The sequence below is a fragment of the Pseudoxanthomonas putridarboris genome, from assembly GCF_038321125.1.
GTDB lineage: Bacteria > Pseudomonadota > Gammaproteobacteria > Xanthomonadales > Xanthomonadaceae > Pseudoxanthomonas_A > Pseudoxanthomonas_A putridarboris.
Window position 1 is genome coordinate 1 of sequence record NZ_JBBWWT010000014.1, and the last position, 56652, is coordinate 56652.

The window sequence follows — 56652 nt, forward strand, 5'->3', positions numbered from 1 at the left end:
CCCGGACCAGCTTTACCGCCTCAAGCTTGAACTCGGGCGTGAACGTCCGCTTTGCCATTTACCACCTCCGATTTCATCATTGCACCTAAACTAGGTGTCTGTGAAATCGGCAGCAGGCCAGACAGTCAATCGTGTGATATCGATTGCCATGACCCAGGCAACGAGCCGAATACCGGGATAAGGCCAAGTAAACGTACTTACCTGCGCCTTCTCCTGATGCCTGCCGGAAGCACTTCGAAGAAAGAACCGCTACTGCAACCGCACCTTCAGGTCGCGGCGGGACCGCGCCTCATTGCCGCTGTAATCCCGCGCGGTGATGCGCAACAGGTAGTCGCCGGCGGGCAGCGTGCCGGCCTGCCATGCGCCTTCGGCCCACTGGCCGTCGCGCACGGTGTTGGTGACGCTGTACTTGAAGCGCGTGACCGCGCTGCCGTGCACGGTGATGCCGCTGCCCGGCGCGTAGGCGATCTTGACCGCGTCGTCGGACGGCATGCGGTCGAAATCCAGGGTCATGAGCGGCGACTCGAAGCCCGGCAGCGGCGTGCCGTCGGCGTGCAGCACCTGGTAGCCCAGCGCATGCAGGCCCAGCCGGCGGCGCGGCAGGTTGCGATCCACCTGGTCCCACGCATCCACCACGATGCGGATGCCGGCCAGGTCGCGCGGCACGACGATGTGGCCGTCCTGCTTTCCTTCCAGCGGCTGGTCCAGCGTGTCGAACAGCGCGATGCCGTCGATGCGCGGCGCGTGGGTATCGGTGAAGCCGGTGAACCCCAGCGCCATGGCGTTGCGCTGGTAGCCGCCGGCGCCGACGGCCAGGTGCACGTGCGCCATGCGGTTGACGGTGCCCAGCGCGTCGCCCGCGGCGAAGCGCGTGCCGCGCCGCACGCGGATGCGCTCGGGTTCGCCGGCCTCGTCGCGCAGCAGGTGGAAGCGCGCCGCGTCCAGCACGTCCCCGCGCGGCGTGCGGCCCACGCGCATGTGGATGTAGTCCAGATCGCCGATCGACATGCCTTCGCCCAAACCGTCGAAACCCCACGCGCCGGACGGCGTGCCGACCTTGCCGTCGGCGATGGCCAGCACCGTGGCGCCGACATCGCCGCGGATGTCGAGGCCGCCGTGCAGGTGGTGCCGGCTCTCGCCGGTGTAGTCGCCGCGCACCTCGCCCAGCGTACCGACCACTTCGTGCCAGCCTTGTTGCGGGTGCAGCGGCCAGCGGCCGGCGGTGTCGGGCAAGGGGTCCTGCGGCGACGGGCCGATATCGAGCATCGGCGCCGTTTCCTCGGCGGGCGGCGCGATGCGGTGCACGCGATGGCTGCCGGCATCGGTGACATGGAGCGCGCCATCGGCATCCAGCGCCAGGCCGGCGGGCCGCGACAGCCGCTGCAGGGGTCCGTTGCCGGTGAGCACTATCCCGTGGCCGTCGCGGGCGAACTGCAGCACGCAACCGGTCGCCATGTCGCCGACGTACAGATAGCCATCGTGGGTGACGGCCACGCTGACCGGGCGGGCGAGATCATGCCCGTTGCCCTGGAACAGCGTGCTGACGACGCCCTGCGCATCGATGCGGCGGATCGCACGGTTGCGCGTGTCCGCCACCCACACCACGCCGGCGGCATCCACCGCGAGGGCGCTGGGCGTATCGAAGCGCGCGGCTTCGCCCACGCCGTCCCGGTAACCGGGCCATGCGTCGCCGGCCAGCGTGCCGACCACGCCTTCGCGCGAGATCACCCGGATGCGGTCGTTGTAGGTATCGGCCACGTAGACGCGGCCGCTGCCGTCCACCGCCACCCCGATGGGGCCGTTGAACTGCGCCTGCGCACCCGGGCCATCGCGGAAGCCTGCTTCGCCGGTGCCCGCCAGCGTGGTCACCACACCCTGCGGCGTGACCTTGCGGATGGCATGGTTACCGGTGTCGGCCACGTACAGGTTGCCGTCGCCGTCCCGGGCCAGCGCGGAGGGCGTGTGGAAGGCCGCCGCTTCGCCGATTCCGTCGGCAAGGCCCTCGCGCCCGCCCGCGAACGTACTCACTGTCCCGTCCGGCGCGATGCGGCGGATGCGGTTGTTGTCGCCGGCATCGGCCACGTAGCGCGTACCGTCGGCCATCACGGCGATACCGTACGGATCGTCGAAGCGCGCCTGCAGGGCCTGCCCGTCGCGCAGGCCGCGCACACCGTCACCGGCGGCCAGGCCGAGTTGCGCCTCCCAGCCGAACGGGGTGGCGCGCGGCCCGGTATCGGGCATGGGAACGGGATACTTGGGATGGAGGACGAAGGTGGCGGCCAGGGCGGCCGCGGTCAGCAGCACCACCAGCCAGAGCAAGGCGTTACGGGTCATGAAGTAAGGGAGGGCAGGATCGAGGCCGCACGATAGTCAGTCGCCGCCCCGATGGGAAGCACGATCAACGCGCGGCCGCCTCGCGCGCCATCTCCACCAGCCTGGCGACGGTGTTCATGTTGCGCGCCGTGCCGGCCTGGGCGGCCGGAATCCTCAGTCTGGAATCGCGCATGCCCTCGCCGTAGTGCACGTAGATCTCGCGCCGGCCCAGCACGATCTCCTCCACGGTGCGATGGCTCACGCGCGCCAGCGTGTCGGGCGGCGGCGGGGCGTCGAGGAAGACGACCAGGGCCCGGTTCGGGGCCGCCTCCGGAAACGGATGCGCGGCCAGCACCTGCGCCAGTTCGTCGGCCGTGCGGACCATCACGCCGATGGGCTTGCCGGCGTGGCGGGCCAGCGCGGCCTCCAGCTTCGCCTTCACCCGCTCCGCGCTCCCGGGGCTGGCCAGCACCACGTTGCCGCTGGCGATATAGGTGCGCACCCGGGTGAAGCCGCAGGCTTCGCACAGCGCCTTCAACTCGGCCATCGGCAGTTTGCCGGTGCCGCCGACATTGACCGCGCGCAGCAGGGCGACATGGATCGTCATGCCGGCAGCATAGCCGCTGGCGGCGGCACATGCCGCCCTTGGACGTGCCATGCTGCCGACGCCCGTGCGGGGCGACGCCCGCCAGTGGAGGAACGCATATGAGGACCCATCGCAAGCACGACTATCCGCTGTCGGACATCCGGCGGTTCCTGGAGCCGGGGCCCATCGTGCTGGTCAGTTCGGCCTGGCAGGGCGAGCGCAACCTGATGACGATGGGCTGGCACTGCATGCTCGGCTTCGAGCCGGCGCTGTTCGGTTGCTACATCTGGGAAGAGAACCACAGCCATGCGCTCATCAAGCGCAGCCGCGAGTGCGTCATCAACCTGCCCACCGCCGACCTGCTGGATGCCGTGGTCGGCATCGGCAACTGCAGCGGTACCGAAGGCGACAAGTTCGAGCGGTTCGGCCTGACCGCCATGCCCGCCAGCAAGGTGGGCGCGCCGCTGGTGGAGGAATGCCACGCCAACTTCGAGTGCCGCCTGCAGAAACACCTCCCGGATTACGGTTTCTTCATCTGGGAGGTGGTGAAGGCGCACGTGGCGGCGTCACCGAAGCGCCCGCGGACCGTGCATTACCGGGGCGAGGGCGAGTTCATGCTGTCCGGCCCGCACGTCAGCCGGCGTCGGCTGTTCAAGCCGGAGATGCTCTAAGAACCTGTTCACGATCTCGAAAAAGGAGTTCGTCATTCCGGCTGTTGAAAGCCGCCGGAATGACGGGTCTTTTTCTCGAATACCGGCCGCGCTTCTCGAAAGCGTGAACAGGTTCTAAGGAGCAGTAAAGGGCAAAGTCGGCGGCTCCGCCGCCTGCGAGTCAGGAGCAACCGCGCTTTTCCTTGCGCTTTACAGGCGGCAAAGCCGCCGACTTGCCAGTGCGCGCGGCGCACAGCTTCCCGCGTTCAAGCGCCGGGACCAGAGTCGATTCAACCTACCGCAGCGTATCGCCCTGCATCGCATCCGTCGCATAGATCGCCACGTGCGGCACGCCATCGCTGCCGATCCAGCCGCGGTACATGCCTTCGGTGTTGAACGGCAGGGCGAAGCTGCCGTCGCTGCCCAGCGCGATGGCGCCGCCGTCGCCGCCGGCCCGAGGAATGTCGTCGTTGACGACGCCGCGCGCGGCGCTCGCGATGGACTGGCCGGCATGCTTCACCCGCGCGCAGATCTCGTGCGCGGCCACCGCGCGGATGTAGAACTCGCCCCAGCCGGTGCCGGATACCGCGCAGCGGTCGTCGGCGTAGGTGCCCGCCCCGATGATGGGCGCATCGCCGACGCGGCCGTAGCGCTTGTTGGTCATGCCGCCGGTGGACGTGGCCGCGGCCAGGTGGCCCTGCGCGTCCAGCGCGACCGCGCCCACCGTGCCGAAGTACCTGGCTGTCTCTATGTCGGCGTGCGCCTCGCGCGAGGCTTCTTCGCGCAGCGCCTTCTGCAGTTGCTGCCAGCGCTTCTCGGTGCGGAAATACGACGGTTCGACCAGCTCGATGCCGTGTTCCTTCGCGAACGCTTCCGCGCCCGCGCCCACCATCATCACGTGCGGCGACTTCTCCATCACCGCGCGCGCCAGCAGGACGGGGTTCTTCACCCGCTGCACGCCGGCCACCGCACCGGCCCGCCGCGTCGCGCCATCCATCAGCGCGGCGTCCAGTTCGTTGCGGCCGTCATGGGTGAACACCGCGCCCTTGCCGGCGTTGAACGAAGGCGCGTCCTCCAGCACCCTCACCGCCGCGGTCACCGCCTCCAGCGCGGACTCGCCAGCGATGAGCCGTGCATGGCCGGCGCGCAATGCCTGCTCCAGCGATGCGCGCGCGGCGGCCTCTTCCGCGGGTGTCAGCGCGTTGCGCACCACGCCCGCGCCACCATGGACGACCAGCACGGGGTCGGCGGCATGCGCCGGCGGCACGACGGGAAGCACGAGCAAACCCGCGACGAGGAAACAGGACAGGTGCGCTTTCATGGAGACCTCGGTGACGGAAACGGACGACGCCGGGCATCGGCACCGCGGGCATGGACCATGCCGATCAGAAGGTCCCGCGGTTCTTGCCCTGCCAGGGCCGGTACCACGCGCGGATCGCGGCCATGTCGGCCTCGGCATCGCCCGTGGGATGGTAGACCCCGCCGATGCCGATGGTCTTCTCCGGATAATGGAAGTAGGCCATCAGGATGGGCACCTGCGCCTGCTGGGCGATCTTCAGGAAGCCGCCCTTCCACCTGTCCACGCGCTTGCGCGTGCCTTCCGGCGTCAGCGCGAACCACATCCTGTCCGACTCGCGGATCATCCGCACCGCCTGATCCACCGTGCCCTGCGGCGAACGCCGGTCCACCGGCACCACGCCCAGCTTGCGCAGCAGCGGGGACAACGGCCACCAGAACAGCTGCGCCTTGCCCAACACGCGCACCTGGAAGCCCATCGCGATCTTCGCCGCCATCCCCCAGATGCCGTCCCAGTTGGACGAATGCGGCGCCACGATCAGCACCAGCTTGGGGATGTCCGGCAGCGTGCCGGTCACCTTCCAGCCGAACGCGCGCAGGAAGCTGCGGCCCAGCCAGCGGGTGAACCGGTTGGGCGGCACCTGCGGCATGCTGGGCGGGATGCGCGGAAGGATGTCGTCGCTCAAACGGTTACTCCCAATGGCTCTTCTGCGAACGGCCGCGCTTGACCTGGCTGCGCTCGCGCTTGGCGTCCAGGCGACGGGCCTTGGCCGCGCGCGAGGGCTTGGTGGCGATGCGCTTCTTCGGCACGACGAGCGCGGCGGCGATGAGCGCGGCCAACCGCTCGCGGGCATCCTGGCGGTTGCGGTCCTGCGTGCGGAAGCGCTGCGCGTCGATCACCAGCACGCCGTCGTCGGTCAGGCGGCGGTCGCGCTTGGCCAGCAGGCGCTCGCGCAGCGGATCCGGCAGCGACGGGGAATTCGCCACGTCGAAGCGCAGTTCCACCGCGGTGGACACCTTGTTGACGTTCTGCCCGCCCGCGCCGCTGGCGCGCACGAAGCGCTCGACGAGTTCATCGTCCGGAATGGCCAGCGTGGGCGTGATGTCGAGTGAACCGCTCCCCATGCGCGGATTGTAGACAGGATGGGTGGCGGTTCGTAGCGCGACGGCGCGGTTCCGCCGCCGATTAACGCCAGATTTACTTCCGAACGGGCACCCTACGGACCCGCTCCACGCCGTGTCGCCTCCGCATGAAGTCCTGGTCATCGAGCGCGTCCCGCGCGCTGCCCCGCCTGTTGCCGCTGTTTTTCCTGGCCCTGCTCGCCCTGCCCGCACTGGCGGCCGAGCCCTCCGACGCCGACATCGACCGCCTGCTGAAAGCGTCCCGCGCCGAGAGCCTGCTGGCCGCGATCGTCCCGCAGATGGAGGCCGTGCAGCAGCAGGAGTTCGACAAGCACTTCGCCGGCAAGGAAATGACCGAGGAACAGAAGGCCGAAGTGGCGCGCATCCAGGCCAAGACCAACGAGATCGTCCGCAAGGCGCTGTCGTGGGAGGAAATGCGTCCGGTCTACCTGGACGTGTACAAGAAGACCTACACGCGCGAGGACGTGCGCGCGATCGCCAAGTTCTACGAAAGCCCGGCCGGCAAGAGCCTGCTGGACAAGAACCCGCTGCTGATGCAGAACATCATGAGCGCGGTGCAGCAGAAGATGGGCCCCATGCTGGAAGAGCTGCAGGCCGAGATCCGCAGCATCCCCACCGACACCGCCGTCCCCCCACCGCCCGTCTCTCCGCCGCAGAAGCGCCGCCGCACCCGTTGAGCCGCCCACGCGTTGCGAGCGCATCGTAGGGTGCGCCCTGGCGCACCGATGACCATTCCACTTGCACCATGACGAACGCGCCGCAGCGCGCCCGGATGGTCAACAGGCAGGCTTTCATTACGTATCCGCGGATTCCATCGGTGCGCCAGGGCGCACCCTACGTCGCACCTGCAGTTTTTCAGAGCACCAGTTGGTCCCGTGGCGGCAAGCGCCAGTCGATCGGCGCTTGCCCGTGCTGCTCCAGGTAGCGGTTGGCGGCGCTGAAATGCCCGCAGCCCAGGAAGCCGCGATGCGCGGACAGCGGCGACGGGTGCGGCGCGCGCAGCACGCGGTGGCGACGCGCGTCGATCACCTTGCCCTTGGCCTGCGCGTAACTGCCCCACAGCAGGAACACCAACCCTTCGCGCTCGCGCGCCAACGTCTCGATGGCATGGTCGGTGAAGCCTTCCCAGCCCTTGCCCTGGTGCGCGCCGGCACGGCCTTCCTCCACCGTCAGCACCGCGTTGAGCAGCAGCACGCCCTGCCGCGCCCATGGCAGCAGGCAGCCGTGGTCGGGCGGTGCGATCCCCAGGTCGTTCTCTATTTCCTTGTAGATGTTGACCAGCGACGGCGGCACCGGCACGCCCGGCAGCACCGAGAAACACAGGCCGTGCGCCTGGCCGCGGCCGTGGTACGGGTCCTGGCCCAGGATCACCACCTTCACCGCGTCGAACGGCGTGGCGTCGAACGCGGCGAAGATCTGCGGCCCCGGCGGATAGATGCGCGCGCCGGCCGCCTTGCGCTGGCGCAGGAACGCGGACAGCTCGCGCATCTCCGGCCGTTGCAGCCACTCGCCGATGCGCGCCTTCCAGGAGGGTTCCAGCTTGATGCGGTCGTCGTCGGCCATAACGAAAAGAAGATGTCTCAGACCAGGCTGCGGGATTCGTCCATGCGCGACAGGCGCAGCTGGAACAGCACCTTGGTCACCAGCAAGCGTTCCTCGATGGGCTTGAGCACCAGGTCGTTGGCGCCGGCCTGCAGCAGTTCGGCCTGGTTGTCGCGGTTGCTGTCGCCGGTCATCACCAGGATGGGCAGGCGGCGCTTGCCATAGGCGAAGTCGATGCGGATGCGCTGGACCACGTCGCGCCCGCTCAGCTCGCCCTTCAGCGTCACGTCGGTCAGCACGATGTCGAACTTGTGCGTGGCCAGCCCCAGCGACTCGGCGGTGAGCAGGGCGAAGGCATCCTCCGCCTTCAGCACGTGCACCACGTTGAGCGACTGCCGCTCCAGCATGCGGCGGGTGGTCTCGGCCACCACGCGACTGTCCTCCACGTACAGCACGGTGGCGCCGGGCACCGGCTCGGGCTGCACGTAGCCGCGGATGAAGGCGGCCAGCGCCTCGTGGCCCAGCGACTTGTCGAAATAGTCGGTGACGAATTCGGTGAAGCGCCGTTCCTCGAGGTGCTGCTGGGCATCGCCGGACACCACGATCACCGGCACGTAGGCCTGGCCGGACGCCTGGCGCACGCTGCGGGCGATCTCCAGCCCGTCGCCGTCGGGCAGCGCCAGCGCTGTGGTGACCAGATGCACTTCGCCGGCCTCCAGCGCGGCCCGCGCCTCGGCGATGCTGGAACAGCCGATCACCTGCACGCCCGGCAGCTCGTGCTGCAACACATCGGCAATCAGCTTGCGGACCAGCTTGGACCCGTCCACCACCATCACGCGGGGAGCGTCGCTGATCAGATGCCGGAGCTCTTGGGCCATGAAGGTGGGAGATCTCAGGTTTCGGTCGGGCGAGTCTGACGCAAGAAGTGCCCGGTCACCAGCCACGCGCCCAGCCAGCCGATGACCGTGGCCGCCAGCACGACCACCGTGGCGCCCCGCCACTCCAGCCCTGCCAAAGCGAACCGGCTGCCGTAGCTGCTGGCCAGCGCCGCCAGCGGATCGCGCAGCGCGACCGCCGCCAGCGTCAGCAATCCCAACGCCAATGCGCCGGCCGCCAACCCGTACCAGGCACCGAGGTAGACGAACGGACGACGGATGAAACCGTCGCTGGCGCCCAGCAACTGCAACACACCGATTTCCTCGCGCCGCGACTGGATGTCCAGCCGCACGGTATTGCCCACCACCAGCAGCGCACCCAGCCCGAACAGCGCGGCCAGCACCCACACCAGCCGCTGGCCGAAGCCCAGCCAGCCGGCCAGCCGCGCGCGCCAGGCGGCGTCGTGCTGCAGCAGGTCGGTTTCCGGCAGCGCCTGCAATGCCGCGACCAGCCGCGTGTCGTCGCCCTGCGGCACCAGGATCAGCAGGCTGGGCAGCGGATTGCCGTCCAGCGCATCCAGCGTGGCGCCCAGCCCGCTGCGCTCGCGGAATTCGGCCAGGCCCTGCTCCGGCGTGCGCAGTTCCACGCTGGCCACGTCGGAACGGCCACGGAATTCCTCCGCCAGCCCCTGCGCGCGCGCCAGCGGCGTGTCGGGTTTGAGGAACAGGTCGATCTCGCGCGACTGCTGCACATCGCCGGCGAAGTGCTCGACGTTCTGCAGCGCCAGCCACAGGCCCAGCGGCAGCACGAAGGCCACCGCCATCACCCCGATGGTCAGCAGCGTCGCCCACGGCCGGCGCAGCACGCGGCCCAGGCTGGAGACGAAGCTGTAGAGATGCTGGTCCAGCCAGATCCCGAACCCGGACCGCGGACGCGCCCTGGCGTTCTGCTGCTCGCTCATTCGGCCAGGTCCGCGGGGGAGATGTCGTCGACCAGCTTGCCGTGGTCCAGGATCAGCACGCGCTTCTTCATCCGCTTGAGCAGCGACAGGTCGTGGCTGACCACCAGCACGCTGGTGCCGCGCTCGGGCATGGACGCGAACAGCGACATGATCTCCGCCGCCAGCGTGGGATCGAGGTTGCCGGTGGGCTCGTCGGCCACCAGCAGGCGCGGCTCGGCGACGATGGCGCGGGCGATGCCCACGCGCTGCTGTTCGCCGGCGGACAGCTGGGTGGGCAGGGCCTTTTCGCGATGGCCCAGGCCCAGCCGCGCCAGCACCTCGCGCACGCGCTTGCCGATGTCGCCGCGGCGGTCGCCGCGCAGGATCAGCGGCAGCGAGACGTTCTCCATCACCGTGCGGTCGGTCAGCAGGCGATGGTCCTGGTAGACGGCGCCCACTTCGCGCCGGTGCAGCGGGATGCGGCCGCCGCGCACCTTCAGCAGGTTGCGGCCGCCGAACACCACCGCGCCGCGGCTGGGACGTTCGCTCAGGTGGATCAGCTTCAGCAGCGTGCTCTTGCCGGCACCGGAATGGCCGGTGACGAACAACATCTCGCCTTCCGCCACCTCGAAGCTGACGTCCTCCAGCGCCGGGTGCCCGCCGGGGTATTGCTTGCTGACGTTTTCAAACCGCAGGACGCTGCTCATAGCCGTCGATTATGCCGGACAGCAGACCGGATGCGACGGGCACGCCGACCGTAGGAGCGCGGAATGGGCGGCCTCCCGGGCATCGCCCGGGAGGCCGCGCGGTCAGGAACCGGAGACCAGCGACTTCAGCTTGCGGCCCAGACGGGTCAGGAAGGACGAATTGTCGTTAACCGCTGGCGCCGGTGCGGGCTTGGCCGTGGCGGCGGCCGGATTGGTCACGGCAGCCTCGGCGCCCTCCAGCGGACGACCATGGCGGCGGCGACGGCGCTTGCGCGGTGGGCGCTCGCCCTCCGGCACGGTCGACGCGGCGATGGCCGGAGCCGGAACAGGCGTAGCGGCAACGGCGGGCGCGGCGGCCGGATCGCGCGGCGGACGCGGCGCGCGCGGCTTGCCGTCGCCGGAACGCGATCCTTCACGACGGCCACCCTCGCGGCGACCGCCTTCACGGCCGCCCTCACGACGCCCGCCGCCGGCGGGCTTGCGGCCGCCGCCACGGCGCTCCTCGTCGGCGGCCTTCTGCTCGCGCGCCTCGCGGAAGATCTGGCCGATGCTTTCTTCTTCCTCGCCATCGGCCTCGCCGCCTTGCGGCTGCGGACGCGGCGCGCGCGGCAACGCGGTCAGCAGCTCGGCGGACACGGCCTCCACCGGGATCTTCTGCTCGATGTAGGCCTCGATGTCCGGCAGGCTCATCGCGTAGCGCTCGCAGGCGAAGCTGATGGCGTCGCCCTCGGCGCCCAGGCGCGCGGTGCGGCCGATGCGGTGCACGTAGTCCTCGGCGTCGAACGGCAGGTCGTAGTTGTAGACGTGCGACACGCCGTCGATGTGCAGGCCGCGCGCGGCCACGTCGGTGGCCACCAGCAGTTCCAGCTGGCCGGCCTGGAAGCGCTTGAGCAGGCTTTCGCGCTTCTTCTGCGGCACGTCGCCGGACAGCACGCCGACGCGGTAGCCGGCCTTCTCCAGCGACCGGGCCACGCGTTCCACGAACATCTTGGTGTTCACGAACACCATGGTGCGCGCGCCCTCGCTGCGCGACAGCAGGCCCAGCAGCAGCGGGATCTTCTCCTCGTCGGCCGGGAAGTAGATGCGCTGGCGCACGCGCGCGGCGGTGATGGACTCGGTTTCCACGACGAGCTTTTCCGGCTCGTTCATGTGCTCGTAGGCCAGCTCCAGCACGCGGTGGCTCAGCGTGGCGCTGAACAGCAGCGTCTGCCGCTCGGTGCGGATCGGCATGCGGCGCAGCAGGAAGCGGATGTCCTTGATGAAGCCCAGGTCGAACATGCGGTCGGCTTCGTCCAGCACGCATATCTCGCAGGCGTGCAGGCTGACCACCTTGTGCTGCTTGACGTAGTCGATCAGGCGGCCGGGCGTGGCGATGATGACGTCCACGCCCTGCTGCAGCAGCTCGCGCTGCTTGTCGTAGTCCACGCCGCCGTAGACCAGCGCGAAGCGCAGGCCCAGGTCGGCGCCGAACTTCACCGCGTCCTTGTGGATCTGGATGGCCAGCTCGCGGGTCGGCGCCAGGATCAGCGCGCGCGGGTCCTCGGGCTTGCGGTCGGCCAGGGCCGGCCGGATCAGCAGGCGGTTCATCACCGCCACCAGGAACGCCAGCGTCTTGCCGGTGCCGGTCTGGGCCTGGCCGGCCACGTCGCGCCCGGCCAGGGCCACCGGCAGGGTCAGTGCCTGAATGGGGGTGCAGCGGGAGAATCCTGCGCCTTCCAGCCCGGCCAACAGCGCCGGATGCAGGTCGAACGAGGAGAATGTGATATCGGTTAACGGTTTGTCGCTCATGCCTTCTTCTTTTGCGTCGCAGTGTTCCGCGCGCGTTGCTGTTAATGCGGTTGAGTGTGCTTGCATCGGCCTCACCGGCGTCGCACACTGCGCCCCCTGTACCGGGTTGCGCGGACCGCCTGGGTAACCTTGAAAGGGCCGCGAAACGCCCCAGTTTACCCCAATAGAGGCGGCCGTCCCGGCCCGAACCCGTCCGCGTCCGCCCGCGGACCCCGCAGGAGACCCCAGTGAGCGATAAAGTGACCCACGTCGGCGATGCCGATTTCGATGCCGCCGTGTTGCAGTCCGGCGAGCCCGTATTGGTGGATTTCTGGGCCGAATGGTGCGGCCCGTGCAAGATGATCGCCCCGGTGCTGGACGAGCTGGCCGAGACCTACGACGGCAAGCTGAAGGTGAAGAAGGTCAACGTGGACGAGAACCGCGCCACCGCGATCAAGTACCACGTGCGCTCCATCCCGATGCTGCTGCTGTTCAAGGACGGCCAGGTGCAGGCCACCCAGATCGGCGCCGTCGGCAAGGGCCAGCTGACCCAGATGATCGACAAGGCGCTGGGTACGCAGGCCGCCTGAGCCTGCCACCCCCGGCCGACCCAGGCTGGCGGGCGCGCTGTCTGAACATGCTTGAACCACCGCTGCGGCAAGGCTTGCCGCCGCCGCAGCCCGGTGTTAGTGTCCGAATATCCGGCGCAGGGGTACGCGCCGCACCCATCTGAACACACACTCTCCTTTTACCGCCCGCCGCCGCGCTCCGCCGGCGCTCGCCACCTAGCGAGGAATCGCACTTGTCCGACAGCAGCAACGAAACCGGCGCCCCCGCCGAGAAGCGCGTGCGCAAGACCCGCGCCCCGAAGGCCGCCCCGGCCGCCGAAACCGCAGCGCCCCCCGCTCCCGCCGAGCGCGCCCCCGAACCCGCCCCGCAAGCCCCGCCGCCCCGGCAGCAGCCTGCCGCCGCCGAGCGTGCACCGGCCCCGCCCTCCGCCTCTTCCCCCTCCACGGGCGAGAGTGGCGGCGAGCCCCAGGGCGGCCAGTCCGAGGGCGGCGAAGGCGAAACGCGCGAGCAGCGCGACAACCGCTTCAACAACAACAACCGCCGCGACCGCTTCCGCAACCGCCGCGAGCGCAACCGCGAGCGCTACGGCAACGACGGCATGCCCAGCGACAACGGCGCCAACGAGCCGTTCGTGTCGCGGCAGATGCCGGGCGTGCCGGAAGGCTTCCCGCAGTATTCGCTCAGCGACCTCAAGCGCATGCCGGCGCCCAAGCTGCTGGAGATCGCCGAGCAGCTGAACATCCAGGAAGGCGTGGCCCGCGCCCGCAAGCAGGACGTGATCTTCGCACTGCTGAAGGTGCTGACCCGCCACGGCGAAGGCGTCGCCGCCGACGGCGTGCTGGAAATCCTGCCGGACGGCTTCGGCTTCCTGCGCGCCGCCGAGGCCAGCTACCTGGCCGGCCCGGACGACGTCTACATCAGCCCCAGCCAGATCCGCCGCTTCAACCTGCGCACCGGCGACCATCTGGGCGGCCGCATCCGCTTCCCGAAGGACGGCGAGCGCTACTTCGCGCTGTCCACCATCGACACCATCAATGGCGAGCCGCTGGAAGCCAGCAAGAACAAGGTGCTGTTCGAGAACCTGACCCCGCTGTTCCCGCGCCGCCGCTTCACCCTGGAGCGCGGCAACGGTTCGTCGGAAGACATCGCCGGCCGCATCCTCGACCTGATGGCCCCGCAGGGCAAGGGCCAGCGCGCGCTGATCGTGTCGCCGCCCAAGGCCGGCAAGACGATCATGATGCAGCAGATCGCCACCGCCATCACCACCAACCATCCGGACGTGCACCTGATCGTGCTGCTGGTGGACGAGCGTCCCGAGGAAGTCACCGAAATGCAGCGCACCGTGCGCGGCGAAGTGGTGAGTTCCACGTTCGACGAACCCGCCGCCCGCCACGTGCAGGTCGCCGAGATGGTGATCGAGCGCGCCAAGCGCCTGGTCGAGCACAAGAAGGACGTGGTGATCATGCTGGACTCGATCACCCGCCTGGCCCGCGCCTACAACAACGTCGTGCCCAGCTCCGGCAAGGTGCTGACCGGCGGCGTGGACGCCAACGCCCTGCACCGGCCGAAGCGCTTCTTCGGCGCCGCGCGCAACGTGGAGGAAGGCGGCAGCCTGACCATCATCGCCACCGCGCTGGTCGAGACCGGCAGCAAGATGGACGAGGTGATCTACGAAGAGTTCAAGGGCACCGGCAACAGCGAAGTGCACCTGAACCGCCGCATCACCGAGAAGCGCGTCTACCCGGCCATCGACATCAACCGCTCCGGCACCCGCCGCGAAGACCTGCTGATCGAACCGGAACTGCTGCAGAAGATCTGGATCCTGCGCAAGCTGCTGCACCCGATGGACGAGATCGCCGCGATGGAATTCCTGCTGGACAAGATGAAGAACACCAAGTCCAACGACGAGTTCTTCGCTTCGATGAAGCGGTAAGCAAGAGCCCCGGGAAACCGGGGCTTCTTCGTTGCGACGGATCGCCTGGAATTCCCGGGAAAAAGCGCAGCAGGTCCGGAATCGGCCAGATGCGGACCCTCAACTCAATCCAGCGCGCTGTGATTGAGAGTTTCGAGGCCCAGTCAGCCTCCGACCCCGCTCTTTCTGATCAAGTCGATCCCCTCACGGTAGGTCATGACTTTGAACTCAGGGAATCTGCGCTTGAACTTGCTCGAATCGAACAGGTTGTCCTGCTCGTAGCGCGGAAGCAACTCCCGGATCTCCCTGACTTGCGGCGAGAAGATGCCGGCGACGGCAAAAGCCAACCTGCCGATGACCTTGTACGACACGGGCCTGTCGAATGCCTCGCAGGCCATGGTGACGAACTGCTTGTACGTCGGTCGGTCGTCGCAGCAAGGCAGATGCCAGGTTTGTCCGAATGCATCGGGCGTGTTCCCGAGTGCAGCTAGTCCCCGGCTCGCATCGGGCGTCCAGATCAGCGTGCGCTTGGTGTCGTCGCGTATCGGAACACGCGGCGACTTGCCAGCCTTCAACTTGTCGGTAATGAGCGCGTTGGTGAAACTCTGGGTCTTGCCCGGGCCATAGAACTCGGGCGCACGACCGATGAGCACGGGGATCTCGCCGCGCGCCATCTCCTCCAGCACCATGGTGGCCATGCGGGCACGCACCTTGCCTTTGCGGCCGACCGGCGCGAAAGGGGTCTCCTCCGTCAGCAGCCGGTCGTCCTGTGGGTACATATAGGTGTTGTCGAAGTAGGCGAACTTCGCGCCCGCAGCCCGGCAGGCATCAAGGGCGTTCTTCAGCATCGCGGGGAACTGCTTCTCCCACAGCTCGGTATCCGGCGGCAAGCCAGCCGTGAAGTAGACGATGCTGCTGCCCTCGACCGCCTTTGTGGTTTGCCTGGCATCAAGGAGATCAGCGGACACGACGACATCGGCATCGTTGACCTTGCGCGGATTACGACTGACCAGTCGCAGGTCACGGGTGTAATTGCGTTGCAACTCGCGTGCCAGTTCCGCGGCGATTTGGCCGTTCGCGCCCAATATCGTTTGCATCATTGTCCCTTGCATATCAGCACACGCCCCGCATCCACTGCGGCGCGTGCGTTTACGTATCGACTACGACTATTCCTGCTGCAGGAACGCCAGCAGATCGGCATTGACCTGGTCGGCATGCGTGGTCGGGATGCCATGTGGCGCGCCCTTGTAGGTAAGCAGCTTGCCGTTCTTGACCAGCTTCGCCGACAACACGCCAGAATCGGCATAGGGAACGACTTGGTCGTCATCGCCGTGGATGACCAGGACCGGGATGGTGATTCCCTTTAAGTCCTCGGTGAAATCGGTCTGCGAGAAGGCGACGATCCCATCGTAGTGTGCCTTGGCGCTGCCCATCATGCCTTGGCGCCACCAGTTCCAGATCACCCCTTCCGACGGCTTGGCGCCGGGGCGGTTGTAACCATAGAAGGGGCCGGCGGGAACGTCGTAGTAGAACTGTGCGCGGTTCGCGGCGACCTGCGCCTGGAAGTCGTCGAATACCTCTTTGGGCGTGCCACCCGGATTGCTCTCGGTCTTGACCATCAGCGGAGGCACGGCGCTGATGAGCACGGCCTTGGATACCTTGTCTTCGCCATGGCGTGCGATGTAACGCACCACCTGGCCGCCGCCCGTCGAATGTCCGACGTGCATCGCCCCATGAGTGCCGAGCTTCTCGACCACGGCGGCTACGTCGTCGGCGTAGTGATCCATGTCGTGACCGTCCCAGACCTGGCTGGAACGGCCGTGGCCGCGGCGGTCATGCGCAACCACGCGGAAGCCCTTGTTCACGAAGAACATCATCTGCGCGTCCCAGTCGTCGGAACTGAGTGGCCAGCCGTGGTGGAAATGGATGACCTTGGCATCGCGCGGACCCCAGTCCTTGTAGAAGATCTCGACGCCATCTTTGGTGGTGACCGTGGCCATATGCTGGGTTCCTTGTGTACTGGTACGTGAGGAAGAAGTGCGATCGGATGCCGACGCCCACCCTGGAAGAGCCAAACTCCCGGCCATGGCGGCGCCACCGATCATCAATCTGCGGCGGAGCGCATCCACGTCGGCACCTTCTTGACGAATCAAATCGGAAACATCTTTCACCGCTGGCCTCCTGAGAATTTCAACCTACAGGACGTTGTGCTCCGGTGACTGCTGGTAAGGCTCCATACGCCGTCCCGCTTGACCGGTCATGCACCGTAAGCCTAAAGTTAACTTTAATGTCAACGAGTGTCTGATGTACGGTATGAAGATTGGAGAACTGGCGAAGCTCACTGGCCTGACAGCGTCTCGCATCCGTTTCTACGAGAGTGCTGGCCTGCTCCTTGCGGTGGCACGCCAGGCCAACGGTTATCGCGATTACCCGCCCGAGACGGCCTCGATGCTGGAGATCATCGACAGCGCCCAACGCGCCGGCTTCTCACTGGAGCAGATTCGCCATCTTCTCCCTCTCGGCGATGGCAGCTGGAACCACGAGGAATTGCTGATCGCGCTCAAAGCCAAGGTCGCCGAGATCGAGATATTGCAGAAGCGCCTGAAGCAGAACAAGGCGCAATTGCTCGTCGCCATCGACAGTATCGAGAACCGGCCGGATGACATCGACTGCGAGGACAATCGGATGCGGGTGCTGAACCGACTGCGCGGCAAGGGCGTGGTGGCCTCGCGCCGCAAACCGGCTCGTGATGCCTGAGACAGCGTCCACGGACTTGACCTTCAACTGTGGTTGAACCCTAGCGTGCGAGTCGGGTGATCGACGAGGCGCCGACGATGGAACAGGGTTTTACGGAAGTCGAGTTCGGAACACACAAGGTGCTCGTGCCGTCAGGCGGGTACTACGACCGGTTCCGCATGAATCCGGATCTGGATGAGGTGGCCCAGGATCCGGCTGCAGGCAATATCGATTTTTTCCGTCGCATCCCGAAGTCGATGGTGGCGACCCGCGTCGGCCCCGCCTGGTCACCCAACTTCTACTACCGGACCAGCAGCGTCCAATTGCTGCTCCTGGCGCCACTTGCGCACTTGCGCACCGCCCTGCTCATGCCCCTGGAACCGCTGCGATCATTACCCGGTCACGGACTGGTGGCGCTGACGTTCTTCTCCTACCACGTATGCGACAACGACCCCTACAACGAGGTCTCCATCGCCGTAGTCATCCGACGGCCGCGAACTCGCGGTTCCCATGCCCTGGAACTGGCGCGTACGCTGCGGCGACGCGCCTATGTCGCGCATGTGCTCGCGCTGCCCGTGGATACCGAGATCGCACGCGTGCGCGGCGTGCATGGGTACCAGTTACCCAAGTGGCTGGCCGACATCGAACTGGGCATCGGGTCGAAAGTACGGGCGCAGATCCGCGCCCGCGGTGGCGCACCAGACCTCTCGCTGGAGGCGCCGCTGCCCGAAGTGCGCACGGTGGCGCCACAATCGCGAATGGGCACGACCACGATGGTCCACCTGATCGACGGCGCATGGCACCAAACCACAGTGCAATCGAATACGCTGGCCTTCGCCCAACAGATGTGGCCGAAGGATGTGGCCCTATCACGCCATGGAGGCCCGATGAGCCAGCTACTGGACGGCCTGGGTGCGTCCACTCTTGTACGCATGGACGTAGTAAAGGACGCGCAACTGGTATTGAACATGCCGCGATCATTGAAAGCCCTCGATCGCACCTGATGCCCATGACGAGGCACCATCGCACATGACCCGACGCATCCTTCATGTCGTCAGCAACGTCGCCCACTACGACGACCCATCCCATCCAACTGGCTTATGGCTGTCGGAACTGACCCATGCCTTCGATCTCTTCGAGGAGAAGGGCTATGAACAACGCATCGTGAGCCCGAAGGGCGGCGTATCGCCCCTCGAGCCCCGCGCCCTCAAATGGCCTTTGTTGGATGCATCTGCCAAGGCATGGCTCAACGACGCGAAAAGGATGGCCTTGCTATCGAGTACCGCCAGTCCCGACGAAATCGATCCGGGAGACTTCGACGCGATCTACTTCACCGGCGGACATGCCGTAATGTGGGACTTCCCGGATAGCGCCGGACTCCAACGTATTACTCGCGAGATCTATGAGCGCAGAGGAATCGTTGCCGCGGTGTGCCACGGCTACTGTGGCTTGCTGAACACGAAACTGTCCGATGGCTCGCTATTGGTCGCCGGGCGTAAGGTCACTGGCTTCTCCTGGCGAGAGGAAGTGCTTGCGGGCGTTGCGACGGACATGCCGTACAACGCCGAGGAAGAGATGAAGCGACGCGGCGCGCGATACGAGAAGGCATTCCTGCCGTTCGTACCGAACGCGGTCGTAGATGGCCGCTTGGTGACCGGCCAGAACCCGGCATCGGCAAAGGTGACAGCAAGGCGGATTGTCGATCTTCTGTGACCGCTTTGGGTCGACTCCGGAAGTAGCCGCATCAATCCGACGTAATCCATTCGGAAAAAATCGAAACCGGCCTCACCGGCACTGGAAGTCCCCGGCGCCGACGGGTCCGCAACCGTCGCCCCAGCGGCCGGTCTGCCGCCAGTAGTCGGCCACCCCGGCCTCGATCAGCAGCTTCTTGAAGTCCGGGTGCCCGCGCAGGCCGGAATAGGGGGAAATCCATAAAGAGGTGTAGAAATTCTGGTGCATGGTGCCTTCCCTGAATCCCTCATGGGCTTCCAGAGTCCTGCGCAGGGCGGTCGCGGCCAGGTCGGCATCGCCCAACGCATCGGCCACCATGGACCAGTGCTCGGCGGTCCAGGGATCGGCGGCGGCGCCACCGTAGGCATCGTCCGTGAGCGCCTTGCGCACGAGGGCGAGCATGGCCTCCCGCTCGTCCAGCACCGCGCCCAGGTCGCGGAAAAGCGGCGACCGGAAAAAACCGCCCCGTCGCTGCAACAACTTGCCGTGCAGTTCGCGCAATTCCTGCAATCCGCCAGGCCGCTCGCCCGCCAGTTGGCGAAAGAAGGCGACAGAGTCCGGCTCCGCTTGGCTGCCCTCCAGTTCCCGCCCGCGCCGGTATTCGGCCTCGGCATCCTCGTAGCGACGTGCGGCGGTGTAGCAGTACTGCAGGTCGCGTGAGAGGAACAGCGCCAACGGCTCGCGGGCGCGCACCTGCTCGACCAAGGCGATGGTTTCTTCCAGACGACCCATGGCGAAGATCATGTAGCTGTAATCCCAGACGCGCTCCTTGGTCAGAGGTCCGGAATCCACGATCTGCTTCGCCAGCGCGATGGCCTCGCCGCGCCTGCCCTCGCGCCACAGCGCATTGGAGCGGTCGCGCCTGGCCACCCAGCTGTCCGGCGCGATGCGGGCGATACGCTCGCGGACCTGCGACGCCTCGGTACGCAGCTGTCCGGCCTGGATCCCGCCGACTTCCTGCGCCACCGCGTTCAGCGAAACGGCCAGCGCGTCCCAGCACAGCACGCACTGCGGATCCAGCGCCACCATTTCGCGCGCCAGTCGCAGGCGTTCGCGATCGTGTTCGACATCGAACTGTTCCCGCATCACGATGCTGCGCCAGCGCAGGAAGCGTTCGTAGGCCTCCACGTTGGTCGTGCCGCCCTGCTCGCGGTTGAACGTCGCCACGTCCAGCTTCACGCTCAGGGCCTGCGCCACGTCGCGCGAAATTTCCTCCTGCACCGCGAACACGTCGCGCAGTTCGCGCGCGTAGGTCTTCGACCACAGGTGGGTGCCGTCGTCGGCGCGGACGAACTGCGCGGTGACGCGCAGGTCGTCGCCATCCCTGCGGACGCTGCCTTCCAGCAGGTAGGCGACGCCGAGTTTCCTGCCGATGGCGCGCAGGTCCTCGTTCCTGCCCTTGAACGAGAAGCTCGACGTGCGCCCCACCACCCTCAGCGCCTGCGACTGCGCCAGTTGGTCGAGGATTTCCTCGGCCAGGCCGTCGGCCAGGTATTCCTGGTCGTGCGCACGGGAAAGATCGGCGAACGGCAATACCGCCAGCGAGGGCCGGGCGGCGGCCGCGGGCGCATCGGACGCAGCGACGGGCGCCGCCCGATCAGCCTGGCGCGACCACCAGGCAGCGGCGACCGCCAGCAGCGCCACGGCAACGATGGCGGCAAGCCAGAGCCGGCGCGACCGGACCGGTTCCGGGCCCGCTGCCACGACGGGCGCGGCCGGCGTTGCCGCCCCTGCCTCCACTCCGGTGGCATCGACCTCGGTTCCCATCGTCGCAACGGGTAGCGAGGTGGATACGGGCAGGTCGAAGCGGTAGCCGATCCCGTACACCGTATGCAGAAGGCGCGGGTGCAGCGCGTCTTCGCCCAGCGTTTGCCGCAGCAGGCTCATGATCCGGTTCAGCACGCTCTGGGTGACGTGCCGGTGGCCCCAGACCGTATCCAGGATTTCGTCGCGGGTGAATACCCGGCCGGGCGAACCGGCCAGCAGCGCGAGCACGGCGAAGGCCTTGGGTTCCAGCGCCTGCTCGCGGCCCGCACGCGACAGCCGCCGGCCGGCGAAGTCGATGACCAAGTCGTCGAAGGCGAGGTGATCCGGAGCAGGCTGCGGCATACGATTCCCGGCGGGCGAACCCCACCCGGCCAAGTATATGGGGCAGTTCGTCCTGGCCGGCCCGGCCCCTTCCTGAGTCTTTCCTCAGCAACCTGCGACTCGCCTGCGATTCGCCTAAGGACTGGTCCGCGCCACGGCGGCAAGCTGGCTGCGCCAGGTACGATCCGGAACCCGTCACTCCCCCGGGAGAACGCCATGAAAAAGCCGTCGCCCCGCCTCATCGCCCTGTCCGTCGCGCTCGCTGGCATCTGCGGCTCCTCCAGCCTGATGGGGAAATCGGAAGACGCGTCCCTGGTGTACGACACGCTGCTCGATCCGAGGGGCGCCCTCTGTTCTCCGCCCGCCGCGGGCCGTCCCGCGCTGCTCGATGCCCTGGTGCTCGCACAGGCCTCCGAAACCCGGCCTTTCCCCACGTTGCCGATGAAAGCCGCGGACGGCGCGGTGCCGCTGTACGACAACCTCGGCGAATTGACCCTGCAGGTGGGCACGCAAAGCGCGAAAGCGCAGGCGTATTTCGACCAGGGACTGCGCTGGGCGTTCGCGTTCAACCACGCCGAGGCGCAGCGCGCGTTCCAGGCCGCGCAGAAGGAAGACCCGGCGCTGGCGATGGCGCATTGGGGCGAGGCCTTCGTGCTGGGACCGAACATCAACGCGCCGATGCTGCCCGAGGCCGTGGCGCCCGCGTTCGCGGCGCTGGCGAAGGCGGTGGCACTGGCGCCCGCCGCGCCGGCGAAGGATCGCGCGCTGATCGCGGCGCTGCAGAAGCGCTACTCGGCCGACCCCGAAGCCGACCGCGTTGCGCTGGACGCCGCCTTCGCGGACGCGATGCAGGCCGTGGCCAGGGAATATCCGGACGACGACACGATCCAGACGCTCTACGCCGAATCCGTCATGGACACGCAGCCGTGGGATTACTGGGAAGCGGCGGGAACCGAGCCCAAGGGCCGCGCCGGCGAGATGCTCGCGGCGCTCGAAAAAGTCCTCGCCCGCAACCCGGAACATCCGGGCGCGATCCACCTCTACATCCACGCCGTCGAGGCTTCCGCCGCGCCGGAACGCGGCCTGCCGCACGCCAGGCGCCTCGCCGCGCTGATGCCAGGTGCGGGGCACGTCGTGCACATGCCCGCGCACATCTACTACCGCGTGGGCCTGTTCAAGGAGTCGCTGGAAATCAACAAGCGCGCGATGGCCGCCGACGAGGCGTATTTCGCGACCTCGCCGTCCGATCCGCTATACAAGGCGGCCTACTACCCGCACAACATCCACTTCGTGCTGGTGTCCGCGCAAATGGGCGGCGACGGAGAGACCGCCCTCGACGCGGCGGGCAAGCTCGACGCCTCGCTGGCCGATGAAGTCGTCGCGGAATTCCCGCTGCTCGAGCCGATCAAGGCCGCGCCCTACCTCGCGCACGCCATCTTCAGCCCGCCGGCGGACATCCTCGCCCTGAAGGCCCCGCCGGAAAATCAGGTGCTGGTGGCGGCGCTCGCACACTACTCGCGCGCGTTGGCCCATGCCGCGAACAAGGACTTCGACGGCGCGCAACGCGAGATCGCCGCCATCGACGGCATCGAACGCAACGCGAACTTCCAGCCCTATATCGACTGGTACGTGCCCGGAAAGGAAATCGTGCAGACCGCGCGCCTGGTCGCCACCGCCCGCCTCGCCGACGCACGGGGCGACCTTGTCGCCGCGGCGAATGCCTACGAGGAAGCCGTGGCGGTGGAGGATTCGCTGTCCTACATGGAGCCACCTTACTGGTACTACCCCATCCGCCAGTCGCTGGGCTCGGTCTACCTGCGGCAAGGCAGGTTCGACGAGGCGGAGAAGGTGCTGCGGGAATCGCTGCTGCGCTCGCGTGGCAACGGCTGGGCGCTGGCGGGGCTGGCTGAAGTCTACAGGCGCAAGGGCGACAAAGCGGCGGAGAAGGCGGCGCGGCAGGCGTACGACAACGCGTGGTTCGGCGGCAAGGCGCCCGATGTCGCCCGGTTGTAAGGTCACGAGTTGTTCGCAAGCCCGCCGATCGAGCGTCGGCAATTCCTGCGCGGTGATCACCGTCACCGCTACCGGGAAATACGGCAAACATCTGCTCTCGTCGGTGAGCGACTGAGCGTGGGGTGCCTTGCAGATTGCCGGATTGCAACGCCCCGCACTGCGGGGCGTTTCGTTCTGGATCGGTACGCCATCGGGGCAGGGCGTCGTCGCGGCGATGCGCGTTCAGCCTTCGCTGGCCAGCGGCGTCAGCAGGCGCAGGGCCTGCTTGTCCAGCAACCCGACCGCACCGTCCGCCAGCGCTTCAGGCGAGCTGTTCGCCAGTTCCGCGTCGACCCATTCCGCCGTCTTTCGCGGTCCGGGGATGTAGGCGACCCATTGGCCGTACTTGGGCATCGCAGCGTCACCCATCGTGTATTCCACCGGCACGCGCACCGTCCAGAAGTCGGCGGCCGCCAGCTCGCCGCGGCTCGGCGGCGTGTACGACCAGCCCCGTGCCGCCTGCAAGGCCGAGCCGGCGAACATCCGTCGCATCTTCTCCATCAGCGGCTCGGTGGCCACGGCACGCAGGTTGACCTGTTCGGCGAATACCTCCTGCACGGTCCCGTCCCGCCCGACCTTGAGGATCAGGTAGACGGTGCCGGCGGCACCCGCCCGCGCCAGGGCGTCGGGATAACGCGGCGGCACCATCCGCTTGCTGCTGATCGAGTAGCCTTCATCCTGGCTCAAAGGATCGAAGTTGGCCGCCTGCAGGCGCATCTCGTAGGCTCCGTCCTCCTGTTTCCTGGCGACCAACAGCAGGCGCATCGTGTTGCGCGCTCCGACGGGCACACCGTCGACCTGCTGCGGCCTGAACTCCCAGGCCGGCACCTGCTGCTGCAGAAAGGCCACGACCCCCGGCGGCAGTTCGTCCGCCTCATCCAGAGCGTGGTCGACCACCCTGCCTTGCGCGTCGACGGCGATCTCGCCGGTGACCAGCATGCTGACCTCGATCTGCTTGCGGACGGCGCCCGCACCCTGCGCCGACGCTGCCTGCGCCAGCACCAGCGCCGAGACCAGTGCCGCTGCGCCCAACCAGCTTCTTTGCTTCATCGCGCCCTCCCGCATCCCTGGAAGTGGGCCTGGACCGGCCCGCGAGCCGCATACTATCGCCGCGAGGTGACGCATGCACGGCAGTGGTCTGGAACTGGCGCTGGTCTTCCTGCTGGCCGCGGTGATCGCGGTGCCGGTGTTCAAGCGCTTCGGGCTGGGGGCGGTGCTGGCCTACCTGGTGGCCGGCGTGGCGCTGGGGCCGGACGGGCTGGCGCTGGTGCAGGACGCCGACCGCATCCTGGACGCGGCCGAGATCGGCGTGGTGATGATGCTGTTCGTCATCGGCCTGGAGCTTTCGCCGTCGCGGCTGCGGGTGATGCGCAAGCCGGTGTTCGGCGCGGGCGGGCTGCAGGTGCTGCTGACGGCGCTGGCGCTGGGTTCGGTGTCGCTGCTGGCCAACCATCACTGGAAGACCGCCCTGGTGGTCGGCCTGGGCCTGGCGCTGTCGTCCACCGCGGTCAGCCTGCAACTGCTGGCCGAGCGGAAGGAACTGGCCAGCGAACACGGGCGGTTGGGCTTCGCGATCCTGTTGTTCCAGGACCTGGTGGCCATCCCGCTGCTGGCCGCCATTCCCTTGCTGGGCGGGGCGAAGAACGAGACGCTGACCTGGACGATGGTGTTCCAGGCGGTGGGCGCCATGGCCATCGTGATCTTCGGCGGGCGCCTGCTGCTGCGCCAGCTGTTTCGCGTGGCGGCGCGCACGCGCATGCCGGAGGTGTTCACCGCCAGCGCGCTATTGGTGGTGCTGGGCTTCGCGTGGTTCATGCAGCTGGCCGGGCTGAGCGCGGGCCTGGGCGCGTTCCTGGCCGGCGTGCTGCTGTCCGATTCGGAGTTCCGCCACGAGCTGGAATCGCAGATCGAGCCGTTCAAGGGACTGCTGCTGGGCTTGTTCTTCATCGCCGTGGGCATGGACATCGACCTGGACCGGGTAATGGCCGAACCGCAGGTCATCACCGCGGGCGTGCTGATCCTGCTGGCGATCAAGTTCGGCCTGCTGTTCGGCATCGGCCGCTGGCCCGGGCGGCTGGACCCGCGCGGTGCGCTGATGCTGGCCGGCACCCTGTGGCTGGGCGGCGAGTTCGCCTTCGTGGTGTTCAGCGAAGCCGTGCACGTGGGCCTGATGGAGAGCGACCTGCGCGACCGGCTGGTGGCCATCGTCGGCCTGTCGATGGCGCTGACGCCGCTGTTGCTGCTGGGCCTGCAACGGCTGCTGTCCGGCATCGACCGCCCCGACCGGCCGCCGCGCGCGTTCGACGACATCCCGGACCAGCAGCAACCCAGGGTGCTGATCGCGGGCATGGGCCGCTTCGGCCAGATCGTGGCGCGCCTGATGACCGCGCAGCGCATCCCGTTCGTGGCGCTGGAGCACAGCCCGGAAACCGTGGCCACGCTGCGCCGTTTCGGCAACGCGCGCATCTACTACGGCGACCCCACGCGGTCCGACCTGCTGCGCGCGGCCGGCGCGCGGCACGTGAAGGTGTTCGTGATCGCGATGGACGACCCGGACACCAACATCAAGGCGGCGCGACTGATCCACCGGATGTTCCCCGAGGCGCGCGTGCTGGCGCGCGCACGCAACCGACAGCACGCTTGGCGGTTGATGGACCTGAGCGCAGAGCCGTTCCGCGAGACGTTGGGCAGCAGCCTGGAGATGGCGCAGCAGGTGCTGGTGGAGCTGGGTTTCCCGCCGGAAACCGCCGCCGAGCATGCGCGCCGCTTCCGCGAACACGACGAGAAGCTGCTGCGCGCGCAATACCTGGTCTACGACGACGATGCGGCCGTGATCCAGACCGCGCGCGACGCGCGCGGCGACCTGGAAAAGCTGTTCGAGGCCGATGCCGGCGACGAAGCGGAGACGAAGAAGGAGCCCGGGATCGAGTGACCCGTGCGCGGTGGCCGCGGGATCAGTTGCGCTCGCGCAGGAAACGCGCCATCGACCCGCCCGCCCCCGGCACCGCGGGCGCGAACTCGGCCGCCACGTCCACGAAGCCGCGCATCACCGCGATCTCGCGCGGGGTGCGGTTCAACGCATCGCGCAGGTCGGGGTCGGCGCCCGCGCGCAGCAGGCGACCGACCACGCGCAGCAGGCCGTGCAGCGCCGCCAGGTGCAGCGGGCCGAAGCCGCGCGGGTCCTGCACCTCCAGCGAGACGTCTTCGTCCAGCAACCGCTCCAGCCCCGCCAGCACCACTTCCTCGTCGCAGGCGGTGCCGGGCTCGGCGCGCGCGCCGAGCAGCAGCAACAACGGAGTGACCGCGCCCGCAGCGACCTGTTCCGGCTCGGCGCCGGACAGCAGCAAGGTGTCGAACAGGGCCACCAGGCGCGGCCGGTCGCGGGCGGTGAAGCCGTACAGCGCGGCGCAATGCAGCGGGGTGAGGCCCTGCGCATCGCCGGCGTGCACGTTGGCGCCGGCGGTGATCAGGCGGGCGACGATTTCCGGCAGGCCCAGCGCCGCGGCCAGCATCAGCACGGTGACCCCGCCCGGCAGGCGGTGCTCGATGTCGGCCCCGGCGGCGAGCAGCGCGGTGACGATCCCGGCCTGGCGCATGCTGACGGCCGCCGACAGCGGCGTGGCGCCGGTATTGGCGGCGCGCTGCGGGTCGGCGCCACGCGCCAGCAGCAGTTCGACCGTGGCGGCATGGCCGCCGCCGGCCGCGCGCAGCAACGCGGTGCATCCCTGCGCGTCGGGCGAATCGACCTCGAAGCCCAGGTCCAGCAGGCGGCGCACGGCGTCGCGGTCGCCGGCCATCGCGGCGGCGGGAAGATCCGAGGTGCGCAAGGCGCGCCGCGGCAGCGGCCAGCCGCGCCAGTCCAGCCAATCGGCCAGGTCGCGACGACCGCAGGCCAGCGCCACGCCCAGCGGCGTCTGGCCATCGGCGGCGCGGGCTTCCGGTGAGGCGCCCTTGGCGATGAGTTGCTTCAGCGCGGCCTCGCGACCGAGCACGGCCGCCAGGTGCAGCGCGGTCATGCCATGGCTGTCGCGCGCTTCGCGGTCCACGCCGGTGTCGAGCAGGCGATCGAGCGCGCGTTGCCAACCCAGCCTGACGGCCAGCGACAGCGCGGGATCGCCCTGCGGGGACGGCGCGAAGGGATCGGCGCCGCGTTCCAGCAGGTCCAGCGCGACCTGTTCCAGCCCGCGCGCGGCCTGGTCGTCGGCGGCGCAGGCCGACAGGAAGCGCGCCAGTCCGCCCGCGCCGGCAGGCGATGCGGCGCGGCGCAGCAGCGCGTGCAGCGCCGGCACGCCCGTGGCGCCCTGCGCCAGCAACGCGAAGACCACCGTGTCGCCCTGCCCATTGCGGGCATCGGCATCGGCGCCATGGCGCAGCAGCCAGTCCAAGCGGGCCGGCATCTGCATCAACGCATGGTCGTGCAGCAGCGCGCCCAACTCCTCGCGCGAGCACAGCTTCGCCAGCGCCGCCAGGCCATCGAGCTGGCCATTGGCCAGTCCCTCGCGCAGCAGTTCGGAAGGCGCGCGATCGGCGGGCGCGTCGTCTTCGCCCGCCGCCACCGCGGACGGCAGCGCATAGGAAGGATCGAGCGCGGACACCAGCGTCCAGCGGCCGGCTTCGGCCGCCAGGTCGACGGCGCGCTTGCCGTTCGCGTCGGCATGGTCGGGCGCGATGCCCCATTCCAGCAGTCGCCGCACCAGCAATGGGGAAACCGTCTCGGCGGTGCAGGCCAGCATCAGCGCGGTGCGCTGTTCGGCATCGACCACCGCCACGTCGGAACCGGCTTCGGCCAGTTTCTCCAGCACGCCGATGCGGCCACCGCGCGCGGCATCCAGCCAGGGCGTGCGCCGGGCGGCGTCGCGGGCGTGCACATCGGCGCCGGCGGCGATCAGGGTGGCCACGATCTCCACATGACCGGCGAAGGCGGCTTCGTGCAGCGCGCTGCGGCGGTTGCCGTCGCGCGCATCGACCTTGGCCTTGTGCTTGAGCAGCAGTTGCACGCCGGCAGGGTCGTCCTCCTCGGTGGCGGCGGCGGCCAGCAGCACCGGTTGTCCGCCTTGCGGATCGGGCCGGGCACCGCGCTCCAGCAGGAACTTGGCCAGCCGCCAGTTGCCGGCTACACAGGCCACGCCCAACGGGGTCAGGCCATCGTGGTTGAGCGCGTCCAGCTCGGCGGCGGCGTCGCGCAGCAACGCGACCACGCCGGGGTCGGAACTGCGCGCGGCATGGTGCAGCGGGGTATTGCCTTCGCCGTCGGCCACGCGCGGATCGGCACCGTTGGCCAGCAGCGTGGTCACCGCATCCGGGCGGCCATGCCAACTGTCGCGGGTGGCGGCCAGCAGCGGGGTGACGCCGGCGTGCGCGTGATTGAGGTCCACGCCATGCCCGATCAGCGTGCGCAACAGGCGCAGGTCCGGCAGCACGGCGGCCAGCACGCCCAGGCTGCGCTGGTCGCGGGAGTTTTCCGGCGGCAGCGCGTGCGGATCGGCGCCGGCCTCGATCAGTTCCAGGGCGCGATCCACGCGGCCGGCGCGGGCGGCTTCGAACAGCGCCTGCTCCAGGCTCACCCCCTCGGCGGCGGGGGCGGCGATGGCATCCTCCGCGACGGGCTCCCCGGCGGTGTCCTGCATCTCCACCACCGGCAGCGCGCCGGCGCCGGTCACCCGCTGCACGCCCAGGTGCAGCGCCGGCAGCAGCAAGGCATAGGCGATGGCCAACCCGGTACGCAGCCCGTCGGGCACCAGCCCGGGCCAGGCCAGGCACAGGCCACCGCCAAGCGCCAGCGCCAGCAGCGCGGCCACGGCCAGTCCCCGCCAGGCGTGGAAGTCGCGTTCGGCCAGTCCCCGCCAGTGCGCGGCCAGCGCGCCGCCGTCGCGCTCCAGCCCGTGCCACAGCGGCCAGGTGCGCCACAGCCCGATCAATGCCGCGCCGACCACGGCGCTGACGCCCAGCGCCGCCGGCAGGCTGCCGCTGTCGCGCAGGGAGGCCAGCGGCCAGGCCAGCAGCAGGGCGGTCGCGGCCAGCGCCACCGCCCAGGCCAGCAGCAGCGCCGGCAGGTCTTCGCGCAGCGCATGGCGCGGCGCCAGCACGCGGGTGCCGCGCAGCCAGGAGACGCCCAGCGCCACCGCCGGCTGCGCCAGCCATGCAGTCGATGCCGCCACGACGCCGCCGGCCAGCCCGCCCAGGCCGGCCAGCAGCATCCCCAGCGCCAGGGCGGCCAGGGCGATGTGGCGGGTCTGCAACCGGGGCTCAGGCATCGGGGCGATGGATCGGGTCGGGTTGGGGCGGGAACTGGATATGGAAACCGCGCGCGGCCAGGTTCTGCCGCACCACGGCGGCATCCTCGCGGGCCAGCCTGCGCTCGGGCGTCAGCGCCACTTCCAGCACGAACGCCAGCGCACCCAGCTGGGTGCGCAGCGGTTCGGGCAACACGGTGAAGTCGTCGCGCGTGGCCAGGTAGACGAAGGTGTCGGCCTTGCGCTGGCTCTTGTAGACGTAGGCTTGCATCCGCGCGTGTCGCGCCCTGCGTGTGGACGATGGCAGATTGTGCGGGAAATGCCGGTTGCGCGAAACCCGCACGGCGTTCACAAAAACACATGACCATCGGCTGGCGGAGCGCATCCGGCGGGCTGGTAATCTTCGCCGTTCACCTCGCACTAACGGATGCCCGATGCGCCCCGCCCTGCTTGCCCTGCTGCTGCCGCTGGCCCTCGCGCCGGCCGCACTCGCCCAGCCCGCCACCCCGCTGACCCTCGAACAGGTGATGGCCGAGCCCGACTGGATCGGTCCGCCGGTCGAACGCGCCTGGTGGGCCTGGGACGGCCAACGCGTGCAGTACGAACTCAAGCGCGACGCCAGCGTGGTCCGCGACGCCTTCGAGCAATCCATCGCCGGCGGCGCCGCACAACGCGTGGCCGACGCGCAGCGCGGCACGCTGGATGCCGCCGGTCCCGTCTACGACGCCGCCCGCCAGCGCATGCTGCTGGTGCGCAATGGCGATCTGTTCGTGCGCGACCTGCGCAGCGGCGCGCTGACCCAGATCACCCGCAGCAACGAAGCGGAAATGCAGGCGCGCTTCGGCAGCGACGGCGGGGCGATCTGGCGCACCGGCAACACCTGGTACCGCTGGACCGCCGGTGGCGGCGTGGCCACCGTGGCCGAACTGAAGGCCGAGCGCGACCCGAACGCGCCGCCCAAGGCCGACGCGCTGCGCGAGCAGCAGCTGCGCACGATCCGCACCCTGGCCGACGATCGCGCCCAGCGCGAGGAAGCGCAGAAGCAGGCCGAGGCCTGGCGCAAGGCCGACCCGACCCGCGCGCCCGCGCCGGTGTACCTGGGCGCGGAGGTAGAGATCAGCGGCAGCGCGCTGTCGCCCAACGGCCGCTGGTTGCTGGTGGTCACGCAGAAGAAGGGCGCCGACGCCGGCCAGGGCGGCAAGATGCCCAGGTACGTCACCGAATCCGGCTACGAGGAGTTCCAGGAAGTCCGCACCCGCGTGGGCCGCAACAACCCGCTGCCGCACACGCTGTGGCAGGTGGACCTGGCCGACAACAGCGTCAGGGAGCTGAAGTTCGACGCCCTGCCCGGCATCGACAAGGACCCGCTGGCCGCCCTGCGCAAGGCCGCCGGCAAGGATCCGCTGAAGGGCAACCGCGACGTCCGCATCGAGAACAACAGCGGCGGCGACGCCATCGCCTGGACCAACGACGGCGCGCAGGCCGCCGTGCAGATCCATTCGGTGGACAACAAGGACCGCTGGATCGCCACCGTCGACTTCGCCAATGCGCGGCTGCTGCCGCGCCACCGGCTGACCGACGACGCCTGGGTCAACTGGGGCTTCAACGAGTTCGGCTGGCTGCCCGACAACCGCACGCTATGGCTGCTGTCGGAGGAATCCGGCTACTCGCACCTGTACACGCTGGCCGGCGACGGCAAGCCGCGCGCGCGCACTTCGGGCCGATGGGAAGTGTCCGCGCCGGAACCGACCGCCGACGGCAACGGCTTCCTGTTCCTGTGCAACCGCGACTGGCCGGGCGACTACGAGGTGTGCAAGCTGGACCTGGCCAGCAACCAGGTCAGGGAAGTCACCGCGCTGGACGGCGTGGAGGACTTCACCCTGTCGCCGGACGGCCGCCGGCTGCTGGTGCGCCACTCGCGCAGCTATGTGCCGCCGCAGCTGGCGGTGGTGGGCGTGGACGGCGGCGAAGCCACCTCACTGACCGACACGCGCACGGCCGCGTTCAAGGCCCGCGAGTGGACCCAGCCCGAGTACGTGCGGGTGCCGTCCAAGCACGGCGCCGGCACGGTTTGGGGCAAGTACTACGGTCCGAAGACGATGGAAGCCGGCAGGCGCTATCCCATCGTGATGTTCGTGCACGGCGCCGGCTACCTGCAGAACGTCAGCGCGCGCTACCCGAACTACTACCGCGAGCAGATGTTCCACCAGTTGCTGGTGGATCGCGGCTACATCGTGCTGGACCTGGACTACCGCGCCAGCGAAGGCTACGGCCGCGACTGGCGCACCGCGATCTATCGCAACATGGGCCATCCCGAGCTGGAGGACTACCTGGACGGCCTGGACTGGCTGGTCGAACAGAAGCAGGGCGACCGCGACCGCGCCGGCATCTACGGCGGCAGCTACGGCGGCTTCATGACCTTCATGGCGCTGTTCCGCCAGCCGGGCGTGTTCAAGGCCGGCGCCGCGCTGCGCCCGGTGGTGGACTGGACGCAGTACAACCACACCTACACCAGCAACATCCTCAACACGCCGGAGCTGGACCCGCAGGCCTACCGCACGTCCTCGCCGATCGAATACGCCGACGGCCTGCAGGACCACCTGCTGATCGCGCACGGCATGATCGACGACAACGTGTTCTTCAAGGACTCGGTGGTGCTGGCGCAGAAGCTGATCGAACTGCGCAAGGACAACTGGGAACTGGCCGCGTACCCGCTGGAACGCCACGGCTTCACCCGCTCCGATTCGTGGCTGGACGAGTACAAGCGCGTGCTGAAGCTGTTCGAGCAGAACCTCAAGTAAGCCGCGCATGCCATCCACAGGCGCCAGCGGCATGCCATCGTCGTTCGTCACGGTGATGGCGCAGGTGTCCATCGTGCTGGGCCTGGCCGGCACGGCGTATGCGCTGGTGCAGGCCGTCGCCGCGGCCATGCTGCTGCGCGGCGGCGAACTCGGCGACACCATCGCCCAACTGCCGATGGCGGACCTGCCGCTCGCCGCGGCCTGGCTGCTGACTCACCTGGAAATGCTGGCCTGGAGCTTCCTGCTGGCCAGCGCCGCGTTCCTGGCGGTGTCGGTGGGCCTGCTGCGCCGCCGGCGCTGGGCGTGGTGGGGGTTCGTGGCCTTCATGGTGTTGGGCGCGCTGGCCAATTTCGCCGGCATCGCGCTGGTGGACCGGGTATTCGCCTGGGTGCAGGCATTGCCCGCGAACCCCGATGTCGCCGTGCTGCAGGCCGAGCTGGCGCCGCTGCACACGATGGCGTTGGCGATGACCACGGCCACTGCCGTCGTCTTCGCCGTGCTGCACGGGCTGATCGTCTGGAAGCTGTGCACGCCGGAGATCCGTGCCGAGTTCCCGCGCCACTGACCGCCGTCGATGAGCCGCCCACCACGGCCGGTAGAATGCGCGCCATGAACGACATGACGCCCGTCCGCGACTACCTGACCGACCTGCAGGACCGTATCTGCGCCGCCATCGAAGCGGCCGACGGCCGGGCCCGCTTCATCGAAGATCGTTGGACCCGCACCGAAGGCGGCGGCGGGCGCACCCGCGTGCTGCGCGATGGCGCGGTGTTCGAACAGGCCGGCATCGGCTTCTCCGACGTCTCCGGCAACAAGCTGCCGCCCTCCGCTTCAGCGCATCGCCCGGAACTGGCGGGCGCCTCGTGGCGCGCGGTGGGCGTGTCGCTGGTGTTCCACCCGCGCAACCCGCACCTGCCGACCACGCACGCCAACGTGCGCCATTTTCGCGCCGAGCGCGACGGCCAGACGGTGGCGTGGTGGTTCGGCGGCGGCTTCGACCTGACGCCGTTCTATCCGGTGGACGAGGACGTGCGCCACTGGCACCGGACCGCGCGCGAGCTGTGCGAACCGTTCGGCGGACAGGCGCGCTACGACGCGCACAAGCGCTGGTGCGACGAGTATTTCTTCCTCAGGCACCGCAACGAGACGCGCGGCGTGGGCGGGTTGTTCTTCGACGACCTGGGCACGGACTTCGATGCCGACTTCGCCTACCTGCGCGCGGTGGGCGATGGCTTCCTCGACGCCTACCTGCCCATCGTGGAACGCCGCAAGGACACGCCCCATGGCGACCGCGAACGGCAGTTCCAGTTGTACCGGCGCGGCCGCTACGTGGAATTCAACCTGGTCTACGACCGCGGCACGCTGTTCGGCCTGCAGAGCGGCGGCCGCGCCGAATCGATCCTGATGAGCCTGCCCCCGCTGGTGCGCTGGGAATACGGCTACTCGCCGGAGGAAGGCAGCGCCGAGCAGCGGTTGAACGACTACCTGCGACCGCGCGACTGGCTGGCCGAGTTGGGTTGACCGCCCCCGTCGTAGGAGCGGCCCATGGCCGCGATGCTTTTGCGGGGTATGCAGGGAAGAGCATCGCGCCCAAGGGCGCTCCTACAAGTCTCCGCTGGAGGAGCGGCCTCGGCCGCGACCGTGGAAACGGAAAAGCCATTGGCCACGGATGAACACAGAGGAAGCTTTTAAAGCTCTATAGGCTTTATCCGCATTAATCCGTGTCATCCGTGGCTCAAGGTTTCTTGTTCCCCCGGTCGCGGCTAAAGCCGCTCCTGCAGGACGCGGCTAGCTCTGCCTGGTAACCAGCGTGATGTGCCCGTTGTTCTCCAGCACCGCCAGCCGGATGTCGCCCATGTCCAGGCAGCCGGCCTCGCGCATCGCCTTCTCGAAATCCTCGTGGCTGATCAGTTCGCGCCGCAGCACGTCGCGGTAGACCTGGCCATCGCGCGCCAGCAGCACGGGGGCGCCTTCCACCATCCGCTCCACGCGCGGCGAGCGCACGGAGGCCAGCCCCACCAGCCAGTTCAGCGCGATCAGCGTGACCGCCAGCAACAGGCCGCCGCCGACCGACGTGTCCTGGCCCAGCAATGCGTTCTGCACCGCGTTGCCCAGCAGCACCACCAGCAGCATGTCGAACGGGGTGAACTGGCCCATGGTGCGCTTGCCGGACAGGCGGATCAGGCCCAGCAGCACGAAATACACCACGCAGGCGCGCAGCACGAAGGCCCACCACGGCATGGCCAGGTCGAACATCTCGGCGAACGTGGAATCCATGCGGCACCCTGTCGTGTGGAGTGGATGCGCGCACGTTAGCGCAGCCGTGCGTGAACGACAGGCAATAAAAAGCCCCGCAGACCAGGGGGAGGTCGGCGGGGCCAGGGGAGCGGGACCTGGGGAGGGGTCTTCGCTCCGGGGGAGATCGCTCCAGGGGATGGGAGAGATCAGCGACAGACGTTGCATCTGTCGCGAGCTATATGACCACTCCGCACATGGATGGTTCGTGAAGATTACGGTTAAAAAACCGTAAGATTCAGGGGGAATTCATTTTATTGAACTGATTGGTTTACAAATTTACCTGACAGGTTTTCCCTGAACGTTTTGCAAGTCCATGTTCCGCAAGGGAAAACGTTTTCATCGCCTGTCAGTGGGCCTCTTCCCAGTTGTCGCCGACCCCGCTGTCGACCACCAGCGGAACGCTCAGTTGCGCCGCCGCCGACATCCGGGCGGGCGCTTCTTCCAGCAACGTCGGCACGAAATCCGCCTCCGCCTCGAACACCAGTTCGTCGTGCACCTGCAGGATCATCAGCGCCCGTTCACGGTGTTCCGCCAGCCACGCATCCACCGAAACCATCGCGCGCTTGATGATGTCGGCGGCGGTGCCCTGCATCGGCGCGTTGATCGCCGCGCGCTCGGCGCCGGCGCGCTGCCCCTGCGTGCCCTTGGTGATGTACTCCAGGTACAGGCGGCGGCCGAACACCGTCTCCACGTAGCCGTGCTCGCGCGCCTGCTGGCGCGTGCGTTCCATGAAGTCGCGCACGCCCGGGTAGCGCGAGAAATACGTGCCGATGTAGTCCTGCGCCTCGCCGCGGGAAATGCCCAGCTGGCGCGCAAGCCCGAACGCGCTCATGCCGTACATCAGGCCGAAGTTGATCGCCTTGGCCGCGCGGCGTTCATTGCCGGTCACGTCCTCCAGCCTGCGGCCGAACACTTCCGCCGCGGTGGCCTTGTGGATGTCCGCGCCCGCCTCGAACGCGCGCACCAGGCCCGGGTCCTCCGACAGGTGCGCCATGATGCGCAGCTCGATCTGCGAGTAGTCGCAGGCCACCAGCTTGCGCCCGGGCGGTGCGACGAAGGCCTTGCGGATGCGGCGGCCGTCGTCGGTGCGGATCGGGATGTTCTGCAGATTGGGGTCGGTGGACGACAGCCGCCCGGTCGCCGCGCCCGCCTGGTGGTAGCTGGTGTGCACGCGGCCGGTGTCGGGATCGACCATCTCCGGCAGCTTGTCGGTGTAGGTGCTGCGCAGTTTCGCCAGCCCGCGGTATTCCAGGATGACGCGCGGCAGTTCGTGCTGGTCGGCGATGGCTTCCAGCGCCTCCTCGTTGGTGCTGGGCTGGCCGGTGGGCGTCTTCAGCACGGCCGGCAGCTTCAGCTCGTCGAACAGCAGCGCCTGCAACTGTTTGGGCGAGTCCAGGTTGAACGTGCGGCCGGCCAGTTCGGTCGCCTTCTGCTGCGCGGCCAGCATGCGCTTGGACAGGTCCGCGCTCTGCCGCCGCAGTTCGGCGCCGTCGATCATCACGCCGTTGGCCTCGACGCGCGCCAGCACCGGCACCAGCGGCATCTCGATGTCGCGGTAGACGCCTTCCAGCGCCGGCTCGGCCGCCAGCTTCGGCCGCAACACGCGGTGCAGGCGCAGGGTGATGTCGGCGTCCTCGGCGGCGTAGCGCGTGGCGTCGTCGATGGCCACCTGCGAGAACAGGATCTGCTTGGCGCCCTTGCCGGCCACCTGTTCGTACTTGACGGTGTCGTAGCCCAGGAAGCGCTTGGCCAGGCTGTCCATGTCATGGCGGTTGCTGCCGGAATTCAGCACGAAGCTCTCCAACATGGTGTCGTCGGCGTAGCCGTCCACTTCCACGCCGTGGCGGCGCAGCACGTGCAGGTCGTACTTGCCGTGCTGGCCCAGCTTGCGCTTGCCGGCATCGGCGAAGATCGGCGCCAGCGTTTCCAGCACCATCACCCTGTCCAGTTGCGCCGGCACGCCGGGATAGTCGTGCGCCAGCGGCAGGTAGACGGCCTTGCCGGTCTCCACCGCGAAGCTCAGCCCCACCAGGTTGGCCCGCATCGGGTCCAGGCTGTCGGTTTCGCTGTCGAAGGCGATCTCGTCGGCCTGCCGCAGCCGGGCCACCAGCGCGTCCAGTTGCGCCTGCGATGTCACCGTTTCGTATTCGCCGGCGACGGACAGCGACGCGTCGGTGACGGGTTCCTCCGGACCGGTCGTCGCCACGCGCCCGGTGCCGCGCGCGCGTCCGGGCTCCTTCTCGGCGACGGTGGCGGTCGGCGCCCCGCCGTCCAGTTCCTTCAAGGCCTGGTTGAACCCGTAGCGCGCGTACAGTTCGCGCAGCGCATCGGTGTCGCGCTCGCGCAGGGTCAGGGTCTCGGGGCCGCCGTCCAGCGGCACGTCGGTCTTGATGGTCACCAGCTCGCGATTCAGCGGCAGGCGCGGCAGCGCCGCGCGCAGGTTGTCGCCGATCTTGCCCTTGATGCCGTCGGCATGGCCGATGACCGCATCCAGCGTGCCGTACTCGGCCAGCCACTTGGCCGCCGTCTTGGGGCCGCACTTCTCCACCCCGGGCACGTTGTCGATGGCGTCGCCCATCAGCGCCAGCAGATCGACGATCTGCTCCGGGCGCACGCCGAACTTCTCCATCACCGTCTCGGCGGAGTCCAGCCGGCTGCCGCTCATCGTGTTGACCAGCGCGATGCCGGGCCGCACCAGCTGGGCGAAGTCCTTGTCGCTGGTGGAGATGGTCACGTCGATGCCCTGCGCGGCGCCCTGCAGCGCCAGCGTGCCGATCACGTCGTCGGCCTCCACGCCGTCCACGCGCAGCAGCGGGAACCCCAGCGCCTGCACGATGCGGATCATCGGCTCGACCTGCGCGCGCAGCTCCTCGGGCATCGGCGGGCGGTTGGCCTTGTATTCCGGATACAGCGCATCGCGGAAAGTCGGGCCGCTGGCGTCCAGCACGAACGCCGCGTACTCGGGCTTCTCCTTCAGCGTGGCGCGCAGCATGTTGACCACGCCGAACAGGGCGCCGGTGGGTTCGCCTTCCGCATTGCTGAGGGGCGGCAGCGCATGGAAGGCGCGGAACAGGTAGCTGGAACCGTCGATCAGTACGAGTTTGGTCATGGCCGCATTCTACGCCGCGCCTCTGGGCACCGCGTCACGCGGCAGCGCCGCGGATGGGCGCATAATCGGGACTCCGGATCACCCAAGGAGTCCGCGATGTCTCGCATGACGAACCGCCTGCTGCCGTTGTGCTGCGCGCTGGCCCTGGCCGGCTGCGCCAGCACCGGCGGTGCGGGCAACGATCCCCCCGTGGACCTGGCCGACGCCCAGGTGGCGGTGCGCACCGAGAAGAACGGCGACGTGATCGAGGAATACCGCGTCGGCGGCAACCTGCGCATGGTCAAGGTCACCCCGTCCCGTGGCGCGCCCTATTACCTCTACGACTCCGACGGCGATGGCCGCCTGGACAAGAGCAAGGACAACGTGGACGTGTCGCCGGTGTACTGGAAGCTCTACGGCTGGTGACAGCCGCTACAGCGGCTTCCAGACCAGGCCGTTGCCCCGCCGGTAGTACACCGCGACCGCGCGGCCATAGATCGCATCGGCATCGACCAGGCCGAAATAGCGGCCGTCCAGGCTGTTGCCGCGATGGTCGCCCAGCACCAGTACCTTGCCGGCCGGCACCTTCAGCCCGTCGATATCCGGTCCGCCACCGTGCGTGAGATCCAGCGGCACGATCCGCCGCCCCATCGTCTCTTCCCCGCCGGCGCCAGGCAGCGACCGTGGCACGCCGTCGAGCGCCAGCCGACCTTCGCGCAAGACGACTTCATCGCCGGCCACCGCGACGACGCGCTTGATCAGGCGCTCGCCGTCGCGCGGCGAATCGAACACCACCACGTCGCCGCGCGCGGGCGTGGCCACGGGCCACACGATGCGGTTGCCCAACGGCGTGCGCAGGCCGTAGGCGCGCATGTCCACCGCCACGCGATCGCCCGCCTGCAGGTTGGGCTGCATGGAAGTGGACGGCACGACGTAGTGGTTGGCCAGCGAAGAGCGCGCCGCCAGCAGCAGGCCCACGAACAGCAGCAGGCGCGGGAGTTCGCTGCGCAGCCAGTGGCGCAGGCTGTCGGAAGGTCGTCGCGGAGAGGTGGTGTGCGCGGTCATGGGGCATTCCGGCCAAGTATGGCCGCACTGTGCGCACGGGCGTGCCGGCACGCCCGTGTTGGAAGTCATGACGCTTCTGCGCGGGTTCAGCGCACCACCAGCACCGGCACCTTGCTGCGGATCAGCACTTCGTTGGCCTGGCTGCCCAGCAGCAGCCGTCCCAGGCCGCGGCGGCCGTGCGACGCCATCACGATGAGATCGCTTTCCTGCACGCGCGCGACTTCCAGGATGCCTTCGGCCGCCTGCCGGTCCTTGAGGTGCACGGCGGTCGCCGCCACTCCCGCGGCTTCGGCGGCCGACAGCGCACCCTTCAGGACGCGCTCCGCGCTTTCCTCCTGGGCCTTGGAGTACTCGGCCTGCATGGCGTACACGCCACCCCAGCCCAGCGCGTCCTCGTAGCCGGCCAGCACCGGCTCGCTGATGGTCACGACGGCCACCTTGGCGCCCAGCGCCTTGGCCAGCGCCAACCCGTGTTCCAGGCCCTTGCGCGCAAGGTCCGAACCATCGGTCGCGATCAGGATCCGCTTGTACATGCGCCATCTCCACCTATCCGGATGCGAAGGTTATCCGCCGTCGAGGCGACGCCGGCATTGATCGCAATCAAAGGATGGGCAGGCACGGGCCGCAGCCGACGAACGGTCTTTCGGCCGCAGGCGGGCTTTTCAGACCGCCTGCAGGTTGGCGTAGGCCAGCACCAGCCACTTGCTGCCCTCGCCGTCGAAGTTGACCTGCACGCGGGCATGCGCGCCGGCGCCTTCGTAGTCGGTGACCACGCCATGGCCGAACTTGGCGTGCACGACGGTCTGGCCGAGTTTCAGGCCGGGCGCCTCGAGGGCGGCGTGGCCCAGGTCGCGGCGGGGCGCGTAGGCGGACGGCATCGGGCGGCTGACCTGCACGCGCGGGCGCACTTCGTGCAGCAACGACGGTGGGATCTCGCGCAGGAAGCGCGACGGGATGCCGTACATTTCCTGCCCGTGCAGGCGGCGCGCCTCGGCGTAGCTGAGCACCAGCTTGTGGCGCGCGCGGGTGATGCCCACGTAGGCCAGCCGGCGTTCCTCCTCCAGCCGCCCGCTCTCGTCCAGCGAACGGTTGCTGGGGAACAGCCCTTCCTCCAGCCCGGCCAGGAACACCAGCGGGAATTCCAGTCCCTTGGCCGAATGCAGCGTCATCAGCTGCACACCATCCTCGCCGGCCTCGGCCTGGCCTTCGCCGGCTTCCAGCGCGGCATAGGCGAGGAAGGCGACCAGCTCGGTCATGCCCTCGCCGCCTTCATCAAGCGTGTCCTCGTCGTCGCGACGGACAAAGCGCGAGGCCACCGACACCAGCTCGTCGAGGTTCTCGGCGCGCGACTCCGAATCCAGCCCGCCGCGGCTCTCGCGGGCCCAGTGCTCGCGCAGGCCGGAGCGCACCAATACGTGATCGACGCGCTCGGCCAGGGTCATCTCCGCGGTTTCCGTGGACAGGCGATCCACCAGTTCCAGGAACGCCGCCAATGCGTTGCGGGCGCGCCCGGCCAGGTCCGTGCCCTGGATGGCGAGCATCGCCGCGCCCCACAGCGACACCCGCGCGACGCGCGCCAGCCGGCGCACTTCGTCCAGCGTGCGCTCGCCGATGCCGCGCGTCGGCGTGTTGACGGCGCGCTCGAAGGCGGTGTCGTCGGCACGGTTGGCCATCAACCGCAAATAGGCCAGCGCGTCCTTGATCTCGGCCCGCTCGAAGAAGCGCATGCCGCCGTAGACGCGGTACGGCACCTGTTCGGCCAGCAGCGCCTCTTCGAAGGCGCGCGACTGCGCGTTGCTGCGGTAGAGGATGGCCGCATCGCCGATGCTGCCGCCGTCGCGCACCCACTGGCGGATGCGCTCCACCACGAAGCGCGCCTCGTCCATCTCGTTGTAGGCGGCGTACAGGTCGATCGGTTCGCCGTCGCCGGTATCGGTCCACAGCTGCTTGCCGATGCGGCCGGGGTTGTGCGCGATCACCGCGTTGGCGGCGCCCAGGATGTTGGCGCTGGAACGGTAGTTCTGCTCCAGCCGGATGGTCTGCGCGGACGGATAGTCGCGCAGGAACTGCTGCATGTTCTCGACCTTCGCGCCGCGCCAGCCGTAGATGCTCTGGTCGTCGTCGCCCACCACGAAGACGTGGCCCGTATCGCCGGCCAGCACGCGCACGAAAGCGTACTGGATGGCGTTGGTGTCCTGGAACTCGTCGACGAGGATCTCGCGGAAGCGCGCGCGGTAATGCGCCAGCAGGACCGGCGTATCGCGCAGCAGTTCGTGCGCGCGCAGCAGCAGTTCGGCGAAATCGACCAGGCCGGCGCGGTCGCAGCGTTCCTGGTAGGCCGCGTAGACCTGCCTGCGCACGTCCAGCCACACGTCGTTGGGTTCGGGCTGAAGGTGCCCGGGACGACGGCCTTCGTCCTTCTGCTCGTTGATCCACCACGCGATCTGCTTGGGGGGGTATTTCCCCTCGTCCAGCTCCATCGCCTGCACCACGCGCCTGACCAGCCGCTGCTGGTCGTCGCTGTCCAGCACCTGGAAGGTTTCCGGCAGCCTGGCTTCCTGCCAGTGCAGGCGCAGCAGGCGGTGGGCCAGGCCGTGGAAGGTGCCGATCCACATGCCGCGGCTGCCGTTGCGCAGCTGCACGTCGGCGCGCGCGCGCATCTCGCCGGCGGCCTTGTTGGTGAAGGTCACCGCCAGGATGCCGTGCGTGGGCACGCCGTGCACTTCGTTGAGCCAGGCGATGCGGTGCGTCAGCACGCGCGTCTTGCCGGAGCCGGCGCCGGCCAGGACCAGATAGTGGCCGGGGGGCGCCGAAACGGCTTCGCGCTGGGCGGGATTCAGGTGATCGAGCAGGTGAGAGACATCCACCGCGGCATTTTACGGCAAGCCGGCCCTGCCCTGTGGAAACACCCTGTGGGAGCGAAGTCAGTCGCGACCGCTGATCCTCAGAGTCATTCGCCACGGATTGCGCGGATGAACACGGATAGAAGCCATATAGATAGCTTCATCCGCGCTCATCCGCGCAATCCGTGGCCTGCGTTTGTTTTGCTCTCCCGGTCGCGACTGACGTCGCTCCCACAGAAAAAGGGCCGGATCAGTGCGCGGTGTGCTCGCGCTTCACGGCGCTGTTGCTCATCAGCTTGTCGGTGTAGGCGATGCCGACCGCCGACAGGATGAAGACGATGTGGATGATGGTCTGCCACATCACGCCGGCCTCGGTGAACTTGCTGCCGGGCATGCCCAGGTCGCCGACTTCGATGAAGGTCTTCAGCAGGTGGATCGAGGAAATGCCGATGATCGCCATGGCCAGCTTGACCTTCAGCACGCTGGCGTTGACGTGGCTCAACCATTCCGGCTGGTCCGGGTGCCCTTCCAGGCGCAGGCGCGACACGAAGGTCTCGTAGCCGCCCACGATGACCATGACCAGCAGGTTGGAGATCATCACCACGTCGATCAGGCCCAGCACGATCAGCATGATCGCCACTTCCGCGGTCGGACCGCCTTCGGCCAGCGTGGCCGCGGCGGCTTCCTCGTTGCCGTTCAGGAACACCTGGTGGATCAGGTGCACCAGTTCCACGCCGAACTGCCACACGTACACGCCCTGCGCGACGATCAGGCCCAGGTACAGCGGCAACTGCAGCCAGCGCGAGGCGAAGATCAGGTTGGGCAGGAAGCCGAGGCGGGCGTTGGAAGGTTGCGACATGGATGGGGAACAGTGTTTTCCAAGGATGCGGCAGGGTACCGGCCGATGATGACGCTGCCAAGCCTGCCGGCCCGCTAGACTTCGGGTCTTCCCCACGCCCCATCCCCCGAGGAATCCCATGATCGACCTGTACTACTGGCCCACCCCGAACGGCCACAAGATCCCCCTGATGCTGGAGGAACTGGCCGAGGCCGGGCAGAAGCTGGACTACACCATCAAGCCGGTGAACATCGGCGCCGGCGACCAGTTCAAGCCGGAGTACCTGGCCATTTCACCCAACAACAAGATGCCGGCCATCGTCGACCACGCCCCGGCCGACGGCGGCGCGCCGATCAGCGTGTTCGAGTCCGGCGCCATCCTGCTGTACCTGGCCAACAAGACCGGCCGCTTCTTCGGCGCCGACGTGCGCAGCAAGGTGGCGGTGAACCAGTGGCTGATGTGGCAGATGGGCGGCCTGGGCCCGATGAGCGGCCAGTACGGCCACTTCAGCGTGTACGCGCCGGAGAAGATCCCCTACGCCATCGACCGCTACACGCGCGAAGTGCAGCGCCTGCTGGGCGTGCTGGACAAGCAGTTGCAGAAGCACGAGTTCGTGGCCGGCGACGACTACAGCATCGCCGACATGGCGATCCATCCGTGGATCAACGCCTACGACAAGATGCCGATCGACCTCGGGCCTTATCCGGAATTGCGGCGCTGGCATGCCGCCATCGCCGCACGCCCGGCCACGCAGCGCGCGTATGCGCTGAAGTCGCAGGTGAACCCGGATGCCGGCAAGCCGCTGAGCGACGAGGAGCGCAGGCTCCTGTTCGGCCAGGGCGCAACAAAGAACTGAATGCGAGGAATGTGGGAGCGGCCTCCGGCCGCGAGCTTTTCATGCGGTTGTCCGAAGAGGAAGAAGTCGCGCCGGGACGGCGCTCCCACGGACGACGCTCCCACGACATGCGGCGGGCAACGCATCCGATCCGGGCGATAATCCGGGGCTGACCGGCCCCGCCGCCCGAGACCGCCCATGCGCCTTGCCCTGTTCGCCCTGATGACACTCGCCACCGCCCTGCCCGCCCACGCCGAGAAACTCACGCTGGAAGCCATCACCGGCAGCGCGCCGCTGTCCGGTCCCACGCTGACCAAGCCGCAGGTCGCGCCCGACGGTGCGCGGGTGACCTTCCTGCGCGGCAAGGACAGCGACCGCAACCGGCTGGATCTGTGGGAATACGACGTGGCCAGCGGGCAGACCCGTTTGCTGGTGGATTCTTCGGTGGTGCTGCCGGGCGAGGAAGTGCTGAGCGACGAGGAGAAGGCGCGCCGCGAACGCCAGCGCATCGCCGCGCTGTCGGGCATCGTCGATTACCAGTGGTCGCCCGACGGCAGGGCGTTGCTGTTCCCGCTGGGCGGCGAGCTGTATTTCCACGATTTGGCCAAGGCTGGCCGCGACGCGGTGCGCAAGCTGACCGATGGCGGCGGCTTCGCCACCGATCCGAAGATCTCGCCCAAGGGCGGCTTCGTCAGCTTCATCCGCGACCGCAACCTGTGGGTCATCGACCTGGCCAGCGGCAAGGAAATCCGGCTCACGCGCGACGGCAGCGAGGTCATCGGCAATGGCGTGGCCGAATTCGTCGCCGACGAGGAAATGGACCGCCACACCGGCTACTGGTGGGCGCCGGACGATTCGGCCATCGCCTTCGCCCGCATCGACGAGAGCCCGGTGCCGGTGCAGAAGCGCTACGAGGTCTATCCCGACCGCACCGAGGTGATCGAGCAGCGCTATCCGGCGGCGGGCGACGACAACGTGCTGGTCCAGCTTGGCGTGATCGCGCCGAAATCCGGCGCAAAGCCCGAATGGGTCGACCTGGGTGCCGAGAAGGACATCTACCTGGCCCGCGTGGACTGGCGCGATCCACAGCGCCTGACCTTCCAGTGCCAGTCGCGCGACCAGAAGAAGCTCGAACTGATCGAGACCACGCTGGCCACGGGCCAGCAGCGCACGCTGGCGACGGAAACGTCCAAGACGTGGGTGCCCCTGCACAACGACTTGCGCTTCCTCAAGGATGACCGCTTCCTGTGGTCGTCCGAGCGCAGCGGATTCCAGCACCTCTACATCGCGAGCGAGGACGGTTCGCAACTGAGGCCGCTGACGCAGGGCGAGTGGCCGGTGGACGCGCTGCTCGCGGTCGATGAGGACAAGGGGCTGGTCTACTTCAGCGCCGGCATGGACACGCGGCTCGCCGGCATGCGTCTGGAGGGCCTTGCGTCGGAGTTCGCCGCGCCGACCGAACGACACGTCCATGCCGTTCCGCTGCAGGGGGGCGAAATTCGCACCCTCACCACACAGGGCGGCATGCACAACGCGAGCTTCGCACGCAATGCCAGTGTCTTCGTGGACGACTGGTCCAATGCCGGCATGCCTCCGCGGATCGACCTGCTTCGCGCCGACGGCACGCCACTGGCCACGCTGGTCGAAAACGATCCGGAAGACCCCGCTCATCCTTACGCCGCGTACCGCAGCGCGCACCGCTCCCCGCTGTTCGGCGTCCTCGTTGCGGCCGATGGCGAGACGCCGCTGACATACAGCCTGACCACGCCGCCCGGCTTCGACCCGAAGAAGAGGTACCCGGTGGTGGTGTTCGTCTACGGCGGCCCCGCCGCGCAGACCGTGACCAACGCCTGGCCCGGCCGCAGCGACGCCTTCTTCAACCAGTACCTGGCCCAGCAGGGCTACGTGGTGTTCTCGCTGGACAACCGCGGCACGCCACGGCGGGGCGCGGCCTTCGGCGGGGCGCTGTACGGCAGGCAGGGCACGGTGGAAGTGGACGACCAGCTGCAGGGCGTGGAGTGGCTGAAGTCGCAGTCCTTCGTCGATCCCGCGCGCATCGGCGTGTACGGCTGGTCCAACGGCGGCTACATGACGCTGATGCTGCTGGCCAGGCACAGCGAGGCCTACGCCTGCGGCGTGGCCGGCGCGCCGGTCACCGACTGGGCGCTGTACGACACGCACTACACCGAGCGCTACATGGACCTGCCGAAGGCCAACGAAGCCGGCTACCGCGAAGCCAGCGTGTTCACCCACCTGGACGGACTGGGCGCCAACAAGCTGCTGCTGATCCATGGCATGGCCGACGACAACGTGCTGTTCTCCAACTCGACCAAGCTGATGAGCGAACTGCAGAAGCGCGCCACCCCGTTCGAGCTGATGACCTATCCTGGCGCCAAGCACGGCCTGCGCGGCAGCGACCTGCTGCACCGCTACCGCCTGACCGAGACTTTCTTCGGCCGCTGCCTGAAGCCCTGAACCCCCTGGAGGACGCACCATGTCCGCGATTCCGCCGCCCGTGCCCACCGCGCCGCCCGGCTGGTGGCGGCGCAACTGGAAATGGTGCGTGCCGGTACTGGCGACGCTGACGCTGGCGCTGCTGGCGACGTTCGTCGTAGCTGTCCTCGCGATGATCTTCGGCGCGATGCGCTCGTCCGAACCCTACCGCCACGCGCTGGCCCTGGCGCAGGACGACCCGGCCGTGGTCGCCGCCTTGGGCGAGCCGATCCAGGCGGGCTGGTTCGTGCAGGGCAACTTCAGCAGCAACGGATCCGGCGGCCACGCGGAACTGGCGATCCCGCTGGACGGCGCGAAGGCCGACGGCACGCTGCACGTGGTCGCGAAGAAGTCCGCCGGCGCCTGGCGCTACGAGACGGTGGCCGTGAACGTCGAGGGCGGCGGACGGATCGTGCTGGAAACGGGCGGCGCCCCACCTGCCGTGGAACCGCCCTGTACAGCCCGGGGGCGCGACACATGACCTGAGACGGGTTCGCATCACCTTGCCTATCGCGTAGTGTCGTTCCACTTTCCAGGAGAACGCCGATGAAACCGCTTGTCCTTGCCATCGCCCTGGCGCTCGCCGCGCCGCTGCCCGTGCTTGCGCAATCGACCGCCAAGCCCGCCGCCTCCGCGCCGGCGCCTTCGCCCGCCTGGGTCGCCAGGAGCAACGAGTACGCGAACATCCTGCTGGGCGCACAGGCGCCGTTCCAGCCGGAACTGGCCAGCTTCTTCGGCATCCCCGGCTACGACGAGCAGGTGTTCGACCTGAAACCGGACAACGAGCGGCGTTTCCGCGAAGCGACCGCGAAAGCCAAGGCCGAACTGCGGCAGAAACTGCAGCTGGAGCGCGACCCCAACGTCCGCCAGGACCTGGAGATCATGATCGCCGCCGCCGACCAGCGCATCGAAGGCAGCGAACTCAACGAGAAGCTGATGCTGCCATGGGTGGACGTGCCGCAGAGCGTGTTCAGCGGCATCAACGGCCTGCTGTCGCAGCAGACGCCACCGGAACGCCGCGCCAGGGCGCTGGACCGCCTGCAACGCTACGTCGGCCTGGCGCCGGACACCACGCCGGTCACCGTGCTGGCGCGGCAGCGCTACGAAGAGGCGCTGGCCGATCCGGCGCTGCTGCCGCCCACCAGGCTGGAAGTCGAGCGCGCGCTGGCCAACGTGGATACCTACGTCGCCGGCATCGGGAAACTGTTCGACGAATACAAGGTGGAAGGCGCGCAACCCGCGCTGGCGGCGCTGGAACAGCAGTTCAAGGACCATGCGGCGTGGGTAAGGACCGCCGTGCTGCCCAAAGCGCGCACCGATACCCGCCTGCCGCCGGAGCTGTACGCCTTCCAGCTGAAGCAGTACGGCATCGACATCGATCCGAAGCTGCTGATCCAGCGCGCGGAGCTGGAGTTCATGGAAACCCGCGCGGTCATGCAGCAGATCGCGCCGCTGGTGGCCAAGGCCAAGGGCATCGACGCCAGCGACTACCGCGACGTGATCCACGCGCTGAAGCGCGACGCGATCCCCAACGACCAGCTGGAAACCCGCTACCGGCAGGTGATCGACGCCATCGACCCGATCATCCACTCGCAGCGCATCGTCGACGTGCCGCAACGCCCCATGCAGATGCGGCTGGGCACGGAGGCCGAGAGCGCCGCGCAGCCGGCGCCGCACTTCCTGCCCGCGCCGCTGGTGGGGAATACCGGCCAGCAGGGCACCTTCGTGCTGCCGCTGGGCAACCCGGACACGAGCGGCAAGGGCGAGCGGTACGACGACTTCAACTTCGATGCCGTCACCTGGACGTTGAGCGCGCACGAAGGCCGCCCGGGCCACGAACTGCAGTTCACCGCCATGGTCGAGCGCGGCGTGTCGCTGGCGCGCACGATGTTCGCGTTCAACTCGGTCAACGTGGAAGGCTGGGCGCTGTACGCTGAGGCCGAGATGGTGCCGTACGAACCGCTGGAGGGGCAGCTGATCGCGCTGCAGTTCCGGCTGATGCGCGCCGCCCGCGCGATGTTGGACCCGATGCTCAACCTGGGCCTGATCGACCGCGAGCGCGCCGGCCAGGTGCTGGAGAACGACGTGGTGCTTTCCAGGCCGATGGCGCGGCAGGAACTGGACCGCTACACCTTCAACGCGCCCGGGCAGGCGGGCAGCTACTTCTACGGCTACACGCGCATCCTGGAACTGCGCATCCAGACCGAGCTGGCGCTGGGGCCGAAGTTCGACCGCCTGGCCTTCAACAACTTCCTGCTCGACCAGGGCCTGCTGCCGCCGGACCAACTGGCGGCGGCGGTGAAGGAGCAGTTCGTCCCGGCGCAGCTCGGGAAGCGCTAAGCACCCACTGTAGGGGCGCCCCATGGGCGCGATGCTTTTGATGCTTTTTCATGCCACCGTACGCAAAAGCATCGCGCCCATGGGGCGCTCCTACCCAGCCTCAGGGGTTGGCCGGCTCCGGCACCACCAGCGCCGGATCGACCGGCGTGCCGGGCGGCACGTAGATGGCCACGCCGGCGGCCTGCCGCTGGGTGGTGGGGATGCCCATGCTGAGCCCGCCGGCGGAGTGGCGGCCGTAGCTGCCGGCGCCCACCGACATGCCCACCGGCGAGCCGCTGGAGCCCACGCCCAGCAGCACGATGCCGTTGGCGCCCAGCGCGGCGGCCTCGCGCTTGAGGCGGGCGACGGCCGAGTTGGTCTGGCCCTGCGTGCCGAAGCCGACGGCGCTGGTGGACTCCAGCTGCGCGACTTCCTGCGCGCCGGCCGGGGCGGTGCGGTAGACCTGCACTTGCGCGGGATCGATCGGCGCACGCGCCTGGCCGAGCATGACCTTGGAACTGCTGGCGCAACCGGCCGCCAGTGCGGCGGCGATGACGAGGGTGGCGATACGGAACGACATGGCGGCTTCTCCCGGTGTTCTGCGGACGATCTTCCGCCGCGACGCCTGAATACTGGCATATCCCGGCACCACCCGCCGTGACAGGCCGGGAGGAAATGCAGGCGGGTTATCATTCCCCGCCTGCCTATGCGCCCATCCACCGCACGATGAACCCTGCCCCCGATCTCCGGCCCGCCCCGCAGCGGCTGGCGGTCGACTATGTCCACACCCCTTCGCCCGCCGCCCTGCTGGGCCTGCCGGAAACGCTGGCCGTGTTCGGTTTCGGCACGCTGGCGCCCGCCTCCGCCGCGGTGGACGATCCCCGCTACCTGCGCGTACCCCTGTCGCCGCTGCGGACCAGCGCGGCACCCTTCGAAGTCTGGCGCGCCGGCGGTCCGGCGACCCACGGCGTGGCCGGCGGCATCCGCTACAGCCATGACGGCGCGTTGATGTTCGGCGCGGTGGAGTGGGAAGAACCCGAAGGCGGCATCCTGCCGGCCGGCGCGCAGGCCTATGCCGCGATGGCGGCCTTCTGGCGCGACAGCGGCTACCCGCACCTGCTGCGCATCTGGAACTACTTCGACGCCATCACCCTGGGCGAAGGCGATGCCGAGCGCTACCGGCAATTCTGCGTGGGCCGCGTGCAGGGCCTGGGCGACGTGGACACGCGCACGCTGCCCGCGGCCACCGCCATCGGCAGCCGCGACGGCCGCCGGGTGCTGCAAGTGTTCTGGCTGGCCGCGCGCGAACCGGGCCGCCCGCTGGAGAACCCGCGCCAGGTCAGCGCCTACCGGTACCCGCGCGAATACGGCCCGCAGTCGCCCAGCTTCGCGCGCGCCCTGCTGCCGCCTTCGCCGCAGGTGCCGCTGCTGCTGTCCGGCACCGCCAGCATCGTCGGCCACGCCTCGCAGCATGCCGATTCGCTGCGCGCGCAACTGGACGAAACCCTGACCAACCTGGACAGCCTGCTGTCCACCGCCTGCGCGCAGGAACCGTCGCTGCCGCCGCACTTCGACGCCAGCTCACGCCTGAAGGTCTACGTCCGCGATGCCCAGGACGCCGATGCCGTGGCGGCGCAACTGGACGCCCGCCTGGGCGGACGCGTGCCGTACCTGATGCTGCAGGCCGACGTCTGCCGCCGCGAGCTGCTGGTCGAGATCGAGGGCATGCACGGCGTGCGCGCTTGAAGCACGGCGCGGCGGACCCCATAGTTCAGGCATCCGGCGCCATCCCGCGCGCCGGTCGAGGAAGCGGAGACCATGGGACTGATCAGTCTGCTGTGGGGCATCGTGGCGATGCTGTGGATGGTGCTGGCGCTGATCCCGCTGTTGGGATGGGGCAACTGGTTCCTGATTCCGTTCGCCGCGGTGGGCGCCATCATCGCCGCCATCGGCATCCTGTTCACCCGCACCGAGAAGCGCGGCCGCGCCAAGGCCGGACTGGTGCTCAACGGCATCGTCATCGTGGTCGGCATCATCCGCCTCTCGCTGGGCGGGGGCATCTTCTGACGCCCCGATAGCCGCGCCGGACACAGCGTTCCGCGCTGCGACCATGCGTCGCGCCACACGTCCGGGAGGCGAGGCGTATCATTCGCGGCTCTGCAAGGAGTCCGCGATGGCCTATCCCCATTCCCGTCCGCGCCGCATGCGCCGCGACGATTTTTCCCGCCGGCTGATGCGCGAGCACGTGCTGACGGCGAACGACCTGATCTATCCCGTGTTCGTGCACGAGCTGCCCGGTCGCGAAGCCGTGCCGTCGATGCCGGGCGTGGAACGCCTGTCCATCGACGAACTGCTGAAGGTGGCCGAACAGGCCGTCGAACTGCGCGTGCCGGCGCTGGCGCTGTTCCCGGTGACCGCGCCGGAAGCCAAGTCGCTGGACGCCGAAGCGGCGTGGGACGACGACGGCCTGGCGCAGCGCGCCGTGCGCGCGTTGAAGCAGCGCTTCCCGGAACTGGGCGTGATCACCGACGTGGCGCTGGACCCGTTCACCACCCACGGGCAGGACGGCATCATCGACGACGGCGGCTACGTGCTCAACGACGTCACCGTGGACGCGCTGGTCAAGCAGGCGCTGTCGCACGCGCGCGCCGGCGCCGACGTGGTGGCGCCCAGCGACATGATGGACGGCCGCATCGGCGCCATCCGCGAGGCGCTGGAAGCCGAGGGCTTCGTCAACACGCGGATCATGGCCTACTCGGCCAAGTATGCCTCGGCGTTCTACGGCCCGTTCCGCGACGCCGTCGGCAGCGCCGGCAACCTGGGCAAGGGCAACAAGTACACCTACCAGATGGACCCGGCCAACACCGACGAAGCGCTGCACGAAGTCGCGCTGGACATCGACGAAGGCGCCGACATGGTGATGGTCAAGCCGGGCATGCCGTACCTGGACGTGGTGCGGCGGGTGAAGGACGAATTCGGCGTGCCCACTTTCGCCTACCAGGTGAGCGGCGAGTACGCGATGCTCAAGGCCGCCTACGCCAACGGCTGGCTGGACGAGAAGGCCTGCACGCTGGAAGCGCTCACCGCGTTCAAGCGCGCCGGCGCGGACGGCGTGCTGACCTACTTCGCGCTGGACGCGGCGCGCTGGCTGCGCGAAGGCTGAGCCCATGTAGGAGCGGCTTCAGCCGCGACCATGGAAACGAAGAAATCTTCGGCCACGGATTGCACGGATAAAGCCGAAAGCTTCATAGCCGCGTTCATCCGCGCCGATCCCTGTCTGAATGCTCTTTGTTCGTTTCCGGTCGCGACTGACGTCGCTCCCACAATGAGATTGGCTGTTCGCCCACGTATCGGGGAACGGGAACGCGCCGGCTCCCGTTCCCCGGCGACGGTTCAGAAGCGGGCTTCGATGCCCAGCATCACCGTGTCGGCGCGGTTGAACCGGCAGTCGTCGAAGTAGTCGCAGTCGTCATAGTAGTAGTCGTCGGCGTAGACGAAGGCGGTATAGCCCAGGCTGACGTTGAAATGGCGGTTGATGTCCACGCCGATGCCCAGGCCGGCGTAGCCGCCGTCGGTGGAGAAGTCGCCGCCGTAGGGATTGTCCTGGTCGGCGCTGAAATAGCCGCCGCGCACGACGGCGAACCAGCGGCTGTCGCCGAAGTTGAAGCGCGCGTTGGCGCCGATCGCGCCATAGGTGGCCTCCGGGATCAGAAAGCCGTCTTCGCGGGTGCTGTCGAGCCTGCCGCCGGAGATTTCCACGCCCACCTGCGCCCAAGGGCCGGTCTGCCAGCGGTAGCCGGCGCTCACCGCCGCCGCCCGCTGTTCGATGTCGTCGTAGATCCAGCCACGGCCGCCCTGCGCGCCGATGAAGAAACCGCCCTGGTCGCGGACAGGGGCACGGGATGCCGCGGGCGCGGCGTAGGGCTGGGCCTGCGGCGTCGCGCCGGCCTGGGGCGCGGCGGGCGCCTGCGGCTGCGCGGGCGACTGATCCTGCACGGGAGCCTGAGCGGCCTCCTCTTTCTTCCGGTACTCATCCCATGCGGGCGATAGGGACTGTGCGTTCGCGTGCAGGGCGAAGGCGGCCAGCACGAGCGGCAGGCAGCGGACGGGGTATTTCATGGGTGACTCCTCTCCTTGGCAAATGGAATGTTTCCCAGGTCCATGCGTGATCGAACAGCCATGCCGGGCGGATGCCGGCATGGCCGAACTGGAATGTGCACGTGCCGGCCGCGCCCGCCCACGATGGAAGGCGCTTTCGACGGAATCGATGAAAAGCGGACCGGAACGCCCGGCCTGCCGGCTTCATTCGATGGAACGCCCACTCCCCTGGGCGGGCGGAACATTGGAGTGCCCCACGAAGGCTGTCAAGTCGGTGCGCCCCCGACACGTCCGCCTGTGCGGCGTTACGGCGCATGCAAGCAGCGCCTTCTCGCAAGAACGAACTTTCCCGGGTGTGTCCGCCCAAGGCATCGCGGCCAAGACCGCTCCTACAAACAAACCCGCACTGCAGGAGCGCCCCAGGGCGCGATGCTGTTCGTTCCGCCGATGAATAAGCCGGCGCGCTGCAGGAGCGCCCTAGAGGCAACCAACCTTGCCCGTCGCCTTCGGCGCCACCGTACGGTAGAGGTCACCCTTGCCGGCCCTGGGTGCGCGCGCCGAACCGGTCACCACGATCTCCGCCGGCCTGGACGCATCCACCACCGGCGCGCGGGTCATGCCCTCGGCGGTGTTGAACGAAAGCGTCCATGGCTGCGCATCGGCATAGGCGCGGCCATCGCAGGCCGCCACGTACAGCCGGGTGGCCTCGCCGCCGGCCTGCGTGGAACGCGAGAACAGCAGTGCGCGCCCTTCGTCCAGCCAGGCGCTGTCGATCTCGTCGGCCGCGGTGTTCACGCCGGGCACCGGCCGCGGGTCCACGAAGGCCGTGCCATCCCAGCGCGCGAGGAACAGGTCGTATCCGCCCGCGCCCTTGCGTCCATTGCTGGCGAACGCCAGCCAGCGGCCGTCGGCGCTGAGGGTCGGCGAGCGCTCGTCGCCGCGCGTGTTGATGCCCGGGCCCAGCGATTCGACGGGGCCGTAACCGCCGTCCGGCTGCACGGGCGCGCGGTAGAGATCATGCCCGCCCGCGCCGCCCTCGCGGTTGGAGGCGAAGTACAGCCAGCGGCCATCGGCGCTGAACATCGGTTCGGCATCGTCGGCCGGGGAGTTGAGCGCCAGCGGCGCGGGGTCCATCCAGCGCTTGTCGACCCATCGCGCCTGCCACAGATCGCCGCCGCCCGGACCGCCGTCGCGGTCCGCGCTGCCCCAGACGATCCGCTGGCCGTCGGCCGACACGCTGCCGCGCACCTCGGCATCGCGCGTGGACACCACCCACAGGCCTTCGATGCCGTATTCGGCCAGCTGCGCCAGCGCCGCGGCTGAGAGTAGACTGCCGACGAAGGCGGTGGCGGCCAGTCTGCGTTTCATGGTGGTCACCCGCGTATCCATTCCCTTGCCAACTGGATTCATAGCACGTCATGTCCACGCCCCGATATGCAGTTTTCGGTCATCCGGTCGCACATTCGCTGTCGCCGCGCATCCATGCCGCCTTCGCGCGGCAGTCGGGCATCGCGCTGGAATACACCGCCATCGACACCGCGCCGCACGATTTCGTCGCCGCGCTGGACCGCTTCGCCGGCGAAGGCGGCGCGGGCGCCAACGTCACCATGCCGCTGAAGGAAGCGGCCTTCGCGATCTCATCGAGGCTTACCGACCGCGCGCGCCGCGCGGGCGCGGTGAACACGCTGACCCGCAACGACGGGCAGTGGCAGGGCGACAACACCGACGGCGCCGGGCTGGTGCGCGACCTGACCGGCCGGCATGGGCTGGACCTGCGCGCGCGCCGTGCGCTGCTGCTCGGTGCCGGCGGCGCCGCGCGCGGCGTGGCGCCGGCGCTGCTGGATGCCGGCATCAGCGAGCTGATCATCGTCAACCGCACGCCGGAACGCGCCGACGCGCTGGCCGACGCGCTGGGCGAACCCGACCGCGCGCATTCGCGCTACTGGGCCGACCTGCGCGACCTGGGCGACTTTTCGCTGATCGTCAACGCCACGTCCGCCGCGCGCCAGGACCAGAGCGAGTTCACCCTGCCCTTCGGCCTGGCCACGCCGCGCACGCTGGCGGTGGACATCAACTATGGCGAGGCCGCGATCCCGTTCCTCGCCTGGGCCCGCGCCGCCGGCTGCCACGATGCCGTCGATGGCCTGGGCATGCTGGTGGAACAGGCGGCGGAAGCCTTCGAAGGCTGGCACGGCGTGCGCCCGGACACCGACGCGGTGTACGCCGCGCTGCGCGGCAAGGACAAGGTGCTGGTGACGGCGGATTGAGCGGACAACAGGCGTCAGGTGGAACCGGATGCATCCAAACCATTGCCCGCATTGCAATCGCCCCTGCCTCGGCTTCTGGTCCAAGCTGGCTCTAGGACCCGCCCGCAGGAAAAGATGCATGTCCTGCGGAAACAGGGTGAGCGTCCCCTGGTTGCAGGCCTCGCTTCACATGTTGGCGCTGGGCCTGATTCCCCTTCTATTCTGCTTGCTCGCCATCACCCTCGTGGACTCTGCTCCGTCGAACTGGGTTTCCGTGGCGTTTCCATTGGTGGGCATAGCGGCCGGCACCGCGATTGAAGCCTGGTTGTACTATCGTTTCGTTCCATTGGTGGCGATCACCGCCTGACAAGCACTCAAGTCGAACCCGCTGGCGGGTCGGCCTGGTTCGGGCATCGGGGAGCCGGCGCATGCACAGAGCCTACGCCGTTGGTCTGCGGAGCTATCTGATTCTTGGCGCAGTGTGCTGCGTCTTTTTCATGGCATGCGCCGTCGGCGCGTTTCTTGCCCGCCAGTACTGGCCTATTCTTGTCTTCGGTTTTTTCGTGCTCATGGGCGTCTATTTGCTCATGAGCGCCGGAAATTACGAATTCTCCGAAAGCTGCGTTTCGCACAGGAATGCCTTTGGCCACTTCCGCATGCGATGGCAGGATGTTCGTGAAGTCGAGTTGGGACCGCAGGGCTCCATCGTGTTGCACGGCGGCGAGAAAAGATTGATTGTGGCGCCACCTTCAGCCTGGTCGGGCGCGGGAAAAATGGAGGCGTTTGATCTCATGCGCAGGAAGCTCGACGCGCCTGGCGTCAGGTCCTACCCAGGCAATTTCGCCGACTACAAGATCCACAGGAATGCCCGGGTGTGAAGGGACCGCGATCCGATCACTTCAGGTCAAACCCGTGCGGCGGGCCGGCTTGGCCCAGGCATTGGAACCACCTGGCAACATGGGTTCGGGGCGAACCCGTTTCGCGTATGGCTTGGTGCCGTAGTCCGGCAAAGCCGCAGGCTGTGCAGCCTCCCGGAGTCCCGGCACGGTACCGTGCGGCCCATCCATCCCGACTACGGGCATCACGCCTACGGTACGCTTGCGTACTCCCGACCCAAGGAGCGCATGCATGGATGGTTTCGTCGCCCAGTTGTTGACCCTGCTGGGCTTCCAGCTTCCCGAGCTGCTGGCCTGCGTCGCGGGCCTGGCGATGTTGTGGATGTGGACGCCGGCCGCGCCGGGGCGCGCGCTGGCCATCGGCGGCATGGCGGCGATCCTGGGTGCCGCGCTTCTGCGGCTCGTCATGTCGGTGACACAGGTCTGGATGATCCATCATGCCGAAGGCGGCTACAGCATGAGCGGCGGCTTCGCACTATTCAGCGCGGTGGGCATGCTGCTGGGCGTGCTTTCTTCCGCCGGGCTGGTGATGCTGGCCTGGGGTGCGTGCAAGGCGATGCTCGGGGCGGCGGTACGCGCCTGAAGCCTCGCATCTTGTAGGAGCGCCCTTGGGCGCGATTGCCCGGACGATGCATTGTCGTTGAATCAAGAGCATCGCGCCCTAGGGCGCTCCTACAGGGACAGGTCGAGGGGAAGCTCCGTTTCCCGTTCCCGCCTTACAGCAACCCGTCGCGCTTCACCGCCAGGTAGCGTTCCACCAGCGCGGCGGGCAGTTCGTCGCTGGTGACGTCCAGCACCATGACGCGATGGCTGCGCAGGGCTTCGTGCGCGGCGGCGCGTTGCTCCAGGTAACGGGCGACCGCGCCGGCGTGGATCGCGCCGGACAGGTCGTTGACGTCGCGGTCCAGCGCCTCGTCCAGCGAGGTCTCGCGCAGGCTGGCCACGCAGACCAGGTGGCGGCGTTGCAACAGGCGCACGGCGGCCAGCAGGTCCTCGATGTCCTCGTCGCGCACGTTGGTGACCAGCATCACCAGCGAACGGCGGCGCTGGCGCAGCGACAGTTCGGTGGCGGCGGCCAGGTAGTCCGTGGCCACGGCCTGCGGTTGCAGGTCGTAACTGGCGCGCAGCAGGGTGTCGATGGCGGCCATGCCGCGTTGCGGCGCCACCCAGCGGCTGTCGCCGCCCGAGGCCAGCAGCCCGACCGCATCGCCCTGGCGCAACGCCAGGTACGACACCACCAGCGACGCGTTCAACACGTGGTCGAAGTGTCCCAGTTCGTCCTCGCGCGCCAGCATTCGGCGGCCGGTGTCGATCAGCATGACCAGTTGCTGGTTCTTCTCGTCCTGGTATTCGCGCGAGACCAGCTTGCGCGAGCGCGCGGTGGCCTTCCAGTCGATCTGCCGCAGGCTGTCGCCGACGCGGTACTCGCGCATCTGGTGGAAGTCGGTGCCTTCGCCACGGCGTCGCTTCAGGTGCGCGCCGACCAGGCGCGAGGCCTGTTCGGCGCTGAACAGCGCGAAGCGCGTCAGCGGGGCGAAGTTGGGGTAGACGCGCACGCGCTGCGGCGCGCCGGCCACGCGCGACTGCCGCCACAACCGCAACGGCGAATGCAAGCGCAGTTGCACGCCGTCGAAGACCGCGTCGCCGCGCGCATTGGGGCGCAGGCGGTAGTGGAGGGTGGAAGCCGTGG

The 56652-nt window shown here is 68.5% G+C and carries 50 protein-coding genes (1 of these 50 only partly in view); 24 read left to right on the top strand and 26 right to left on the bottom strand.

What is annotated here, in order from left to right; all coding sequences use genetic code 11:
• Positions 1 to 249: 249 nt before the first annotated feature.
• Both AAD027_RS18045 and AAD027_RS18050 read right to left on the bottom strand, forming a co-directional pair.
• The gene (locus tag AAD027_RS18045) at positions 250 to 2334 is read right to left on the bottom strand and encodes an NHL domain-containing protein (RefSeq protein WP_341727426.1); all 2085 of its coding nucleotides are present in this window, start codon (positions 2332 to 2334) and stop codon (positions 250 to 252) included.
• A gap of 64 nt (positions 2335 to 2398) precedes the next feature.
• Positions 2399 to 2920, bottom strand: coding sequence for a DUF1697 domain-containing protein (locus AAD027_RS18050; RefSeq protein WP_341727427.1), 522 nt, complete (start codon positions 2918 to 2920; stop codon positions 2399 to 2401).
• A gap of 98 nt (positions 2921 to 3018) precedes the next feature.
• Here AAD027_RS18050 and AAD027_RS18055 point away from each other — a divergent pair, with 98 nt between their 5' ends.
• Positions 3019 to 3570, top strand: a complete 552-nt coding sequence (locus AAD027_RS18055) for a flavin reductase family protein (RefSeq protein ID WP_341727428.1) — start codon at positions 3019 to 3021, stop codon at positions 3568 to 3570.
• A gap of 274 nt (positions 3571 to 3844) precedes the next feature.
• Here AAD027_RS18055 and AAD027_RS18060 read toward each other — a convergent pair whose 3' ends face one another.
• The 3 genes from AAD027_RS18060 to arfB form a co-directional block, all read right to left on the bottom strand.
• Positions 3845 to 4870 (bottom strand): isoaspartyl peptidase/L-asparaginase family protein, encoded by a 1026-nt coding sequence (locus AAD027_RS18060; RefSeq protein WP_341727429.1) that lies wholly within the window; start codon positions 4868 to 4870, stop codon positions 3845 to 3847.
• Positions 4871 to 4934: 64 nt separating this feature from the next.
• Positions 4935 to 5495 carry a lysophospholipid acyltransferase family protein gene (locus tag AAD027_RS18065; protein ID WP_341727505.1) on the bottom strand — a complete coding sequence of 187 codons (561 nt, stop codon included), beginning with the start codon at positions 5493 to 5495 and terminating at the stop codon, positions 4935 to 4937.
• Between the two features lie 40 nt (positions 5496 to 5535).
• A complete protein-coding gene (gene arfB, locus AAD027_RS18070; protein WP_341727430.1) occupies positions 5536 to 5970 on the bottom strand; it encodes an alternative ribosome rescue aminoacyl-tRNA hydrolase ArfB in 435 nt (144 codons plus the stop codon).
• 125 nt (positions 5971 to 6095) lie between these two features.
• Between arfB and AAD027_RS18075 the strand changes: the two genes are divergently transcribed.
• Entirely contained in the window at positions 6096 to 6665 is a 570-nt protein-coding gene (locus AAD027_RS18075) for a DUF2059 domain-containing protein (protein WP_341727431.1), read from the top strand.
• Positions 6666 to 6843: 178 nt separating this feature from the next.
• On the opposite strand, the gene ung is transcribed toward AAD027_RS18075, so the two are convergent.
• From ung to rhlB, 5 genes are all read right to left on the bottom strand, one after another.
• Positions 6844 to 7551, bottom strand: a complete 708-nt coding sequence (gene ung / locus AAD027_RS18080) for a uracil-DNA glycosylase (RefSeq protein ID WP_341727432.1) — start codon at positions 7549 to 7551, stop codon at positions 6844 to 6846.
• Between the two features lie 17 nt (positions 7552 to 7568).
• A complete protein-coding gene (locus AAD027_RS18085; protein ID WP_341727433.1) occupies positions 7569 to 8408 on the bottom strand; it encodes a response regulator in 840 nt (279 codons plus the stop codon).
• A gap of 14 nt (positions 8409 to 8422) precedes the next feature.
• Positions 8423 to 9367, bottom strand: coding sequence for a permease-like cell division protein FtsX (ftsX, locus tag AAD027_RS18090; RefSeq protein WP_341727434.1), 945 nt, complete (start codon positions 9365 to 9367; stop codon positions 8423 to 8425).
• The gene (gene ftsE, locus AAD027_RS18095; protein WP_341727435.1) at positions 9364 to 10053 is read right to left on the bottom strand and encodes a cell division ATP-binding protein FtsE; all 690 of its coding nucleotides are present in this window, start codon (positions 10051 to 10053) and stop codon (positions 9364 to 9366) included. Before ftsE ends, ftsX begins: the two co-directional genes overlap by 4 nt.
• A 102-nt stretch (positions 10054 to 10155) precedes the next feature.
• Positions 10156 to 11841 carry an ATP-dependent RNA helicase RhlB gene (gene rhlB, locus AAD027_RS18100; protein WP_341727436.1) on the bottom strand — a complete coding sequence of 562 codons (1686 nt, stop codon included), beginning with the start codon at positions 11839 to 11841 and terminating at the stop codon, positions 10156 to 10158.
• 227 nt (positions 11842 to 12068) lie between these two features.
• Between rhlB and trxA the strand changes: the two genes are divergently transcribed.
• Positions 12069 to 12410, top strand: a complete 342-nt coding sequence (gene trxA, locus AAD027_RS18105; RefSeq protein WP_341727437.1) for a thioredoxin TrxA — start codon at positions 12069 to 12071, stop codon at positions 12408 to 12410.
• 212 nt (positions 12411 to 12622) lie between these two features.
• Positions 12623 to 14323, top strand: coding sequence for a transcription termination factor Rho (gene rho, locus AAD027_RS18110; protein ID WP_341727438.1), 1701 nt, complete (start codon positions 12623 to 12625; stop codon positions 14321 to 14323).
• A 143-nt stretch (positions 14324 to 14466) separates the two neighbouring features.
• Here the strand turns inward: rho and AAD027_RS18115 are convergent, their stop codons facing one another.
• Entirely contained in the window at positions 14467 to 15402 is a 936-nt protein-coding gene (locus tag AAD027_RS18115) for an SDR family oxidoreductase (RefSeq protein WP_341727439.1), read from the bottom strand.
• Positions 15403 to 15468: 66 nt separating this feature from the next.
• Positions 15469 to 16302: an alpha/beta fold hydrolase gene (locus AAD027_RS18120; RefSeq protein ID WP_341727506.1), complete on the bottom strand. Its 834-nt coding sequence runs from the start codon at positions 16300 to 16302 to the stop codon at positions 15469 to 15471.
• Between the two features lie 304 nt (positions 16303 to 16606).
• On the opposite strand from AAD027_RS18120, the gene AAD027_RS18125 reads away from it, so the two are divergent.
• The 3 genes from AAD027_RS18125 to AAD027_RS18135 are packed head-to-tail and all read left to right on the top strand — an operon-like array spanning position 16607 to position 18751.
• A complete protein-coding gene (locus AAD027_RS18125) occupies positions 16607 to 17059 on the top strand; it encodes a MerR family transcriptional regulator (RefSeq protein ID WP_341727440.1) in 453 nt (150 codons plus the stop codon).
• Positions 17060 to 17115: 56 nt separating this feature from the next.
• Positions 17116 to 18042, top strand: coding sequence for a hypothetical protein (locus AAD027_RS18130; RefSeq protein WP_341727441.1), 927 nt, complete (start codon positions 17116 to 17118; stop codon positions 18040 to 18042).
• A gap of 25 nt (positions 18043 to 18067) precedes the next feature.
• A complete protein-coding gene (locus AAD027_RS18135) occupies positions 18068 to 18751 on the top strand; it encodes a type 1 glutamine amidotransferase domain-containing protein (protein ID WP_341727442.1) in 684 nt (227 codons plus the stop codon).
• 72 nt (positions 18752 to 18823) lie between these two features.
• On the opposite strand, the gene AAD027_RS18140 is transcribed toward AAD027_RS18135, so the two are convergent.
• Positions 18824 to 20878: a winged helix-turn-helix domain-containing protein gene (locus AAD027_RS18140; protein ID WP_341727443.1), complete on the bottom strand. Its 2055-nt coding sequence runs from the start codon at positions 20876 to 20878 to the stop codon at positions 18824 to 18826.
• Positions 20879 to 21073: 195 nt separating this feature from the next.
• On the opposite strand from AAD027_RS18140, the gene AAD027_RS18145 reads away from it, so the two are divergent.
• Positions 21074 to 22870: a tetratricopeptide repeat protein gene (locus AAD027_RS18145; protein WP_341727444.1), complete on the top strand. Its 1797-nt coding sequence runs from the start codon at positions 21074 to 21076 to the stop codon at positions 22868 to 22870.
• Positions 22871 to 23092: 222 nt separating this feature from the next.
• Here AAD027_RS18145 and AAD027_RS18150 read toward each other — a convergent pair whose 3' ends face one another.
• Positions 23093 to 23959, bottom strand: a complete 867-nt coding sequence (locus AAD027_RS18150) for an energy transducer TonB (protein WP_341727445.1) — start codon at positions 23957 to 23959, stop codon at positions 23093 to 23095.
• Positions 23960 to 24032: 73 nt separating this feature from the next.
• On the opposite strand from AAD027_RS18150, the gene AAD027_RS18155 reads away from it, so the two are divergent.
• Complete coding sequence (locus tag AAD027_RS18155) at positions 24033 to 25841, top strand: monovalent cation:proton antiporter-2 (CPA2) family protein (protein ID WP_341727446.1); 1809 nt, start codon at positions 24033 to 24035, stop codon at positions 25839 to 25841.
• Between the two features lie 22 nt (positions 25842 to 25863).
• Here the strand turns inward: AAD027_RS18155 and AAD027_RS18160 are convergent, their stop codons facing one another.
• The gene (locus AAD027_RS18160; RefSeq protein WP_341727447.1) at positions 25864 to 29163 is read right to left on the bottom strand and encodes an ankyrin repeat domain-containing protein; all 3300 of its coding nucleotides are present in this window, start codon (positions 29161 to 29163) and stop codon (positions 25864 to 25866) included.
• Positions 29156 to 29413 carry a YcgL domain-containing protein gene (locus AAD027_RS18165; protein ID WP_341727448.1) on the bottom strand — a complete coding sequence of 86 codons (258 nt, stop codon included), beginning with the start codon at positions 29411 to 29413 and terminating at the stop codon, positions 29156 to 29158. Before AAD027_RS18165 ends, AAD027_RS18160 begins: the two co-directional genes overlap by 8 nt.
• A gap of 163 nt (positions 29414 to 29576) precedes the next feature.
• Here AAD027_RS18165 and AAD027_RS18170 point away from each other — a divergent pair, with 163 nt between their 5' ends.
• From AAD027_RS18170 to hemF, 3 genes are read left to right on the top strand one after another with little or no spacing between them, the layout of a single operon-like run.
• On the top strand, positions 29577 to 31943 hold the full coding sequence (locus tag AAD027_RS18170) for a S9 family peptidase (protein WP_341727449.1): 2367 nt from the start codon (positions 29577 to 29579) through the stop codon (positions 31941 to 31943).
• Between the two features lie 7 nt (positions 31944 to 31950).
• Positions 31951 to 32508, top strand: coding sequence for a hypothetical protein (locus tag AAD027_RS18175; RefSeq protein WP_341727450.1), 558 nt, complete (start codon positions 31951 to 31953; stop codon positions 32506 to 32508).
• Positions 32509 to 32552: 44 nt separating this feature from the next.
• A complete protein-coding gene (gene hemF, locus AAD027_RS18180) occupies positions 32553 to 33464 on the top strand; it encodes an oxygen-dependent coproporphyrinogen oxidase (protein ID WP_341727451.1) in 912 nt (303 codons plus the stop codon).
• A 267-nt stretch (positions 33465 to 33731) separates the two neighbouring features.
• Here hemF and AAD027_RS18185 read toward each other — a convergent pair whose 3' ends face one another.
• Together AAD027_RS18185 and polA are read right to left on the bottom strand one after the other, a co-directional pair.
• Positions 33732 to 34220 (bottom strand): DUF421 domain-containing protein, encoded by a 489-nt coding sequence (locus AAD027_RS18185; protein ID WP_341727452.1) that lies wholly within the window; start codon positions 34218 to 34220, stop codon positions 33732 to 33734.
• A gap of 367 nt (positions 34221 to 34587) precedes the next feature.
• The gene (gene polA / locus AAD027_RS18190) at positions 34588 to 37350 is read right to left on the bottom strand and encodes a DNA polymerase I (protein WP_341727453.1); all 2763 of its coding nucleotides are present in this window, start codon (positions 37348 to 37350) and stop codon (positions 34588 to 34590) included.
• A 96-nt stretch (positions 37351 to 37446) separates the two neighbouring features.
• Between polA and AAD027_RS18195 the strand changes: the two genes are divergently transcribed.
• Positions 37447 to 37755, top strand: coding sequence for a DUF2782 domain-containing protein (locus AAD027_RS18195; protein WP_341727454.1), 309 nt, complete (start codon positions 37447 to 37449; stop codon positions 37753 to 37755).
• Between the two features lie 6 nt (positions 37756 to 37761).
• On the opposite strand, the gene lepB is transcribed toward AAD027_RS18195, so the two are convergent.
• The 4 genes from lepB to AAD027_RS18215 all read right to left on the bottom strand — a co-directional run bounded on the left by lepB (position 37762) and on the right by AAD027_RS18215 (position 42096).
• Positions 37762 to 38394, bottom strand: coding sequence for a signal peptidase I (gene lepB / locus AAD027_RS18200; protein ID WP_341727455.1), 633 nt, complete (start codon positions 38392 to 38394; stop codon positions 37762 to 37764).
• Between the two features lie 86 nt (positions 38395 to 38480).
• Entirely contained in the window at positions 38481 to 38927 is a 447-nt protein-coding gene (locus AAD027_RS18205; RefSeq protein WP_341727456.1) for a universal stress protein, read from the bottom strand.
• A gap of 129 nt (positions 38928 to 39056) precedes the next feature.
• On the bottom strand, positions 39057 to 41261 hold the full coding sequence (uvrD, locus tag AAD027_RS18210; RefSeq protein WP_341727457.1) for a DNA helicase II: 2205 nt from the start codon (positions 41259 to 41261) through the stop codon (positions 39057 to 39059).
• Positions 41262 to 41487: 226 nt separating this feature from the next.
• The gene (locus AAD027_RS18215) at positions 41488 to 42096 is read right to left on the bottom strand and encodes a TIGR00645 family protein (RefSeq protein WP_341727458.1); all 609 of its coding nucleotides are present in this window, start codon (positions 42094 to 42096) and stop codon (positions 41488 to 41490) included.
• Between the two features lie 118 nt (positions 42097 to 42214).
• Between AAD027_RS18215 and AAD027_RS18220 the strand changes: the two genes are divergently transcribed.
• From AAD027_RS18220 to AAD027_RS18235, 4 genes are all read left to right on the top strand, one after another.
• Positions 42215 to 42931 (top strand): glutathione binding-like protein, encoded by a 717-nt coding sequence (locus tag AAD027_RS18220; protein WP_341727459.1) that lies wholly within the window; start codon positions 42215 to 42217, stop codon positions 42929 to 42931.
• 177 nt (positions 42932 to 43108) lie between these two features.
• Complete coding sequence (locus AAD027_RS18225) at positions 43109 to 45385, top strand: S9 family peptidase (protein WP_341727460.1); 2277 nt, start codon at positions 43109 to 43111, stop codon at positions 45383 to 45385.
• Positions 45386 to 45404: 19 nt separating this feature from the next.
• Complete coding sequence (locus AAD027_RS18230) at positions 45405 to 45884, top strand: cytochrome c oxidase assembly factor Coa1 family protein (protein WP_341727461.1); 480 nt, start codon at positions 45405 to 45407, stop codon at positions 45882 to 45884.
• 65 nt (positions 45885 to 45949) lie between these two features.
• Positions 45950 to 47743 carry a DUF885 domain-containing protein gene (locus tag AAD027_RS18235; RefSeq protein ID WP_341727462.1) on the top strand — a complete coding sequence of 598 codons (1794 nt, stop codon included), beginning with the start codon at positions 45950 to 45952 and terminating at the stop codon, positions 47741 to 47743.
• 100 nt (positions 47744 to 47843) lie between these two features.
• Here the strand turns inward: AAD027_RS18235 and AAD027_RS18240 are convergent, their stop codons facing one another.
• The gene (locus AAD027_RS18240) at positions 47844 to 48302 is read right to left on the bottom strand and encodes a hypothetical protein (protein ID WP_341727463.1); all 459 of its coding nucleotides are present in this window, start codon (positions 48300 to 48302) and stop codon (positions 47844 to 47846) included.
• Between the two features lie 146 nt (positions 48303 to 48448).
• Between AAD027_RS18240 and AAD027_RS18245 the strand changes: the two genes are divergently transcribed.
• From AAD027_RS18245 to hemB, 3 genes are all read left to right on the top strand, one after another.
• Positions 48449 to 49468, top strand: a complete 1020-nt coding sequence (locus AAD027_RS18245; protein WP_341727464.1) for a chorismate transformation FkbO/Hyg5 family protein — start codon at positions 48449 to 48451, stop codon at positions 49466 to 49468.
• Positions 49469 to 49540: 72 nt separating this feature from the next.
• Positions 49541 to 49789: a hypothetical protein gene (locus tag AAD027_RS18250; RefSeq protein ID WP_341727465.1), complete on the top strand. Its 249-nt coding sequence runs from the start codon at positions 49541 to 49543 to the stop codon at positions 49787 to 49789.
• Positions 49790 to 49895: 106 nt separating this feature from the next.
• Positions 49896 to 50885: a porphobilinogen synthase gene (gene hemB, locus AAD027_RS18255; protein ID WP_341727466.1), complete on the top strand. Its 990-nt coding sequence runs from the start codon at positions 49896 to 49898 to the stop codon at positions 50883 to 50885.
• A 230-nt stretch (positions 50886 to 51115) separates the two neighbouring features.
• On the opposite strand, the gene AAD027_RS18260 is transcribed toward hemB, so the two are convergent.
• Both AAD027_RS18260 and AAD027_RS18265 read right to left on the bottom strand, forming a co-directional pair.
• Positions 51116 to 51841, bottom strand: a complete 726-nt coding sequence (locus AAD027_RS18260; RefSeq protein WP_341727467.1) for an outer membrane beta-barrel protein — start codon at positions 51839 to 51841, stop codon at positions 51116 to 51118.
• 456 nt (positions 51842 to 52297) lie between these two features.
• A complete protein-coding gene (locus AAD027_RS18265; protein ID WP_341727468.1) occupies positions 52298 to 53188 on the bottom strand; it encodes a TolB family protein in 891 nt (296 codons plus the stop codon).
• Between the two features lie 50 nt (positions 53189 to 53238).
• On the opposite strand from AAD027_RS18265, the gene aroE reads away from it, so the two are divergent.
• The 4 genes from aroE to AAD027_RS18285 all read left to right on the top strand — a co-directional run bounded on the left by aroE (position 53239) and on the right by AAD027_RS18285 (position 55545).
• Positions 53239 to 54087, top strand: coding sequence for a shikimate dehydrogenase (aroE, locus tag AAD027_RS18270; protein WP_341727469.1), 849 nt, complete (start codon positions 53239 to 53241; stop codon positions 54085 to 54087).
• A gap of 136 nt (positions 54088 to 54223) precedes the next feature.
• The gene (locus AAD027_RS18275) at positions 54224 to 54433 is read left to right on the top strand and encodes a hypothetical protein (protein WP_341727470.1); all 210 of its coding nucleotides are present in this window, start codon (positions 54224 to 54226) and stop codon (positions 54431 to 54433) included.
• Between the two features lie 61 nt (positions 54434 to 54494).
• Positions 54495 to 54944 (top strand): hypothetical protein, encoded by a 450-nt coding sequence (locus AAD027_RS18280; RefSeq protein WP_341727471.1) that lies wholly within the window; start codon positions 54495 to 54497, stop codon positions 54942 to 54944.
• Positions 54945 to 55194: 250 nt separating this feature from the next.
• The gene (locus tag AAD027_RS18285; protein WP_341727472.1) at positions 55195 to 55545 is read left to right on the top strand and encodes a hypothetical protein; all 351 of its coding nucleotides are present in this window, start codon (positions 55195 to 55197) and stop codon (positions 55543 to 55545) included.
• 133 nt (positions 55546 to 55678) lie between these two features.
• On the opposite strand, the gene AAD027_RS18290 is transcribed toward AAD027_RS18285, so the two are convergent.
• Positions 55679 to 56652: the 3' portion of a DUF58 domain-containing protein gene (locus AAD027_RS18290; protein WP_341727473.1), read on the bottom strand. The gene runs 325 nt beyond the window's last position; only the last 974 of its 1299 coding nucleotides appear in the window; the start codon falls outside the window, past its right edge; the stop codon is at positions 55679 to 55681.

Coding starts and splice junctions, on each gene's coding strand:
- AAD027_RS18045 (WP_341727426.1), bottom strand. CDS start 2,334: ATGACCCGTAACGCCTTGCTCTGGCTGGTGGTGCTGCTGACCGCGGCC.
- AAD027_RS18050 (WP_341727427.1), bottom strand. CDS start 2,920: ATGACGATCCATGTCGCCCTGCTGCGCGCGGTCAATGTCGGCGGCACC.
- AAD027_RS18055 (WP_341727428.1), top strand. CDS start 3,019: ATGAGGACCCATCGCAAGCACGACTATCCGCTGTCGGACATCCGGCGG.
- AAD027_RS18060 (WP_341727429.1), bottom strand. CDS start 4,870: ATGAAAGCGCACCTGTCCTGTTTCCTCGTCGCGGGTTTGCTCGTGCTT.
- AAD027_RS18065 (WP_341727505.1), bottom strand. CDS start 5,495: ATGCCGCAGGTGCCGCCCAACCGGTTCACCCGCTGGCTGGGCCGCAGC.
- arfB (WP_341727430.1), bottom strand. CDS start 5,970: ATGGGGAGCGGTTCACTCGACATCACGCCCACGCTGGCCATTCCGGAC.
- AAD027_RS18075 (WP_341727431.1), top strand. CDS start 6,096: ATGAAGTCCTGGTCATCGAGCGCGTCCCGCGCGCTGCCCCGCCTGTTG.
- ung (WP_341727432.1), bottom strand. CDS start 7,551: ATGGCCGACGACGACCGCATCAAGCTGGAACCCTCCTGGAAGGCGCGC.
- AAD027_RS18085 (WP_341727433.1), bottom strand. CDS start 8,408: ATGGCCCAAGAGCTCCGGCATCTGATCAGCGACGCTCCCCGCGTGATG.
- ftsX (WP_341727434.1), bottom strand. CDS start 9,367: ATGAGCGAGCAGCAGAACGCCAGGGCGCGTCCGCGGTCCGGGTTCGGG.
- ftsE (WP_341727435.1), bottom strand. CDS start 10,053: ATGAGCAGCGTCCTGCGGTTTGAAAACGTCAGCAAGCAATACCCCGGC.
- rhlB (WP_341727436.1), bottom strand. CDS start 11,841: ATGAGCGACAAACCGTTAACCGATATCACATTCTCCTCGTTCGACCTG.
- AAD027_RS18115 (WP_341727439.1), bottom strand. CDS start 15,402: ATGATGCAAACGATATTGGGCGCGAACGGCCAAATCGCCGCGGAACTG.
- AAD027_RS18120 (WP_341727506.1), bottom strand. CDS start 16,302: ATGGCCACGGTCACCACCAAAGATGGCGTCGAGATCTTCTACAAGGAC.
- AAD027_RS18125 (WP_341727440.1), top strand. CDS start 16,607: ATGTACGGTATGAAGATTGGAGAACTGGCGAAGCTCACTGGCCTGACA.
- AAD027_RS18135 (WP_341727442.1), top strand. CDS start 18,068: ATGACCCGACGCATCCTTCATGTCGTCAGCAACGTCGCCCACTACGAC.
- AAD027_RS18140 (WP_341727443.1), bottom strand. CDS start 20,878: ATGCCGCAGCCTGCTCCGGATCACCTCGCCTTCGACGACTTGGTCATC.
- AAD027_RS18145 (WP_341727444.1), top strand. CDS start 21,074: ATGAAAAAGCCGTCGCCCCGCCTCATCGCCCTGTCCGTCGCGCTCGCT.
- AAD027_RS18150 (WP_341727445.1), bottom strand. CDS start 23,959: ATGAAGCAAAGAAGCTGGTTGGGCGCAGCGGCACTGGTCTCGGCGCTG.
- AAD027_RS18155 (WP_341727446.1), top strand. CDS start 24,033: ATGCACGGCAGTGGTCTGGAACTGGCGCTGGTCTTCCTGCTGGCCGCG.
- AAD027_RS18160 (WP_341727447.1), bottom strand. CDS start 29,163: ATGCCTGAGCCCCGGTTGCAGACCCGCCACATCGCCCTGGCCGCCCTG.
- AAD027_RS18165 (WP_341727448.1), bottom strand. CDS start 29,413: ATGCAAGCCTACGTCTACAAGAGCCAGCGCAAGGCCGACACCTTCGTC.
- AAD027_RS18170 (WP_341727449.1), top strand. CDS start 29,577: ATGCGCCCCGCCCTGCTTGCCCTGCTGCTGCCGCTGGCCCTCGCGCCG.
- AAD027_RS18175 (WP_341727450.1), top strand. CDS start 31,951: ATGCCATCCACAGGCGCCAGCGGCATGCCATCGTCGTTCGTCACGGTG.
- hemF (WP_341727451.1), top strand. CDS start 32,553: ATGAACGACATGACGCCCGTCCGCGACTACCTGACCGACCTGCAGGAC.
- AAD027_RS18185 (WP_341727452.1), bottom strand. CDS start 34,220: ATGGATTCCACGTTCGCCGAGATGTTCGACCTGGCCATGCCGTGGTGG.
- polA (WP_341727453.1), bottom strand. CDS start 37,350: ATGACCAAACTCGTACTGATCGACGGTTCCAGCTACCTGTTCCGCGCC.
- AAD027_RS18195 (WP_341727454.1), top strand. CDS start 37,447: ATGTCTCGCATGACGAACCGCCTGCTGCCGTTGTGCTGCGCGCTGGCC.
- lepB (WP_341727455.1), bottom strand. CDS start 38,394: ATGACCGCGCACACCACCTCTCCGCGACGACCTTCCGACAGCCTGCGC.
- AAD027_RS18205 (WP_341727456.1), bottom strand. CDS start 38,927: ATGTACAAGCGGATCCTGATCGCGACCGATGGTTCGGACCTTGCGCGC.
- AAD027_RS18215 (WP_341727458.1), bottom strand. CDS start 42,096: ATGTCGCAACCTTCCAACGCCCGCCTCGGCTTCCTGCCCAACCTGATC.
- AAD027_RS18220 (WP_341727459.1), top strand. CDS start 42,215: ATGATCGACCTGTACTACTGGCCCACCCCGAACGGCCACAAGATCCCC.
- AAD027_RS18225 (WP_341727460.1), top strand. CDS start 43,109: ATGCGCCTTGCCCTGTTCGCCCTGATGACACTCGCCACCGCCCTGCCC.
- AAD027_RS18230 (WP_341727461.1), top strand. CDS start 45,405: ATGTCCGCGATTCCGCCGCCCGTGCCCACCGCGCCGCCCGGCTGGTGG.
- AAD027_RS18235 (WP_341727462.1), top strand. CDS start 45,950: ATGAAACCGCTTGTCCTTGCCATCGCCCTGGCGCTCGCCGCGCCGCTG.
- AAD027_RS18240 (WP_341727463.1), bottom strand. CDS start 48,302: ATGTCGTTCCGTATCGCCACCCTCGTCATCGCCGCCGCACTGGCGGCC.
- AAD027_RS18245 (WP_341727464.1), top strand. CDS start 48,449: ATGAACCCTGCCCCCGATCTCCGGCCCGCCCCGCAGCGGCTGGCGGTC.
- AAD027_RS18250 (WP_341727465.1), top strand. CDS start 49,541: ATGGGACTGATCAGTCTGCTGTGGGGCATCGTGGCGATGCTGTGGATG.
- hemB (WP_341727466.1), top strand. CDS start 49,896: ATGGCCTATCCCCATTCCCGTCCGCGCCGCATGCGCCGCGACGATTTT.
- AAD027_RS18260 (WP_341727467.1), bottom strand. CDS start 51,841: ATGAAATACCCCGTCCGCTGCCTGCCGCTCGTGCTGGCCGCCTTCGCC.
- AAD027_RS18265 (WP_341727468.1), bottom strand. CDS start 53,188: ATGAAACGCAGACTGGCCGCCACCGCCTTCGTCGGCAGTCTACTCTCA.
- aroE (WP_341727469.1), top strand. CDS start 53,239: ATGTCCACGCCCCGATATGCAGTTTTCGGTCATCCGGTCGCACATTCG.
- AAD027_RS18280 (WP_341727471.1), top strand. CDS start 54,495: ATGCACAGAGCCTACGCCGTTGGTCTGCGGAGCTATCTGATTCTTGGC.
- AAD027_RS18285 (WP_341727472.1), top strand. CDS start 55,195: ATGGATGGTTTCGTCGCCCAGTTGTTGACCCTGCTGGGCTTCCAGCTT.